This window comes from Kitasatospora sp. NPDC058492 (genome assembly GCF_042720685.1).
Lineage (GTDB): Bacteria > Actinomycetota > Actinomycetes > Streptomycetales > Streptomycetaceae > Kitasatospora.
In genome coordinates, this window is record NZ_JBHXMU010000030.1 from 1 (window position 1) to 56236 (window position 56236).

The 56236-nt window shown below is 71.9% G+C and carries 51 protein-coding genes and 1 riboswitch (1 of these 52 cut by a window edge); of the genes, 10 read left to right on the forward strand and 41 right to left on the reverse strand.

The window, feature by feature from the left end; all coding sequences use genetic code 11:
* Nucleotides 1-79 precede the first annotated feature (79 nt).
* The 19 genes from ACFWPI_RS20590 to ACFWPI_RS20680 all read right to left on the reverse strand — a co-directional run bounded on the left by ACFWPI_RS20590 (nt 80) and on the right by ACFWPI_RS20680 (nt 26748).
* On the reverse strand, nt 80-1957 hold the full coding sequence (locus tag ACFWPI_RS20590) for a substrate-binding domain-containing protein (RefSeq protein WP_380380656.1): 1878 nt from the start codon (nt 1955-1957) through the stop codon (nt 80-82).
* A gap of 38 nt (nt 1958-1995) precedes the next feature.
* On the reverse strand, nt 1996-3222 hold the full coding sequence (pstA, locus tag ACFWPI_RS20595) for a phosphate ABC transporter permease PstA (RefSeq protein WP_380380658.1): 1227 nt from the start codon (nt 3220-3222) through the stop codon (nt 1996-1998).
* Nucleotides 3223-3265: 43 nt separating this feature from the next.
* Nucleotides 3266-4297, reverse strand: coding sequence for a phosphate ABC transporter permease subunit PstC (pstC, locus tag ACFWPI_RS20600; RefSeq protein ID WP_063348389.1), 1032 nt, complete (start codon nt 4295-4297; stop codon nt 3266-3268).
* Nucleotides 4298-4638: 341 nt separating this feature from the next.
* A complete protein-coding gene (locus ACFWPI_RS20605) occupies nt 4639-7320 on the reverse strand; it encodes a hypothetical protein (RefSeq protein ID WP_380380661.1) in 2682 nt (893 codons plus the stop codon).
* Between the two features lie 244 nt (nt 7321-7564).
* Nucleotides 7565-8155 carry a hypothetical protein gene (locus ACFWPI_RS20610; protein ID WP_063348391.1) on the reverse strand — a complete coding sequence of 197 codons (591 nt, stop codon included), beginning with the start codon at nt 8153-8155 and terminating at the stop codon, nt 7565-7567.
* Nucleotides 8156-8200: 45 nt separating this feature from the next.
* Entirely contained in the window at nt 8201-9238 is a 1038-nt protein-coding gene (locus ACFWPI_RS20615; protein ID WP_380380663.1) for a substrate-binding domain-containing protein, read from the reverse strand.
* Nucleotides 9239-9321: 83 nt separating this feature from the next.
* A complete protein-coding gene (locus ACFWPI_RS20620; RefSeq protein WP_063348393.1) occupies nt 9322-10359 on the reverse strand; it encodes a PstS family phosphate ABC transporter substrate-binding protein in 1038 nt (345 codons plus the stop codon).
* Nucleotides 10360-10680: 321 nt separating this feature from the next.
* Nucleotides 10681-11085 carry a hypothetical protein gene (locus ACFWPI_RS20625; RefSeq protein WP_063348394.1) on the reverse strand — a complete coding sequence of 135 codons (405 nt, stop codon included), beginning with the start codon at nt 11083-11085 and terminating at the stop codon, nt 10681-10683.
* Nucleotides 11075-11509 carry a hypothetical protein gene (locus tag ACFWPI_RS20630; RefSeq protein ID WP_380424958.1) on the reverse strand — a complete coding sequence of 145 codons (435 nt, stop codon included), beginning with the start codon at nt 11507-11509 and terminating at the stop codon, nt 11075-11077. The genes ACFWPI_RS20625 and ACFWPI_RS20630 overlap by 11 nt, the downstream gene beginning before the upstream one ends.
* A gap of 272 nt (nt 11510-11781) precedes the next feature.
* Complete coding sequence (locus tag ACFWPI_RS20635) at nt 11782-13590, reverse strand: GAF domain-containing protein (protein ID WP_380371409.1); 1809 nt, start codon at nt 13588-13590, stop codon at nt 11782-11784.
* A gap of 93 nt (nt 13591-13683) precedes the next feature.
* Entirely contained in the window at nt 13684-17247 is a 3564-nt protein-coding gene (gene cydD / locus ACFWPI_RS20640; RefSeq protein ID WP_380371406.1) for a thiol reductant ABC exporter subunit CydD, read from the reverse strand.
* 4 nt (nt 17248-17251) lie between these two features.
* Nucleotides 17252-18277, reverse strand: a complete 1026-nt coding sequence (cydB, locus tag ACFWPI_RS20645; protein WP_063348398.1) for a cytochrome d ubiquinol oxidase subunit II — start codon at nt 18275-18277, stop codon at nt 17252-17254.
* Between the two features lie 19 nt (nt 18278-18296).
* On the reverse strand, nt 18297-19841 hold the full coding sequence (locus ACFWPI_RS20650; RefSeq protein WP_063348399.1) for a cytochrome ubiquinol oxidase subunit I: 1545 nt from the start codon (nt 19839-19841) through the stop codon (nt 18297-18299).
* A gap of 475 nt (nt 19842-20316) precedes the next feature.
* A complete protein-coding gene (locus ACFWPI_RS20655; RefSeq protein WP_380371403.1) occupies nt 20317-21693 on the reverse strand; it encodes an oxygenase MpaB family protein in 1377 nt (458 codons plus the stop codon).
* 4 nt (nt 21694-21697) lie between these two features.
* Nucleotides 21698-22276, reverse strand: coding sequence for a Uma2 family endonuclease (locus ACFWPI_RS20660; protein WP_380371400.1), 579 nt, complete (start codon nt 22274-22276; stop codon nt 21698-21700).
* Nucleotides 22277-22481: 205 nt separating this feature from the next.
* Complete coding sequence (locus ACFWPI_RS20665) at nt 22482-23441, reverse strand: LAETG motif-containing sortase-dependent surface protein (protein WP_380371397.1); 960 nt, start codon at nt 23439-23441, stop codon at nt 22482-22484.
* Nucleotides 23442-23615: 174 nt separating this feature from the next.
* The gene (locus ACFWPI_RS20670) at nt 23616-25223 is read right to left on the reverse strand and encodes a sensor histidine kinase (protein WP_380371395.1); all 1608 of its coding nucleotides are present in this window, start codon (nt 25221-25223) and stop codon (nt 23616-23618) included.
* A gap of 12 nt (nt 25224-25235) precedes the next feature.
* Complete coding sequence (locus tag ACFWPI_RS20675) at nt 25236-26024, reverse strand: response regulator transcription factor (RefSeq protein WP_244293403.1); 789 nt, start codon at nt 26022-26024, stop codon at nt 25236-25238.
* A 250-nt stretch (nt 26025-26274) separates the two neighbouring features.
* Nucleotides 26275-26748: a carboxymuconolactone decarboxylase family protein gene (locus tag ACFWPI_RS20680; protein WP_380371392.1), complete on the reverse strand. Its 474-nt coding sequence runs from the start codon at nt 26746-26748 to the stop codon at nt 26275-26277.
* 152 nt (nt 26749-26900) lie between these two features.
* Between ACFWPI_RS20680 and sigJ the strand changes: the two genes are divergently transcribed.
* Nucleotides 26901-27824: an RNA polymerase sigma factor SigJ gene (gene sigJ, locus ACFWPI_RS20685; RefSeq protein WP_380371390.1), complete on the forward strand. Its 924-nt coding sequence runs from the start codon at nt 26901-26903 to the stop codon at nt 27822-27824.
* A 919-nt stretch (nt 27825-28743) separates the two neighbouring features.
* The gene (locus ACFWPI_RS20690) at nt 28744-30945 is read left to right on the forward strand and encodes a transglycosylase domain-containing protein (RefSeq protein ID WP_380371388.1); all 2202 of its coding nucleotides are present in this window, start codon (nt 28744-28746) and stop codon (nt 30943-30945) included.
* Nucleotides 30946-31001: 56 nt separating this feature from the next.
* On the opposite strand, the gene ACFWPI_RS20695 is transcribed toward ACFWPI_RS20690, so the two are convergent.
* Together ACFWPI_RS20695 and ACFWPI_RS20700 are read right to left on the reverse strand one after the other, a co-directional pair.
* Nucleotides 31002-31202, reverse strand: coding sequence for a DUF397 domain-containing protein (locus tag ACFWPI_RS20695; protein ID WP_363368129.1), 201 nt, complete (start codon nt 31200-31202; stop codon nt 31002-31004).
* Nucleotide 31203: 1 nt separating this feature from the next.
* Complete coding sequence (locus ACFWPI_RS20700) at nt 31204-32064, reverse strand: Scr1 family TA system antitoxin-like transcriptional regulator (protein ID WP_380371386.1); 861 nt, start codon at nt 32062-32064, stop codon at nt 31204-31206.
* Nucleotides 32065-32304: 240 nt separating this feature from the next.
* Between ACFWPI_RS20700 and ACFWPI_RS20705 the strand changes: the two genes are divergently transcribed.
* Nucleotides 32305-32667: an ATP-binding protein gene (locus ACFWPI_RS20705; RefSeq protein ID WP_371517817.1), complete on the forward strand. Its 363-nt coding sequence runs from the start codon at nt 32305-32307 to the stop codon at nt 32665-32667.
* The gene (locus ACFWPI_RS20710; RefSeq protein WP_063348409.1) at nt 32664-32918 is read left to right on the forward strand and encodes a hypothetical protein; all 255 of its coding nucleotides are present in this window, start codon (nt 32664-32666) and stop codon (nt 32916-32918) included. Before ACFWPI_RS20705 ends, ACFWPI_RS20710 begins: the two co-directional genes overlap by 4 nt.
* Nucleotides 32919-33062: 144 nt before the next feature.
* Here ACFWPI_RS20710 and ACFWPI_RS20715 read toward each other — a convergent pair whose 3' ends face one another.
* From ACFWPI_RS20715 to hisC, 5 genes are all read right to left on the reverse strand, one after another.
* Nucleotides 33063-33758, reverse strand: coding sequence for a hypothetical protein (locus tag ACFWPI_RS20715; RefSeq protein WP_380371383.1), 696 nt, complete (start codon nt 33756-33758; stop codon nt 33063-33065).
* A 7-nt stretch (nt 33759-33765) separates the two neighbouring features.
* Complete coding sequence (locus ACFWPI_RS20720) at nt 33766-34977, reverse strand: ABC transporter permease (protein ID WP_380371381.1); 1212 nt, start codon at nt 34975-34977, stop codon at nt 33766-33768.
* On the reverse strand, nt 34974-35777 hold the full coding sequence (locus ACFWPI_RS20725) for an ABC transporter ATP-binding protein (RefSeq protein ID WP_380371378.1): 804 nt from the start codon (nt 35775-35777) through the stop codon (nt 34974-34976). The genes ACFWPI_RS20720 and ACFWPI_RS20725 overlap by 4 nt, the downstream gene beginning before the upstream one ends.
* A gap of 2 nt (nt 35778-35779) precedes the next feature.
* Nucleotides 35780-37180, reverse strand: a complete 1401-nt coding sequence (locus ACFWPI_RS20730; RefSeq protein WP_380371376.1) for an efflux RND transporter periplasmic adaptor subunit — start codon at nt 37178-37180, stop codon at nt 35780-35782.
* Nucleotides 37181-37472: 292 nt separating this feature from the next.
* Nucleotides 37473-38549: a histidinol-phosphate transaminase gene (gene hisC / locus ACFWPI_RS20735; RefSeq protein ID WP_063348414.1), complete on the reverse strand. Its 1077-nt coding sequence runs from the start codon at nt 38547-38549 to the stop codon at nt 37473-37475.
* A 383-nt stretch (nt 38550-38932) separates the two neighbouring features.
* Between hisC and ACFWPI_RS20740 the strand changes: the two genes are divergently transcribed.
* From ACFWPI_RS20740 to ACFWPI_RS20750, 3 genes are all read left to right on the forward strand, one after another.
* Complete coding sequence (locus ACFWPI_RS20740) at nt 38933-40090, forward strand: LacI family DNA-binding transcriptional regulator (protein WP_063348415.1); 1158 nt, start codon at nt 38933-38935, stop codon at nt 40088-40090.
* Between the two features lie 114 nt (nt 40091-40204).
* Complete coding sequence (locus ACFWPI_RS20745) at nt 40205-41416, forward strand: metallophosphoesterase (RefSeq protein WP_380371373.1); 1212 nt, start codon at nt 40205-40207, stop codon at nt 41414-41416.
* A 240-nt stretch (nt 41417-41656) separates the two neighbouring features.
* Nucleotides 41657-42490, forward strand: a complete 834-nt coding sequence (locus tag ACFWPI_RS20750; protein WP_380371370.1) for a hypothetical protein — start codon at nt 41657-41659, stop codon at nt 42488-42490.
* On the opposite strand, the gene ACFWPI_RS20755 is transcribed toward ACFWPI_RS20750, so the two are convergent.
* Both ACFWPI_RS20755 and ACFWPI_RS20760 read right to left on the reverse strand, forming a co-directional pair.
* Nucleotides 42448-42939: a hypothetical protein gene (locus ACFWPI_RS20755; RefSeq protein ID WP_063348417.1), complete on the reverse strand. Its 492-nt coding sequence runs from the start codon at nt 42937-42939 to the stop codon at nt 42448-42450. The two genes, ACFWPI_RS20750 and ACFWPI_RS20755, sit on opposite strands and share 43 nt — an antisense overlap.
* Before the next feature lie 212 nt (nt 42940-43151).
* On the reverse strand, nt 43152-43601 hold the full coding sequence (locus ACFWPI_RS20760) for a DUF5994 family protein (RefSeq protein ID WP_063348418.1): 450 nt from the start codon (nt 43599-43601) through the stop codon (nt 43152-43154).
* 256 nt (nt 43602-43857) lie between these two features.
* On the opposite strand from ACFWPI_RS20760, the gene ACFWPI_RS20765 reads away from it, so the two are divergent.
* A complete protein-coding gene (locus ACFWPI_RS20765) occupies nt 43858-44289 on the forward strand; it encodes a CBS domain-containing protein (RefSeq protein ID WP_380371366.1) in 432 nt (143 codons plus the stop codon).
* Between the two features lie 43 nt (nt 44290-44332).
* Here ACFWPI_RS20765 and ACFWPI_RS20770 read toward each other — a convergent pair whose 3' ends face one another.
* The 8 genes from ACFWPI_RS20770 to ACFWPI_RS20805 all read right to left on the reverse strand — a co-directional run bounded on the left by ACFWPI_RS20770 (nt 44333) and on the right by ACFWPI_RS20805 (nt 49538).
* Nucleotides 44333-44740, reverse strand: coding sequence for a type II toxin-antitoxin system VapC family toxin (locus tag ACFWPI_RS20770; protein WP_380371363.1), 408 nt, complete (start codon nt 44738-44740; stop codon nt 44333-44335).
* Nucleotides 44737-44967 (reverse strand): hypothetical protein, encoded by a 231-nt coding sequence (locus ACFWPI_RS20775; protein ID WP_043915407.1) that lies wholly within the window; start codon nt 44965-44967, stop codon nt 44737-44739. Before ACFWPI_RS20775 ends, ACFWPI_RS20770 begins: the two co-directional genes overlap by 4 nt.
* Before the next feature lie 132 nt (nt 44968-45099).
* Nucleotides 45100-45546, reverse strand: coding sequence for a type II toxin-antitoxin system VapC family toxin (locus ACFWPI_RS20780; RefSeq protein ID WP_380371361.1), 447 nt, complete (start codon nt 45544-45546; stop codon nt 45100-45102).
* Nucleotides 45536-45763, reverse strand: coding sequence for an AbrB/MazE/SpoVT family DNA-binding domain-containing protein (locus ACFWPI_RS20785; RefSeq protein ID WP_380371359.1), 228 nt, complete (start codon nt 45761-45763; stop codon nt 45536-45538). The genes ACFWPI_RS20780 and ACFWPI_RS20785 overlap by 11 nt, the downstream gene beginning before the upstream one ends.
* Nucleotides 45764-45921: 158 nt before the next feature.
* Nucleotides 45922-47775 carry a phosphomethylpyrimidine synthase ThiC gene (thiC, locus tag ACFWPI_RS20790; protein ID WP_380371356.1) on the reverse strand — a complete coding sequence of 618 codons (1854 nt, stop codon included), beginning with the start codon at nt 47773-47775 and terminating at the stop codon, nt 45922-45924.
* A riboswitch (TPP riboswitch) is annotated at nt 47771-47905 on the reverse strand. (Overlaps the previous gene by 5 nt.)
* Nucleotides 47906-48043: 138 nt before the next feature.
* Complete coding sequence (locus tag ACFWPI_RS20795) at nt 48044-48244, reverse strand: DUF5326 family protein (protein WP_063348421.1); 201 nt, start codon at nt 48242-48244, stop codon at nt 48044-48046.
* A gap of 216 nt (nt 48245-48460) precedes the next feature.
* Nucleotides 48461-49129: a thiaminase II gene (tenA, locus tag ACFWPI_RS20800; protein ID WP_063348422.1), complete on the reverse strand. Its 669-nt coding sequence runs from the start codon at nt 49127-49129 to the stop codon at nt 48461-48463.
* Between the two features lie 91 nt (nt 49130-49220).
* Nucleotides 49221-49538 (reverse strand): cupin domain-containing protein, encoded by a 318-nt coding sequence (locus ACFWPI_RS20805; protein WP_063348423.1) that lies wholly within the window; start codon nt 49536-49538, stop codon nt 49221-49223.
* 153 nt (nt 49539-49691) lie between these two features.
* Here ACFWPI_RS20805 and ACFWPI_RS20810 point away from each other — a divergent pair, with 153 nt between their 5' ends.
* Nucleotides 49692-50072: a phage holin family protein gene (locus ACFWPI_RS20810; protein WP_063351244.1), complete on the forward strand. Its 381-nt coding sequence runs from the start codon at nt 49692-49694 to the stop codon at nt 50070-50072.
* 136 nt (nt 50073-50208) lie between these two features.
* Here the strand turns inward: ACFWPI_RS20810 and ACFWPI_RS20815 are convergent, their stop codons facing one another.
* Complete coding sequence (locus ACFWPI_RS20815; protein ID WP_380371351.1) at nt 50209-50634, reverse strand: SsgA family sporulation/cell division regulator; 426 nt, start codon at nt 50632-50634, stop codon at nt 50209-50211.
* A gap of 248 nt (nt 50635-50882) precedes the next feature.
* A complete protein-coding gene (locus ACFWPI_RS20820; protein WP_380371348.1) occupies nt 50883-51758 on the reverse strand; it encodes an IclR family transcriptional regulator in 876 nt (291 codons plus the stop codon).
* A 327-nt stretch (nt 51759-52085) separates the two neighbouring features.
* Between ACFWPI_RS20820 and ACFWPI_RS20825 the strand changes: the two genes are divergently transcribed.
* The gene (locus ACFWPI_RS20825) at nt 52086-52628 is read left to right on the forward strand and encodes an NUDIX domain-containing protein (RefSeq protein ID WP_063348425.1); all 543 of its coding nucleotides are present in this window, start codon (nt 52086-52088) and stop codon (nt 52626-52628) included.
* Between the two features lie 40 nt (nt 52629-52668).
* On the opposite strand, the gene ACFWPI_RS20830 is transcribed toward ACFWPI_RS20825, so the two are convergent.
* The 3 genes from ACFWPI_RS20830 to ACFWPI_RS20840 form a co-directional block, all read right to left on the reverse strand.
* Entirely contained in the window at nt 52669-54360 is a 1692-nt protein-coding gene (locus tag ACFWPI_RS20830) for a globin domain-containing protein (protein WP_380371345.1), read from the reverse strand.
* Between the two features lie 223 nt (nt 54361-54583).
* Nucleotides 54584-55894 (reverse strand): dihydrolipoamide acetyltransferase family protein, encoded by a 1311-nt coding sequence (locus tag ACFWPI_RS20835; RefSeq protein ID WP_380371422.1) that lies wholly within the window; start codon nt 55892-55894, stop codon nt 54584-54586.
* Nucleotides 55894-56236 carry the final stretch of an alpha-ketoacid dehydrogenase subunit beta gene (locus ACFWPI_RS20840; RefSeq protein WP_063348427.1) on the reverse strand. Its footprint extends 662 nt past the window's final position, so the window shows 343 of its 1005 coding nt (coding positions 663-1005); its start codon lies off the right edge, out of view; its stop codon occupies nt 55894-55896. Before ACFWPI_RS20840 ends, ACFWPI_RS20835 begins: the two co-directional genes overlap by 1 nt.

Here is a 56236-nt window from a genome sequence, read left to right on the forward strand (position 1 = left end):
GCCGCGGGGGTCGCGGCGGGCGGGCCCGCGGGCGTGGCCGGCCGCGCGGGGGCGGCCGGCTTCTCCAGCACCGGGGCGGTCACGAGGCGCCGTCCGAGGACTTGCGCCGCCGCAGCAGCCGCCGGCCGAGCAGCGGCGGGACGAGCACCACGGCGAGCAGTTCGAGGGCGGTGAGCGTGCTCAGCGTCCAGTCCTCGGGCTTGCCGGCCACCTCGACCACGTTCGCCGCGACCTCGGTGCTGCCGCCGCGGCCGCGGGCGACGACCTGGCCGGTCTGCGGGTCGACGACGTCCTCGGTGCCCGGGTCGCCCGGCGCGGCACCGGCCGCGTTCGGGTCCGTGCCGGCCGCGCCGTCGGCCGCTGCGCCGCCGTCCCCGGTGCCGCCGGTGCCCGCGCCGCCACCGCCCGTACCGCCACCGGTACCGCCGGTGCCGCCGGACGTGCCTGCGGCCGTGCCGTTGCCGGTCCGGCCCGAACCGCCGGCGGCCGTGCCGCCCGTGCCGCCGGTACCGCCCGTGCCGCCCGTGCCGCCGGTCCCGCCGGCCGCGCCGCCGCCGGTGCCGCCCGAACTACCCGCGCCCGAACCGGTCTTGACCGGCTGGCCGCCCTGCACGGTGCAGTCCAGCGGAGCGCCCTGCTTGTCGCAGGGGCTGGGCTGCGGCGCGTTCTTGAGGACGGTCAGCTCACCGGCCGAGTTGAAGGTCGGGTTCGCGCAGTTGGAGAGGGTGTCCGGGTCGACGGGGCTGGCGTTGCCCGGGATGCTCTTGGTCTGCAGCAACCCGCCCTTGACCAGGTTGCGCGGGATCGGCGAGTAGCCGAGGCCGTCCGCCTCGCCCTGGCCCTCGCACAGGACGTAGGCGAGGAAGCGGCTGAGTGCGCCGCCCTTGTCGTTGTTGAAGCGGGGCGGCGGCTTGAGCTCCGCTCCGGCGCGCGGAACGATCACGTAGCTGTAGCTGGAGATCGGGTAGGCGCGGGGGTCGTCCATCGTGTAGACGCCGTCGAGGTTCTGCTGGAGGTAGTTCGGGTCGCTCGCCGGGGTGTTGTCGTCGACGCCGCGGATCTTCGCCGCGGTGAGCGCGACCGCCACGTTGGAGGCCGTCGGCAGGGAGTAGTAGCCGGCCTTGTTGAGCACCTTCACGACCGGCCAGTTGCTGCGCTTGGCGAAGGCGTACTCGTCGTAGCCGATGGTGCCCTGGCCGATCGAGGACTTGATGTAGCCCGCGACGATGTCGGAGCCGTTCTGCGCGGTCATCCGGCCGGACGGCGGGTAGAACTCGGTGTAGTCGCCGCAGGTGGTGCCGTTGACGGACTTGCAGTAGTCGTCCCACTGAGCCTGGTAGCTGTGCTCCATCCAACGGGTGAACTGCGCGGTGGCGCCGGAGCCGTCCGAACGGACCACCGGGGTGATCGGCATGCTCTGCAGCGGCTTGCCGTAGTCGGCGGTGATCTTCGGGTCGTTCCAGTTGGTGATCTTGTTGGTGAAGATGTCCACGATGGTCTGCGGGGAGAGTCGCAGGTCGCGGACCTGCTTGCCGCCGACCTGCAGGTTGTACATGAAGGTGGTGCCGCCCGCGGTGATCGGCACGTACGAGAAGCCGTAGACCGGGTTCTCCCGGCCGCCCTGGCCGCCGGTGCGGGCCGATTCGCTGAGGCCGGTGTCATCCCCGCTGCGGAACGGCACGTCCGAGGCGGTGAAGTCGGTCTGCCCGTTGCTCCAGGCCGTGCGGCCGGCGGCCGAGCCGACCGGATTGAAGTTGATCTGGATGCCCTGCGGCCCGACGTCCTGGCGCCACTGGTCGATCGCCGGACCGGACCAGCTGGAGCCCTGGGCGCTCAGCGCGACCGACGCCGCGAACGCCGCCCCCTGCCCGAGCAGCAGTGAGGCCGCGGCGAGCGACAGGGACAGCAGCACGGCCAGGGTGCGGGCCACGGGGCGGCTTGCGGCCTCCCACGACATGGGAACTCCTCTGGTACGGAGGGTGGTTGGGCTGGGCATCAGCGCTTCTCCGGCTGGATGGCGTACGGGCGGGCGACGGCGGCCGCGGCGGCCGCCTCGAGACGACGGGCGTCCCGGTTGATCCGGCGCTTCTGGCCCCGCGTCAACTGGCCGGGCCGACGGCCGCCGAGCACCCGGGCGGTCACGAACAGGACCAGCACCACGGCCATCAGGGTCAGCCCCGCGGCGAAGGCCCGCGCGACCATCTCGGGGTAGGGCTGCTTGACGTAGTTCCAGATGTAGAGCGGCAGCGACACCTGAGGCTCGGTGAACGGGTCGGCATTGAACTGCGCGGTGAAGCCCGAGGTCAGCAGCACCGGCGAGGTCTCGCCGACGCCGCGCGCCATGCCGAGCACCACCGCCGTCACCAGACCGGGCCGGGCGGTCGGCAGCACCACGTTCCACACCGTCCGCCACTGGCTGCCGCCGAGCGCGTACGAGGCCTCGCGCAGGGTGCCCGGCACCAGCCGGATGACCACCTCGGCGGCCCGGGTGACGATCGGCATCATCATCACGGTCAGCGCCAGCGAGGCCGCGAACCCGCTCTGCTCGAACCCGAGGGTGAGGATCACCACGCCGAGCACGAACAGGCCCGCGACGATCGACGGCAGCGCGGTCATCGCCTCGACCAGGGTCCGCACCGGACGGGCCATCCGGCCGCCGACCTCGGACATGAAGACCGCCGCGGCGATGCCCAGCGGCACCGCGAACAGCGTGGCCAGGCCCAGCTGTTCGAGCGAGCCGACGATCGCGTTGAGCGCACCGCCGGAGGTGATCGGGGAGAGCGCGGCCGTCCTCTCCATCGACTCGGTGAAGAAGTTCAGGTGCTGGGCCGCCTCGGAGCCTCGGACCACCAGATAGCCGATCTGGTCGACGATCAGCGCGAGCACCAGCAGTCCGGAGCTCCACGCGACCACCGACACCAGGCGCTCGCGCACCAGCAGCCTGCCCCACTGGAGCCGCCCGAGGGTGAAGTAGCCGGCCAGGAACAGCACGTACCAGCAGACCAGGAAGCCGAACGCGCCGCTGAACGGCAGGATCCGCTCGTAGCTCATCCAGTCCAGCGCCAGCGAGCCGACCAGCGAGCCGGCCACGGTGAGCACGTCCTCGCGGGTGACCCCGCCGAGCTTCACCCGCCGCTCCGGGCGCGGGGGTACGGGTGCGGGGGCGGGCGGCGCCTCGGCGGGCTCGGACGCGGCCACGGGTGGCAGGTCGAGCGTGGTCATCGGGTCGTCCCTTCAACGGGGTTGGTCATGTCGGCCGCCCTTCTCAGTCCGCGGTCGAGGCGCCGGAGCGCGACCGGTTGATCACGAAACCGGCCGCGACGTTGACCAGCAGGGTCAGTGCGAACAGCACCAGGCCGGCCGCCATCAGCGCGGAGAGCGACAGCGCGTCCGACTCGCCGAAGCGCAGCGCGATCAGCGCCGAGATCGAGTTGGCGCCGTTCTCGAGGATGTGTGTGATGGTCTTGAAGTTCGGCGAGATGATCAGCGCGACGGCGATCGTCTCCCCCATCGCCCGGCCGAAGCCCAGCATCACCGCGCCGATCACACCGCCCTTGCCGAACGGCAGCACCACCGCGCGCACCATCCCCCAGCGGGTCGAGCCGAGCGCGTACGCGCCCTCCCGCTCGCCCTGCGGGGCCTGGGAGAACACCTCCCGGCTGAGCGAGGTGACGATCGGGATGATCATCAGGGAGACCACGACGCCCGCGATGAAGGTGGACGAGGTGTAGGACGTCCCGATGTCGCCGGTGCGCACCTTCAGGAAGGGGATCGCGTCGCCGAGGTGGTTGGCCAGCCAGCGGACGAAGCCGATGATGCGCGGCTGGAGGAAGAACAGCCCCCACAGGCCGTAGATGATGCTGGGGATCGCCGCCATCAGGTCGATCAGCGAGACCAGCACCGAACGCAGCCGCACGGGCGCGTACTCGGCGATGAAGACCGCTGTGGTCAGCGCCACCGGGACGGCGATGGCCAGGGCGATCACGGCGATCAGCAGGCCGTTCGGCAGGACGGCGGCGATGCCGAAGTTGTGCGCGGCGGTCTGCCACTTCTGCTCGGTCAGGAACGACCAGCCCACCGCGCGCAGCGCGTCCGTGCCGCGCAGCAGCAGGAAGAACGCGATCAGCCCCATGATGGCGAAGACCGAGATCCCGGCGAGCCGCAGCACGCCGCGGAACACCCGGTCGCCGGGGGTGGCGGGGGCGGTGATGACGCGCGGGACGTCGGGGTCGGGCTGGCCGTCGGGGTGGCCTGGCGCCCCGGCGTACGGTGCCGCGGGCTCGGCGGCGGCTGTCATGGTCTGCTCTCCGTGCTCGGGTACGGGTGCCGGGGCGGTGCCCCGGCCTGGACGGCGGCCCGACGAAAGCGTCGAAGGCGGCTCGGTCGGCTGGTTCGTGGTCGTCGGTCGGTCGCCGGCGTTCCGGTCGGTCGCCGGTCGGTCGGTCGCCGGCGTTCCGGCCGCCGGTCGGTCCGGTCGCCGACGCGCGGGCGGCGCGGGTCGGGCTGCGGGCCTGGTCAGCGGGCCCGGGGCAGACGGCAACGGGACCGGGCGGACGAGTCGGCGGGGCCGGAACGGCGGCCCTGCCGACTCGTCCGAGGTGCGCCGGCGTCAACCGGCGCGGGCGTCAGCCCCGGGCGTCAGCGGCCCCAGCGGCGGCGACGCACCCGCGACCAGCCCTCGCGCAGCCCGGTCAGCGCCTTCTGCCCGGCCGGAGTGCCGCCCAGCAGCAGCGTCGCCGGTCCGCCGACCAGCAGCACCAGGCCGCCGATCAGCGCGATCGGGAGCAGCAGGCGGGCCATGCCGGAGCGGTCCGCCGCCGGCGTGCCGGCCGCGACGGGCGCCACGGTGATCGGCTTGCCGGACGCGGAGGGGGCAGCGGCGGCCTTCGCCCCGCCGGCCGTTGCGGCGGCCGGGACGGCGGCGGATCCGCCGGTGCCGGCCGTGCCGCCGGTCGTCCCGGTGGAACCGGTGGATCCGATGGAGCCGGTGCCGCCGGTGCCGCTGGTCCCGCCGGTCGTGCCGAAGGTGTTGCCGTCGGCCGAGGTGTCCCCGGTCCCGCCGGCCGCCGTGCCGCCGTCGCTCACGGGCGCGGGCGCGGTGCCGGGAGCGGCGCCGTCCGTGGAGCCCGATCCGCCCGCCGGGGTGCCCCCGGTGCCGCCGGTCGTCCCCGGGTCGGGGGTGACGGGGGGCGGGTTCGGCGGCGCGGCCTGGTTGCCGGGCAGCTTGCCGTCCTGCGTCTCCACGTGCGAGGCGGCGTCCGCCGCCTGCGCGCGCTGGGCGTTGTTCAGGGCGAGGAAGCCCTGCGCCAGCCGGCCGGGCTCGGTGCCGTACACCTGGCCGCTGGTCGTCACCGTCTTCAGGAACTTGGTGATCGCCGCCGCCTTGGCGTCGGGCACGCCCTTGGTCGGCACCATCGCGTACTGCACGCTGGTCAGCGGGTAGGCGAACTGGTCGTGGGCGTACGCCGTGTCGGCGACGCCGTACGGCAGTTGCTGGACACCCGTCGACGCGTCCACCGTCATGTCCGCCACCGCGGACTGGAAGCTGGACGTGCTGGGCGCAGCGAACCCGCCCGCCGGGTTGAGGAGTTGGGCCTCGGGGAGCGCGTAGGCCTTCGCCTGGCCGGCGTCCATGATCGAGAACAGCGTCCGGCTGCCCGGGTCCATCGGCGCGCACTGGTTGTGGCCGCCGTCGGGCTGGATGGTCGGATCGATGCAGGTCGGCTTGTTCTGCAGCAGCTTCCGCGCCACGTCACCGAGCCCCGTGGTGACCGGATTCCACTCGTACTCGCGCCAGTTGCTGCGCGGCTGCGTCGTCGCCCCGACCAGCCCGGAGGAGTCCTGCCGGGCGAAGGAGTCGGTCGGGTAGCCGGAGAAGGCCGGCCGCAGGTAGTACGTGTCCACCCGCATGCCCCACGGGTCCGGCTCGCCGTCCAGGAAGCGCGCGGCGTCCGGGTCGGAGGCGATCCACGAGGTCAGCTGGTACACCAGGTCCGTCGTGCCGCCGACCACGATGGGGCTGGACTGCGAGACCGCGCAGGACGTCGGCCACTTCAGCCCGCTCTCCGGCGGCAGCGGGTTCAGCTTCAGGAACTCCTGGTCCCGGAAGATGCAGGTCGGGTTGCCCTTCACGGAGGCGATCACGCCTCCGGCGGGCGAGTACGACTGGGTGAGGAGCTTGGCCAGCAGCCGGGCGTTGAGCTTCATGTCCCTGATCTGCCGACCGGTCGACGGGTCGTCGACCACGAAGGCCACCGACACGCCAGAGGCCGACAACGGCGCGTAGACGTAAGGGCGTTGCGGCGTCGACGTGTCCGGTCGGACCGTCAGGGCGACGTCCGTCGCTCCGCCGAGGAAGTCGGCCCGGGCCTGCGGCTCACCGCCGGCGGGAAGGTACTGGAAGGACAGCGGGTTGTCGCCCAGGCACAGGCCGGAACGCCACAGCTGCACGGCCCGGTTGGCCGCCTCCAGGCCCGCGGCACGGAACGCCGACGTCTGCGCCTCGCAGGCGGCCGGCGAGGGCGCGAAGGCCAGCGGCACCACGGCCCGGTTCTCCCAGGCGCACTGCTCGCCGCTCGACATGCCGTTGGCCGCGTCCTTGCCGAACACCTCGTCCGACGCGAGCTTGTATCCGGTGGTGAGATCGAGGGTGTGGTTCGTGCAGTCCACGGTCTGCTGCGGATTCGTCTGGCCGAGGCTGTCACCGCCGTAGTTGGCCTCCACCACCAGGGAACACGGGTGGGTGGCATCGCAGGCCAGGGTCGGGCTCTGCAGCCCCGTGTACAACTCGATGGTCGCGGCTCCCGAACCGTCCATACTGGTGGGGGAGATCACCATGTTGCTCGGGAAGTCCGGCGCAGGCACGTCGGTCTTCCGCTGCTGGAACCCGGCAGCCGGATCCAGCCCGTACATGGTGCTGCCGTAACAGTCGGTGACCTTTGGATCGGTGCCGCGGCACTCGTAGATCCGGACGGCGAAGAAGGAGTAGGCGTCGCCGGGCTTCACGATCGTCCTCGGCTGGCCGTTGCCGTCCGTGGTCGGGGTGAAGCCGCTCCAGGAGAGCTGGACCACCTGGTTGGTGAGGTCCTTCGACTGCGAGAGCGTGATGCTCCCCTGCTTGCCGTACGTCCCGGTGCTCGGATTCCAGAGCTTCGGCCCCTTCACCGTCACCGCGGACGACGCCGCCACCGCCTGTGGCACCGCCCCCAGGCCGATCGGCACCACCCCGAGGGCCACCACCACCGACCACACCATCGCGATCGCCGGCCATCGGCGACGCCACCACCCCGGATCCCTCCGGTCGGGTAGTCGGACTCTCATGGCGGGCACCTCCGTGCGAATCCGCGCCGCCCAGCACGCGGCGCAAGGGGGATCAGGCATGCGGACGACCGGACGGTTCCGGTACCTGACCATTGCGCCAGCCGGATATGGCCGGATCCGGTCGACAGGGTGTACGAGACCCCAACGCGGCACCCATGGAACGGAGTTGCGTCGTCCGAATGCGTACGGGCCCGCACCGGGGTGCGGGCCCGCAGATCACCCCGCGGTCATCGCGGGCCGGGGGTCAGCTGCCCGGGGTGAAGGACAGGGCGAGCGAGCCGACCGACTGGCCGCCGGTGAAGTACGTGGTGCCGAGGGCCTTGTCCAGGTACTGCGCGCCCTCCGCGTCCACCTGGAGGCTGGAAGCGGTGAGGCTCTGCGTGGTGCCGGTGCGGCCGACCTGGGTGTCGCCCAGCGGGTCCAGCAGCGCCACCGGGTTGGTGCCGCCGTCCGGGACGGCCGTGATCTTCCAGCTGCGGACGCCGAAGTCGAGCTGCTTGAAGACGACGCTCTTGCCGTTCGTGGCGTTGAAGAAGAGCAGGCTGCCGCCGAACTGCACGTCCCCGGAGAAGGACGGGATGTTGGCCGCACCGCCGGTCACCGGGAAGGTCGCGGTGATGGCGTTGTTGGCGGCGGCCGCGGTGGCCGGCGTCAGCGGGACGACGACGATGCCCTTGAGCACCGACTTGGCCAGGAACGCGCCGTCGACGGTGATCACGGCGCTGCCGGTGGGCGCGGTGGCGGTGGTGTCGGCCACGGCCACACCGCCGACACCGGTGACCGCCAGGACGACGGCGGCACCGGTGGTGGCGAGGCGGATGCCGGTTCTTGCCATGCTGAACTCCTTGGGAGAGGTGGGATGGTGCGGGTGGAGCAGTGGTCAGCTGTGCGTGATGCTCCCGCAGGCGTGGGGCGGCAGCGGAAGGAAGCCGAACCCGGTGATGTCCGCGAGGGCGGTCGGATTGGTGCAGATCCAACCGTCGGCGCCGAAGACGGAGCGCAGTGCGGCACCGTGGGCGGCGGCGGCGTTCCAGTCGGAGCGGCGGAGCACGTGGTAGAGGGAGAGGACGTAGCTACCGCCGACGAAGTTCTTGTTGATGGCCTTCTTCGCGGTGTCGACCGGCGCGTCGCCGTTGACGTTGCGGATGGTCAGCGGGCCCTGCACATCCGAACCGCTGCCCCGGTCGTAGTACATCTGCCCGACGTAGTGCCCCACGGAGTAGGGGACCAGCGCGTCGGGGTCGTTCAACTGGGCGTCGCTGCCCTCGTTCTCCTGCACACCCTCGGTCACACAGAGGCCGAAGGCCGAGACGCCGATCTTCCACAGGAAGTTCGTGCGGAGGGCTGAGCCGGGCTGCGGCAGGAACGGCTTGATGGTGGTGCTGGGCAGGCTGGGGTCGATCTGGTCCCAGGTGGTGACGTTGCAGGTGTAGATGTCCTTGAGGTTCTGCGTGGTCAGGTTGGCCGGCGCGTTACCACCGGATTTGGCCGCCCAGGACACCCCGTCCGATGCGAACGCCACGAATTCGAAGGTGTTCGGGTCGGTCAGTGCCGGACCACGTGAGGAGCGGGCGAAGTCCACCGCGGTACTGGTGTTGTTCTTCAAGGCCTGGATGCCGGCGTCGGCCCCGTTCGGGCGGGCGATCGACGTGGCGCCGGTCTTGGTGGTGATCGGCGAGGTGCCGGTCGCGTCCCAGCTGTACAGGCGCGGCGTGGTGGTGTCGGTGCTCGGGATGGTGGCGTTGTAGTCCGCGGAGAGCTGGTTCATCACCAGCTGCGTGACGCCGTCCCCCACCCCCACGATGTCCCGTGCGGCCGGCAGCGACGTCGGATCGGCGGCCCCCGTGCCGCCGGTCGCGGTGACGACCGCCGTCGCCAGAGCGGCGGCGGCGAGCAGCTTCTTCGTCGTTCCACGCATGGTCCCGGGCCCCTTCGACGGCTCCTCCGATGGCCGGCGGCCACGGGCGCTGCGCCCGTGGCCGCCGGATGGTGCGGGGTGGATCAGGAGTGGGTGACGCTGCCGCAGGCGCCGGCCGGCAGCGGCAGGAAGCCGAAGCTCTTCAGGTCGGCGGACGCGGTGGCGTTGGTGCAGACCCAGCCGCTGGTGCCGAAGATGGCGCGCAGCGCGGTGCCGTGGGTGTCGGTGGCGATCCAGTCGGAGTGACGGACCACGTTGTAGACGCTGCGGGCGTAGGAGGTGCCGGCGAAGGCGTTGGTGATCACCTTGTTGACGGTGTCGACCGGGGCGACGCCGTTCACGTTGCGGATGGTCAGCGGGCCCTGGACGTCGGCGCCGCTGCCCTTGCCGTAGTACACCTGGCCGACGTAGTGGGCGACGGAGTAGGGAACCAGCGCGTCGGGGTCGTTCAGCTGGGCGTCGCTGCCCTCGTTCTCCTGCACGCCCTCGGTGACGCAGAGGCCGAAGGCCGAGACGCCGATGGTGGAGAGGAAGAAGGAGCGGGTGCCGGAGCCGGACTGCGGCAGGAACGGCTTGATGGTGGTGCTGGGCAGGCTGGGGTCGATCTGGTCCCAGGTGGTGACGTTGCAGGTGTAGATGTCCTTGAGGTTCTGCGTGGTCAGGTTGGCCGGCGCGTTGCCGCCGTTCTGGGCCGCCCAGGACACCGCGTCCGTGGCGTACGCCACGAAGTCGAAGGTGTTCGGGTCGGTCGACGCCGGGCCGCGCGAGGAGCGGGCGAAGTCCACGGTGGCGCTGGTGTTGTTCTTCAGCGCGGTGATGCCGGCGCCGGAGCCGTTCGGGCGGGCGATGGAGGTGGCGCCGGTCTTGGTGGTGATCGGCGAGGTGCCGGTCGCGTCCCAGCTGTACAGGCGCGGGGTGGTGGTGTTGCTGCTCGGAATGGTGGCGTTGTAGTCCGCCGAGAACTGGTTCAGGACGGCCTGGGTGGTGTCGGAGCCGACGCCCACGATGTCCTTGGCGGCCGGGAGCGACGCCGGGTCGGCCAGGGCGGTGCCGCTGGCGACGGTGGCCAGGGAGGTCGCCAGGGCGGCAATGGTGAGCAGCTTGGCAGCGGTCTTACGCATGTTTCTCTTCCTCCGGTGGGAGAGACGTCCATCGCGTGGACCCGTGCTCTGGTTGGGAGCCCGGGGCCGGTGGCCGCGTCCGCTGCGGCCGCTCCGGCAGTGCAGATCCTGTCCGGCCCGGTGGTTCCGCCGGAAGGGAGGTCGAGGGCGGGTCGGGATTGTCGACTCATCGGTTCGACGAGGTTTAGCGACTGGTCAGCGCGGGCGCGGCGGAGGGGAAAGGGGGTGGTCAGAGGCCGATGACGTTCTTCTCCAGGTGGCGACTCGGGGTGTTGCCGGAAACCTGCGCTTCACCGGAACTGCACGTGGGCCCCGGCCGCCTCACAGCGGCCAGCGACCGTCCCGACCGCCCCGCCGCAACTCCTGCCCCACCCACTGGAGTCCGGACAGGAAGCCCTCGGCGCCGGCCTGGCACTGGTCGCGCCGCAGGTAGCCGCGGGCGCTGCGCGCCACCGGCGCGGGCTCGACCGCCGTCCGCCGGGTGCTGCGCACCGGCAGGTAGGCGGACCACACCCACTGCCGGCCCTCGGACTGGGCCACCGAACATCGCAGGGCCGCCCGCTCGATCAGCAACACCCGGACCGCCTCGGCGAGTTCCTCCTCGCTGCGGTAGGTGCGCACGCCCATGCCGAGCGGCCGCCCGTTGGCGGCGCGCAGCGCCCAGCCCAGGCAGCGTTCGGGTGCGGGGACGATCAGCAGACGGGGGCCGCGCCCCTCAGCGGCCATCGGGGCGTCTCAACGAGACGGTGTTCCGGGGAAGTTCACGGCCCGGCAGGTCACGAACCGGCCGCTCCCGAGCGGGCCGCTCACGAACGGACTGGTCGCGAACGGGCTGGTCGCGAACGGACTGGTCGCGAACGGGCCGGTCACGCGCGGGCAGCTCCCGGACGGGCAGGTCCCGCGCGGGCTGTTTGGCCAGCAGCACGACGAAGCGCCGGAAGGCGTTCTGGCAGGTCGCGTACCGCTCGTACGCGCGGCTGGAGCGCACCTCGGGCAGGCTGCGCGACCCGGGGACGACCCAGATCCAGCCGATGCCGTCCCGGACGTGGGTGATCCGCGCGGTGAGTTCGGCGGCCCCGACGCGTAATCCGTCGAAGCCGCGCTCGGCCTCGCCGGGCGTCTCGAACATGGCGGCGGTGATGGCCACCACCCGGCCGTTCGGCGCCTTCAGCTGCCAGCGGTACCGCCCGTCCGGGGCGCGCTCCGTCCTGAACCCGCCTCGACTTGCCCCTGCTGCGGTGTTCCCGCGGCCAGACGCGTCCACTGCTCCCCCGTCCGGTTACCCCTCCGAGACCGGTGCAAAGCTATGTGTGCACACGGACCCACGGAAAGCCCAGAACGTTCACAACTTGCGCTGTTGGTCGGGAAGTTCTCCCTCGTTTAACTTTCACCGGCCAACCGCCGAGGAGGATCGGGCCGGGTTCAGAGCCGGGCCGTCCAGCGGACCCTGGTGCCCTTCCCGTACGGCCCGGCCTCGTGCCAGGCGGCGCCGCCGAGCGCTTCGGCCCGCCGGGTCAGGTTGAGCAGGCCGCTGCGGCGCCCGCCCGCCGGGATGCCGACGCCGTCGTCGGTCACCGTCAGCAGCACGCCCGGGCGCCCGCCCCGGTCCAGCGACTCCGGGTCACCGCTCACCGGCCGGCCGGTGTCGTCCAGGTGGGCGGTCGCGTCGATCTCGACGCCGACCCGGGAGGCCCGCGCGTGCCGGGCCGTGTTGGAGAGCATCTCCCTGAGCGCGGCGAGCAGTTGGCGGCCGTTCTTCTCCTCGACCAGGCTCTCCACCGGCCCGACGAAGCTCACCGAGGGTTTGAAGCCGAGTGCGGCCGCGGCCTGGCTGGCCTCCCGCAGCACCCGGGTGCGCAGGGTGTCCGGCGCGTCGCCGTGGTTGTCGTGCTGGAGGGCGTAGATGGTGGTGCGGACCTCCTGGATGGTGGCGTCCAGCTCGTCCACCGCCTTGCCGATGCCGACCTTCACCTCGGGCACCACGGACCGCCGGGCCGCGCTCTCCAGCATCATCCCGGTGGCGAACAGCCGCTGGATCACCAGGTCGTGCAGGTCGCGGGCGATCCGGTCGCGGTCCTGGAAGACGGCCAGGCGCTGCTGGTCGCGCTGGCCCTCGGCGAGCCGCAGGGCCAGTGCGGCCTGCGAGGCGAAGGTCTCGGCGAGCTGCTTCTCGGTGTCGGTGAACGGCAGGGCGCCGCGCGGGCGCCAGACGCAGAGCCCGCCGAGCACCCGCCCGGCGGCGACCATCGGGACGGCCATGGACGGGCCGAAGGCGCGGGCGAGCCGGATCTCCACGGTCGGGTCGCTGGACATGTCGTCCAGGTAGACGCTCTCCCCGGCGAGCAGCCGGGCCGCGAAGCTCTTCCTGGGCAGCAGCTCGCCCCGGACGAACTCGGCGGCCTCGCCGGAGGCGTGGGCGACCCGCATCTGCCCGTCGCCGTCCTCCGCCGGTTCGGTCGGGAGCAGGATCATGCCGAGCGCGGCGTCCGCCAGCTCCCGGACCTGCTCGGCCGCGACGGTGAGCGCGGTCTCGGCCTGGTCGGTGGAGAGCAGCGCCGTGGTGACGGCGGAGGCGCCGGCGATCCAGCGTTCCCGGCGCCGCCCCTCCTCGTACAGCCGGGAGTTCTCGATGGCGACGCCGGCCGCCGCGGCGAGCGCGTGCACCACCTGTTCGTCCTCGGGGGTGAAGGCGCCGCCGCCCTTCTTCTCGGTGAGGTAGAGGTTGCCGAAGACCTCGTCGCGGACCCGGATCGGCTCGCCGAGGAAGGTCTTCATCTCCGGGTGGTGCGGCGGGAATCCGGAGGAGCGCGGGTCGGCACCGAGGTCGGCGAGCCGCAGCGGCTCGGGGCGGTCGATCAGCGCGCCGAGGATGCCGCGTCCGGCGGGCAGTTCGCCGATCTCGGCGGCGGTCTCGTCGTCGACGCCGACGTGGATGAAGTCGGCCAGGCCGGTGCCGCCGGGGGCGATCACGCCGAGGGCCGCGTACCGGGCGTCGACGAGTTCGGCGGCGCCGGTGGCGATCCGGTGCAGGGTGGCGTGCAGGTCGAGCCCGGCGCCGATCGAGACCACCGCCTCCAGCAGCCGCTGCATCCGGTCGGTGACCGCGGCGGCCGACTGCAGCCGCTCCGCGACCTCGGTGACCAGGGTGTCCAGCCCGAGCGAGGCGATCTCCGGCACCCGATGGGGTGTCGGCTCGGGCGCGGCGGCGGAGGGCTCTGGCGTGGGGTCCATGCAGAAAGCCTAGTTTGTACGCTTTTCATCCGAAGGACGGCGCTGCTCGGGAACCGCGCCCTGACCGGGCCTGGCAGGTGGCCCCGACCGGTCCTAACGGGTGGCCCCGACCGGCTCCACCAGCCCGTCCGCCTCCCGCTCCAGCAGCCCGTCCGCCTCCCGCTCCACCAGCCCGTCCGCCTCCTGCTCCCGCCGCCACATGGCGTGCAGCCGCCCGTCCCGGTCCGCGATCAGCTCCGACCAGCGGCCGCGCTCGGCGACCCGGCCGCCGTCCAGCACCAGCACCTCGTCGACGGTGGTGTCGTCCAGGCCGGCCAGCCGGTGCGTGATCAGCACGGTGGTGCGGCCCTCGGTGGCGGCCAGCAGGTCGGTGGTGAGCGCGTCGGCGGTGGGCAGGTCGAGGTGTTCGGCGGGCTCGTCCAGGACGAGCACCGGGAAGTCGGCGAGCAGGGCCCGGGCCAGTGCGAGGCGCTGCCGCTGGCCGCCGGAGAGCCGGGCGCCGTGCTCGCCGACCATGGTGTCCAGGCCGTCGGGCAGGGTCAGCGTCCAGTCCAGCAGCCGGGCGGCGGCGAGCGCGGCGCGCAGGTCGTCCTCGGTGGCGCCCGGCCGGGCCAGCCGCAGGTTCTCCCGCAGCGAGCTGTCGAAGACGTGGGCGTCCTGGGCACACAGTCCGATCACCCGGCGGACGTCCTCGCCCGCGAGCGCGCGGCTGTCCACTGCCTGTGGGCGGCCGTCGGCGAAGGTGACGGCGCCCGCGCTCGGCTCCAGGAACCGCAGCAGCGCCTGGGCCAGCGTGGTCTTGCCGGAGCCGGACGGGCCGACCACGGCGATCCGGCGGCCGGCCGCGAGGTCGAGGTCGACGCCGGTGAGCGCGTCCACGGCCTGCCCGGGGTGCCGGACGGTCAGTCCGCGCACGGCGACCGGCAGCGGCTGTTCGGGCAGCGTGGCGGGCGCGGCCGGCTCCGGGACGGCGGCCTCGGCCTCCAGCACCTCGTCCAGCCGGGCCCGCGCGGCCCGGCTGCGCTGGCGCGCCTGGACGGCCAGCGGCATCCCGGTGACGGCCTCGAACGCGGCCAGCGGGGTGAGCACGACCACGGCCAGGCAGACCGGCGCCAGCGCGCCGCCGTGCACCCCCTGGACGCCGACGGCCGCCGCGGCGGTCACGGTCAGCCCGGTGAGCAGCGCGATCAGCCCGGTGCCGAGCGCGGTGGTGGCCGCTGAGCGGGCGGCCAGCCGGGTGAGCGCGGCGTCGGCGCCGTGGACGGCGGCGAGCCGGCCGGGCAGCGCGCCGGCCACGGTGAGTTCGGCGGTGCCGGTGAAGGCGTCGACGACGGTGGTGGCGAGCCGCCCGCGCTCCGGGGCCTGCCGCCGTTCGGCACCGGCCGACCAGCGGGCGGCCAGGGCGGGCACCACCGCGCCCGCGAGCAGCAGCCCGATCCCGAGCACGACCCCGGCGGCGGGCAGGAAGGCGCCCATCGCCGCCGCCGCGGCCAGCGAGACCACGCCCGCCACGGCGGCCGGCAGCCGCCAGCGCAGGTGGTGGTCCTGGATCGCGTCGACGTCGGCGACCAGCCGGGAGAGCAGGTCGCCGCGCCGGAAGGCGGGCAGTCCGGCCGGGGCGAGCGCGGTGAGCCGCCGGTAGACGGCGGCCCGCAGGGTGCCGAGGGTGCGCAGCACGGCGTCGTGCGAGACCAGCCGTTCGGCGTAGCGGAAGACGCTGCGGCCGATGCCGAAGGCCCGTACGGAGGTGACGGCCATCATCAGGTAGAGCACCGGCGGCATCTCGGAGGCCCGGGAGATCAGGTAGCCGGAGGTGGCCATCAGCGCGACGGCGCAGCCGAGGGCGAGCGCGCCGAGCAGGACGGACAGCGCCAGCCTCGGGGTGGCGGCGTCGGCTTCGGGCTCGTCCTGCGCCGTGGCGGGGGCGGGCGTCGGCCGCCCGCTGTGCGCGGGCCGCCCGACCGCAGCGGAGGCCACCGCCGCAGCCGGGCCGGCGGCCGGGGCGGGCGCCCCCGCCAGCCGGACCCGCCGGTCGGCGACGGCCAGCAGCGCCGGCCGGTGGGCGACGATCAGCACGGTGCGCGCCGGGTCCTCGGCGAGCGTCCGGACGGCGTCCACGACGGCGGCCTCGGAGGCGCCGTCCAGGTTGGCGGTCGGCTCGTCGAGGAGGACCAGCGGCCGGTCGTCGGCGAGCAGGACGCGGGCGAGCGCGAGCCGCTGGCGCTGCCCGGCGGAGAGCCCGGCGCCGTCCTCGCCGAGCGGGGCGTCCAGCCTGGTCACGAAGTCGAGCGCGTGCGCGGCCCGCAGCGCCGTCCACAGCTGCTCGTCGGTGGCCTCCGGGCGGTAGAGCCGCAGGTTGTCGGCGACCGTCCCGGCGAACAGGTGCGGGTGCTGCGGCACCCAGGCGATCTGCCGCCGCCAGCTCGCCGGTTCCAGTGCGGCCAGGTCGTGGGTCCGCCCGTCGGCGGCGGTGATCCGGACGGTGCCGGCGTCCGGGGCGACGAGGCCGAGCAGGACGGCGAGCAGGGTGGACTTGCCGGCCCCGCTCGGGCCGGTGAGGGCGGTGGTGGTGCCCGGGCGCAGGGTCAGCGCGGCGCCGTCCAGGGCGGGCTCGGTCCGGCCGGGGTGGCGTACGACCAGGTCGGAGACGGCGACGACGGCCCCGGTGAGGGCGGGTGCGGGCACCGTGCCGGCGGCGGGCAGCGGGGTCTCCAGCACCTGGAAGATCTCGTCGGCGGCGGTCAGGCCCTCCACGCTGGAGTGGTAGAGCGCGCCGACCTGGCGGATCGGGAAGTACACCTCGGGGGCGAGGATCAGGATCAGCAGCCCGGTCTCCAGGTCGAGCGTGCCGTCCACCAGCCGGAAGCCGACGGTGACCGCGACCAGTGCGACCGACAGGGTGGAGAGCAGTTCCAGCGCGAAGGAGGAGATGAAGGCGATCCGCAGGGTGCGCAGGGTGGCGCGGCGGTAGTCGGCGGTGATCCGGGCGATGGTGGCGGCCTGGGCGCGGGCCCGGTTGAACACCTTGAGGGTGGGCAGTCCGGCCACCACGTCGAGGAAGTGGTGCGAGAGCCGGGCCAGGGTGCCCCACTGCCGGTCCATCCGGCTCTGGGTGGCCATCCCGATCAGCACCATGAACAGCGGGATCAGCGGGAGCGTCCCGGCGATGATCGCGGCCGAGGTGAAGTCGGCGCCGACGATCCGCAGCAGCACGATCACCGGGACGACGACGGCGAGCGCCAACTGCGGCAGGTAGCGGGCGAAGTAGTCGTCCAGCGCGTCGACGCCGCGGGTGGCGAGGGTGGTGAGTTCGCCGGTGCGCCGGCCCGCCAGGTAGGCCGGGCCGAGCGCGGTGGCGTGGTCGAGCAGCCGGCGCCGCAGGGTGGACTTCACCCGGGCGACGGACCGGTGCGCGGTGAGTTCGGTGAGCCAGCCGACCAGCCCGCGCCCGACGGCCGTCAGGGCGAGCAGCAGCAGCGGCGTGGTCAGTTCGCCGAGGGTCGCCTGGCGCTGGAAGGCGCGGACGACGATCTCGGCGATCAGACTCGCCTGGGCGACCACCAGGGCCGCGCCCGCCCCGCCGAGGAGCACGGATCCGGCGAGGAAGGCACGGGTGGTGCGGGCGTACCCGAGGAGTCGGGGGTCGACCGGCTTCACGGCGTCAGGCCTGGTCGAGCGCGGCGGCCGGGTTGTGCCCGGGGATGTGCTGGACGCCGATGCGCTTGCGGAACACCCAGTACGTCCAGCCCTGGTAGAGCAGCACGAGCGGGGTGAACACCGCGGCCACGATGGTCATCAGCTTCAGCGTGTACGGCGAGGAGGCCGCGTTGCTGACGGTCAGGCTCCAGCCGTCGTTGAGGGTGGAGGGCATGACGTTCGGGAAGAGCGCCAGGAAGAGCATCGCGACGGCGGCCACGATGGTCGCCCCGGAGAGGATGAACGCCCATCCCTCGCGGCCGAGTTGGTTGGCCGCCAGGGCTCCGACCAGGGCCAGCACGGCGATGATCAGGGCGGCCAGGCTGCGGCCGTTGCCGTTGTCGGCCTGCGTCCAGAGCAGGAAGGCCAGCGCCAGCACCGCCGCCACCACGCCCACCCGCAGGGCGGTGGCCCGCGCCCGGTCGCGGATGTCGCCGACCGTCTTGAGCGCCGCGAACACCGCGCCGTGGAAGGTGAACAGGCTGAGCGTCACCAGGCCGCCGAGGATGGCGTACGGGTTGAGCAGGTCCCAGAAGGTGCCGACGTAGTTCTTCTGCGCGTCGATGTCGACGCCGCGCACGATGTTGGCGAAGGCCACGCCCCACAGGAAGGCCGGGAGCAGCGAGGTCCAGAAGATGGCCTCCTCCCAGTTGCGCTGCCAGCGCGCGTCGTCGCGCTTGGCCCGGTACTCGAAGGCCACGCCGCGCACGATGAGGCAGACCAGGATGATCAGCAGCGGGATGTAGAAGCCGCTGAACAGGGTCGCGTACCAGTCCGGGAAGGCCGCGAAGGTGGCGCCGCCGGCGGTCAGCAGCCAGACCTCGTTGCCGTCCCAGACCGGGCCGATGGTGTTGATCAGGACCCGCCGTTCGGCGGTGTTGCGGGCGAGCGGCTTGGTGAGGATGCCGATCCCGAAGTCGAAGCCCTCCAGGAAGAAGTAGCCGATCCACAGGACCGCGATCAGTACGAACCAGACGTCGTGGAGTTGCATGTCAGATCCCCTGTGGTCCTCAGTAGGCGAAGGCGAGAGGCTTGTCGGCGTCGTCGTCCGAGGACGGTCCGCGCAGCGTCGGGTCCTTGGCGGGGGGCTGCTCGGTCACCACCGGGCCGGCCTTGGCGTACTTCACCAGCAGCCGGACCTCGACGACGGCGAGGATCGCGTACAGCAGGGTGAAGGTGGTGAGGGCGCCGATCTGGGTGCCGACGCTCACGTTGGGGGAGACCGCGCTCGCCGTGGTCATCAGGCCGAAGACGGCCCAGGGCTGGCGGCCCATCTCGGTGAAGATCCAGCCGAAGCTGTTGGCGATCAGCGGGAATCCCATGGTCAGGATGCCGATCCGCCAGCTCCACTTGGTGAGGAACGGACCCATCTCCCGCCCGGGGGTGAGCATCAGCCGGGGCACCTCGGTCTCGCCGGTGCGGAACTCGGGGCGCAGGAACTTCTTGCGCCGGGTGGTCCAGAGCCCGATCAGGCCGGCCACGAAGGAGGTCATCCCGAAACCGATCATGAGGCGGAAGCCCCAGTAGGTGACGAAGATGCTCGGGATGTAGTCCTTGGGGTCGCCGCCGTACTTGGCGGCCTCGGCGGCCGCGGTGTCGTTGATGCCGGGGACGGAGGAGTTGAAGTCGCTGTGGGCGAGGAAGGAGAGTATCCCGGGGATCTCCAGCTCGACCGAGTTGTGGCCCTTGCTGACGTCGCCGACCGCGAAGATCGAGAACGGCGCGGGCGACTGGGTGTCCCACAGGGCCTCGGCGGCGGCCATCTTCATCGGCTGCTGCTCGAACATGACCTTGGCGAGCGAGTCGCCGCTGAGCGCGGTGCCGGCGCCGAAGACCACGGCGAGGACGAGGCCGAGCCGCAGCGAAGTGCGCATCACGGCGGTCTTCTTGGGGTCGGCGTTCTCCGGCTTGCGCTTGGCCTTCCAGAGGTGGAAGGAGGCGATGCCGACCATGAAGGCCGCGCCGGTGAGGAAGGCGGCGGTCAGGGTGTGCGCCACCACGGTGAGGGTGGTGTTCTGGAACAGCACCTTGGCGATGTCGGTGAGCTGGGCCTTGCCGGTGGCCGGGTCGATCGAGTAGCCGACCGGGTGCTGCATCCAGGAGTTGGCCGCCAGGATGAAGTAGGCGGAGAGCACGGTGCCCAGGGCGACCATCCACATGCAGGCGCAGTGGATCTTCTTCGGCAGCTTGTCCCAGCCGAAGATCCACAGGCCGATGAAGGTGGACTCGAAGAAGAAGGCGATCAACGCCTCCATCGCGAGCGGGGCGCCGAAGACGTCGCCGACGAAACGGGAGTAGTCGGACCAGTTCATGCCGAACTGGAATTCCTGGACGATGCCGGTGACCACGCCCATCGCGATGTTGATCAGGAAGAGCTTCCCCCAGAACTTCGTGGCGTGGAAGTACTTCTCCTTGTTCGTCCTCACCCAGGCGGTCTCCAGCCCGGCCACGATGGCGGCGAGGCTGATGGTGAGCGGGACGAAGAGGAAGTGGTAAACGGTGGTGATGCCGAATTGCCATCGCGCGATGGTCTCGTGAGCGATTGCCAGCTCCACGTCGCCCTCTCTCCAACCGACCGGCCCTGTTGAAGGGCATGTTTCGGACAAACTTCATCTATAGCTGTAGACCGCTGCCCGACTACGCAAGCTTGTCCGCTTGTGAACGTGAACACGTTCACAAGGAGCAGTATCCATCATCCTTACGAAGGAATCGCAGGCGGGGTGGGGTTGACACCTTCGGAACGGTGCGTAGCCGTACGTAGCGGGGCGTGGCCTTGTGTGGCCGCATGTGACCGCGCGTGACCGTGCGGCGGCGGTGCAGTGGTGAACGCAGTGGCGGTGGGGACAGTCTGCGGAGCCGCCCACGGCCCTGACAACGAACGGCCGGGCAGCCGGCGGAGCGGTCTTGGCCGATCCGGCGCTTGACACGGCGGCGCCCACGCCGTCGCGGACGGCGTGGGCGCCTGGCGGGACCAGCGACCCCTGGTCCCGTCCTCGTTTCTCCGCTAAGCCCTTTAGCTACGTCCTCCCGCTACGCCCGGCCGAGGAGCTGGGTACCGGGGGTGGAGTCGGCGCGGGCGGTGAAGAACTCGGTGAACCCGTGCAGGAACTCCTCCACGGTGATCCGGCCGTCCCCGTCCACGTCCAACTGGCGGAACCCGTGCGACAGTTCGGCCGGATGGACGCGCGGTCCGCCGAACACCGCCCGGTACTCGTCCGCCTCCAGGAAGCCGCTGCCGTCGGTGTCGGCGGCGGTGAACACGGCCCGCAGCGCGGGCAGCAGCCCCTGCTCCAGATAGGCCGGATCCCGGTCGCAGCCCGCGACGGTGGCCGCCACGAACTCCTCCCGGCTCACCTTGCCGTCGCCGTTCGCGTCCATCGCCGCGCGCAGCTGCTCCCACCAGCCGTCGAAGGCCTGGTACACCCGCGCCTCGGCGGCCTCGTCCAATTCCAGCTGCCAGCAAACGTTGTGCGCCATCGCCCGCAGGTCGTGGACGGTGAGGAAGCCGTCGCCGGTCTGGTCCAGCACCTCACGGAAGAACCGGTCCACCCGGGACCCGCGCGCGTCCCGGCGCCGGCCCTGACGCGGCGGACGCCACCGGGCCGGAGCACCGCCCTGCTCCGGAGAGCGGTAGCGCACCCGGTCCGGCAGCAGCGGGACGACCGCGCCGGCGCCCCGGTGCAGCAGCCAGGACAACAGCGCGGCCCGCCGCGTCCGCACCAGCCCGAACCGCTCCCGCACCGCCGGCGGCAGATCCGCCACCGTCAGCGCCGTGATCGCCCGCGCCACCACCACCCGCAGCACCCGCCACCCGGCGTCACCGAGGAACCACAGCCGGCGCGGCCGCGGGGCCCCGCGCAGCATGTCCTCCAGCAGGTAGCGGGTCGCCTCGGTGAGCTCAAGCCGCTCGCGCGCCGCCCGGGCGAAGTACGCGGGCAACTCGGCGGCACTGGCAGGGAGTTCGCCCTCAGGCAGCCCGAAGGCCGCCACCGATCCGGTGAACTCCCGGTACGCCGACTCCAGTTGGCCGGCGTCGTACGGATCGCCGCCCAGCCGCCGCATCGCGACCACGCACTCGAACAGCGTCAGCAGCACCCACGCCCGGGTCGCCGCGTCCTCGGCGTCGTACGCCCGCCCGTCCGGCGCCGTCCCGCGGATCCGCTTGTGCGCCCGGTCCAGCCGCGCGACCTCCCGCCGCAGCGCCTCCCCGTCCTGGTAGAACAGCCGCCGCCCGCTCCCCAGCGTGTGCTCCACCCGCCGCCACGGATGCGCCTGGTACGTCGAGTGCTCGGCCATCCCGGCCCCCACCACCGGATCCGCCGCCTGCAACACCAGCAACCGCCACGCGACCAGCGCGACCCGCCACTCGGACAGATCCCGCCGGAACGACACCCCAGGACCAGCCACGGGATCAGCCACGGCGCTCACCGGTGATCTCCGGCCCGATCACGAACCCCTTCACGGGGCCCTCGGGGATCACGGCCTCCTCGCCGTACGGGATCCGGGTCGAGGCGGCGTAGGCACGGCGCTCGGGGTCGGGACGGGAAAGTACGGTCACGGTACCGCCGTGATCGTAGTCATCGATGATCACGTACACCGGAATGCCTGCGGAAGCGTAGGCGCGCGGCTTGAACTCCTGGTCACGGCGTTCGTAGCAGTCGGGCCACACGACCTCGGCGACAAGGGGAATCCCGGACGCCAACAGCCCCACACCCTCAGGGTGTTCGGCCGCCTTCGTGTCGTCCGGTGCCACGGCGAGGTCAGGTTTCATCACCTTCAAACCGGCGGTCACATACCGACCTTGCGTCGCCGTGTACCCCGTCCCGCGCAGGTGCTTCGTCAGGACCTTCCTGAGGCCACCTCCCACCGCTGCATGACGGAGGTCACCGATGACCGAGATGGTGATGCTGTCTTCGTCGATCTCCGCGCGCGTGTGCTTCGGGAGGGCCATGGTCTTCCAGGCCTTCCACAACCTCTGATCAGGGTCCATAGCGATCTCCCGGTGCGTGAGTGAGCACCTGGACCGTCGCACACGACCGAGGGGCCGGTTGGGTGAACGGTGGGGGTTCACCCGATCGGGGCGTTTCGGGCCCGGAAACGCGAAACCGCAGGGCGGGCCGGGAGGGGGCCTGCCCTGCGGTTCGGGGTGCTGTGGGGTCCGCGCCCTCCTCCCGAGCGGGCGCGAACCGGGTGGATCAGGAGGAGGAGCGGGCCGGCTTGCGGCGGGAGACGTAGAGGGCCGCCGCACCCAGGCTGAGGGCCAGGCCGGAACCCAGCGCCAGGTACGGGGTGGCCGGGTTGGAACCGGTCTCGGCGAGCTCGGTGGTCGAACCGGTGGTCGCCTTGGCCGTGGCGGCGGTCGTCGACTTGGTCTGGCTGCTCGCGGTGGTCGCCTTGGTGCCGGCGCCGGTGCCGTTGGTGGTGGTCGCGGTGGTGTCCGAGACCGGGGTGACGGCGGCGGGCTGCTGGGCCGGCTGCTCCGCCGGGGCCGGGGCGGGCTGCTCGACCGGCTTGTCGCTCGGCTTGTCCGCGGGCTTGTCGGCGGGCTTGTCGACCGGCTTCTCGGCGGCGGCCTTGGCGTCGGCGAGGGCCTTGTCCGCGGTGGCCTGGGCGGCGGCCGCGGTCTTGGTGGCCTCCTGCAGCCCGTGGAGCTTGCGCATCGCCGCGACCTTGGCGTCGTCCAGCGCCGTGCCGGCGGCAGTCACGGCGGCCTTGGCGTTGGTGTCCGCGTCGGTGGCGGCGTTGGCCGCGTCGAACGCCGCCAGCATCCGCACCCTGGCCGCTTCCAGTTCCTCCGGCTTCGCGGAGCGGTACGCGGCCGAGGCCTCCACGGCTTCGTTGTAGGTCTTCTCGTGGGCCGCGGCGGCCGTCTTGGCGGCGGCCTGGGCCTCCTGGAGCTTGCCGAGGTAGGGCTGCGGGTTGTTCATGAAGGCCGTGGTCTCGGCCTGCCCGGCGGCCTCGGCGGCGACGGCGGCCTGGTGGGCCTTGGCCGCGCCGGCGGCGGCCTTCTCCAGCTCCGCGATCGAGCCGGTGTCGTTCCGGGTCTGCGCCGTCGAAGCCGACTCCGCGAAGGCGGGTGCCGCGGAGAGCATGGCTGCGGGCGAGATCACGGCAGCGACGAGGGCGGCCGAGACCAGCGTACGGCGGAGTTTCACAATGACCCCTTTCGGGTCGGAAAGAAAGCAAAAGCCGTGTGCCGGGCCGTTATTGACGCCCCGACAGCGTTGATCATAGGCACACGGATTCTTTACGCTCCATGCCGTATTCCGGCAACGAAAACGGCCTTCCATTGCCTGGTCAGCAAGGGAATTGACGTGTCGACAATGCCGTCAGGAAGTCCGGTCACCGTTGGTGGGCAGTTCGACCCGGAACGTGGCGCCGGCGCCGGGAGCGGTGTCCAGGGTGAGGGTGCCGCCGTGCGCGTGGGTGAGCGCGGTGGCGATGGCGAGGCCGAGTCCGGCGCCGCCGCCGCCGTGCCGGCTGCGGGAGGCGTCGACCCGGTAGAAGCGGTCGAAGACCCGCTGGGCCTGGCCGTCGGTGAGCCCCGGCCCGGCGTCGGCGACCTCCAGCAGGCAGACGCCGCCCGCGCCGCCGACCCCGATCCGCACCGGGGTGCCGGGCGGGGTGTGCTTGACCGCGTTGCCGACCAGGTTGGTGACCACCTGGCGCAGCCGGGCCTCGTCGCCGAGGACGGGGGCCGCGCCGGGGGCGCCGGTGCCGGACGGGCCGGTGAGGGAGACGGGCCGGGTCGGGTCGAGGGCGGTGAGGTCGTGCAGCGCGTCCGCGGCGAGGGTGCGCAGGTCCATCGGGGCGAGGTCGAGCGGGCGTTCCTCGTCGAGCCGGGCGAGCACCAGCAGGTCCTCGACCAGGGCGCCCATCCGGACGGCCTCGCTCTCGATCCGGGTCATGGTCCGCTTGACGTCCCCGTCGGTGGGCAGCGCGCCCATCCGGTAGAGCTCGGTGAAGCCGCGGATCCCGGCGAGCGGGGTACGCAGTTCGTGCGAGGCGTCGGCGACGAACCGCCGCATCCGGGCCTCGGATTCGGCGCGGGCGGCGAAGGCGGCCTCGATCTGGGTGAGCATGCCGTTGAGCGCGATGGAGAGCCGCCCGACCTCGGTGCCGGGGGAGAGTTCCGGCATCCGGTGGGAGAGTTCGCCGTCGGCGATCCGGGCGGCGCCGGCCTCGATCCGGCGCAGTGGCCGCAGCCCGGCCCGGACGGCGAAGAAGCCGAGTGCGGCGATCAGCACCAGGACGGCGCCGCCGATCGCGAGGAAGGAGCTGCGCAGCTTGCCGACGGTGGCGTCGATGTCCGCGCGGGAGACGGCCACCATGACGTAGGTCGCGGTGACGGCGGGCGAGGCGTAGTCGCTGGGGCTGGCGGCGGCCGGGGCCCGGGGGGTCTGGATCGGCAGCACGAGCACCCGCCAGTTGTAGTGGCCGCGCTGGTCGGGCAGGTCGAAGGGGACGTCGGGTTCGGTGCGGGTCGGGTCGAGGCCGGCCAGTTGGGGCGCCGGGTCGCTGTCGGAGACGGGCTGGCGCATGACGGCCTGCACCTTGCCGTCCGAGGAGAGGTACTGGACCAGGTACTGGCTGGGCAGGGTGCTGCGCTTGCCGGTGACGGCGGGGCGCCCGGCCTCCGGGGTGCCGACCCGGACCGGGCCCTTGTGGGACAGCGGCAGCCCGTACCGCTGGAGCTGCTCGTCGAGTTGGTCGACCAGCTGCACCCGGACGGTGCCGAGGACGACGGCGTCGCTGACCGCCAGGCCGGTGGTGACCAGCACCAGCGCGAGCACCAGCAGCCGGGCGCGCAGGGACAGCCTTGACAACCGGGACAGCCCGGACAGCCTCGACAGCCGGGAGAGCGGCCGCCGGGGCAGGGGCAGCCGGGAGAGCGGCCGCCGGAACACCGACAGCCGGGTGGAGAGCCGGGCGGACACGGAGCGGACCGGTCAGCCCTGCGGGGGGCGGCGCAGCGCGTAGCCGATGCCGCGCACGGTGTGGATCAGCTTGGGGCCGTGGGCCGGGCCGGAGTCGAGCTTGCGGCGCAGGTAGGAGATGTACGACTCGACGATGGAGAGGTCGCCGCCGAAGTCGTAGGCCCAGACGTGGTCGAGGATCTGCGCCTTGGAGACCACCCGGCCGACGTTGGCCATCAGGTAGTGCAGCAGCTTGAACTCGGTCGGGGAGAGCGCGACGGGGGTGCCGGCCCGGGTGACCTCGTGGGCGACCGGGTCGAGGCTGAGGTCGGCGACGATGAGCCGGCCGTCCTCGGCGGGCCCGCCGGAGCGGCGCAGGATGGCGCGGATCCGGGCGATCAGCTCCTCCAGGCTGAACGGCTTGGTGACGTAGTCGTCGGCGCCCGCGGCGAGGCCCTGGACCTTGTCGCCGACGCCGTCCTTGGCGGTGAGGAAGAGCACCGGGAGGTGGTCGCCGGGGTGGCCGTGCACGGGCCCGGCGATCTGGCCGCGGTTGGTCCGCTCGCGCAGCTTCTCGACGACGGTGAAGCCGTCGAGGTCCGGGAGCATCACGTCGAGGACGACGAGGTCGGGGCGTTCGACGGCTATCAGGTCGAGGGCCTCGGTGCCGCTGGCGGCGGAGGCGACCCGGAAACCGGAGAAGCGCAGCGAGGCGGCGAGCAGTTCGCGGATGTTGGGTTCGTCGTCGACGACGAGGAGGAAGGCCTCGCCAGGGCCGCCGGCCACCGCGGACCCGCCTGGTGTGGTGACTGTGCCTTGCACGGGGCTTTCGCCTCCTGGTCGGACGATGGCGTTCAGCATGAGGCTAGCCCCCGGAGGCTATGCGGCATCGATGAATGTTGGATTAACACCTTATCGGTCGGTTTTTTAAGCACAAGGCCCCCAGCACAGGCTGGGTGGTATGCGCACGGACGGTAACGCCCCGCAAGCACCGACGGCCGAGAACCCGACGGCCGAGAGCCCGACGCCTGCGGCCGGGGAGACCACTCCCCGGCCGCGGAAGGGGCTCCGGTCAGGCGTGCTGACCGGGCCGGTACCCGCCGGCGGGCATCCGGGTGATCACGTTGCCGCGGTTGAAGGCGTTGATGATCGCGATGAGGGCCACCAGGGCCGCGAGCTGCTCCTCGTCGTAGTACTTCGCGGCGTTCGCCCAGGCCTCGTCCGTGACCCCGCCCGCCGCGTCGGCCAGGCGGGTGCCCTGCTCCGCCAGCTCCAGGGCGGCACGCTCGGCGTCCGTGAACACCGTCGCCTCCCGCCAGGCCGCGACCAGGTTGAGGCGGGTCGCCTCCTCCCCGCCGTGCACGGCGTCCTTGAAGTGCATGTCGACGCAGTAGCCGCAGCCGTTGATCTGGCTGGCACGCAGCTTCACCATCTCCTGCGTCGCGAACGGCAGAGCCGAGTCCACGATCACCTTGTTGGCCGCGATGAGGTGCTTGAGGACCTTGGACATGGTCTGGCTGGCGAAGGGGTTCAGTCGGGCTTCCATCGTGTGCTCCCTTGTCGTCGTCCGCTGGTGCCCTCTGAGACAGGACACCCCGGCGAGTCGTGACAGGCGTGGATGTGACCTGCATCACCATCTTCGCCGCGCCGTTGGATACCCTGCGGATACCCTGCTCGGCCAACCGGGGGAGGAGCTCCATGGCGGAATCGGCAGTTGCGACGGATGCGGCCGGCTACCGACCGCTGCTGTTCTCCGTCGCCTACGGGATGACGGGCTCCGTCGGCGACGCCGAGGACATCGTCCAGGACGCCCTCCTCGGCCTGACCCGGGCCGACCGGGCCGGGACCACGATCACCAACCTCAAGGCGTACCTGACCACGTCGGTGACCAGACTGGGCATCAACCACCTGACGTCGGCGAGGGTCCGCCGGGAGACGTACATGGGCGAGTGGCTGCCCGAACCCGTCGTGGTGACCGCCGACCACCCGGGGCCCGCCGAACACACCGAGCTGGCCGACGCGTTGTCGATGGCGTTCCTCGTCCTACTCGAAGCCCTCTCCCCCACCGAGCGGGCGGTGTTCATGCTCCGCGAGGCCTTCGGGTACGGCTACCCGGAAATCGCCGACGCCGTCGGCAAGTCCGAGGCCAACTGCCGCCAGATCCTCACCCGCGCCCGCAAGCGCCTCACCCCCTCCCCCCAGCCCGTCGACACCCGGGCGCGCAAGGCCGAGGCCGACGAACTCGCCCGCAGGTTCTTCGACGCCACCGAAGGCGGCGACCTGGACGCCCTGCTCCAAATCCTCTCCCCCGACATCGCCTTCCACGGCGACGGCGGCGGCAAGGCCCGCGCCCTCGGCAAGACCCTCACCGGCCTACGCCGCGTCGCCCAACTCCTCATAGGCGGCCTCCGCCGCAACCGCAAACTCGGCGTCACACTGACACCCGCCACCGTCAACGGCCGCCCCGGCGCCGCCTTTTATGACACCGAGGGCCGCATCGCCGGCGTGCTGGAACTCGACATCGCCGACGGCGCCATCCGGGCCGTCCACTCGGTGTCCAACCCCGACAAACTCACCCACCTCGGCCCGGTCTCCGACATCGCCCTGGTGAAGCCGAAGTGACCCTCCTCAGAGCTTCCACTGGATCGAAGATCCGTCCGGGCCCGTGTAGCCCACGGACTGCCCTCAGGCCCCGTCTCGACGGTGAACCACTCCCGACGGGGCCGGTTGCGGTCGAGCCAGGTTCGGTGCGCGGTCTCGATGGCCTGCCACAGGTCCCGGGGGCCGCTGACGGCGACGGTCGACGAGCCGTCGGGGTGGTCCTGCACCTGGGCCACGCCACCAACTCCGGCATTTGTCAGATGAATCCGAGGCATGACTCGTACGCTGGGCCGCCGCCTGACCCGTGGCGGGCGAGCACCAACATATATAGGGCAGCGAGGCGCGCTAGAAGACGATTTCCTGTTCCCTCAAGAACTCGTCCCTGATGCTTTCGATCAGGCTGCGCATCTCGTCACCGAACAAGGCCGCGCCCACGAACCCGTCGAACTTTCGGACATAGACCTCAACGTCGCGAGGGTCAGTCACGACCAACTCGGCACGAGGGGGCGGCGGCTTCGGCGCAGGAAGTCGGTTTGGCCGACTTCCTGTGCTGAGGGGACTCGGGCAGTGCCGTGACGTACCGTCAGCGACTGGGCGCGGGGCGCGTCGGGGCACTGTCGGTGGGGCCGGGCGGGGGCAGGTCGCGCAAGTCGGCGTCGAGACTCCCGGGCGTAGGCAACCTTTTGGGCCGCTCGCGGCATCTAAGTGGTGTCGGGGCTGCGAGAGGGGGAGGGCGCGGTAGGCGGGCAGGTGTGGTCCGTGGTCGTGCCACCGAGGGGGGGCTGAATTGGTTGCGGGTGGCCTAAATTTCTTATTGCGCTTATTTGGTGCGTATGCGACTTGATGTTTTGAAGTCGAATTCCGGTATCTGTTGCACAGCCGTGACAGCCACATGCGAAAAATCGTTCGACCAGCGAGGTGTGCGGGCTAGCATTCCTGGATGGAATCGAATCTCCCTCCGATATGGAATTCCTCCGACAGCGCGGCTCTCCCCCCGCCCCGCAAGGCGCCGCTTCGGCTGGCCCGCTTCGGTGGGATCTTCCTGGCGGCGAGCGTGGTGTCCGGTGTGCTGCTGGCGGGCCTCGCCCTGCCCGCCGCCGGCGGTTTCGGGCTGACTGCCAAGGGCACGGCGGAGGGCTTCGAAGACATCCCCAGCGACTTCAAGACCCCGCCGCTCACCCAGGCGACGCAGATCTTCGACGCCAAGGGCGGCCTGATCGCCAAGGTGTACGAGCGCGACCGTACCGTCCTCGCCCCTGACCAGATGTCGCCGTTCATGCGGCACGCCCAGGTCGACATCGAGGACGCCCGCTTCTACGAGCACGGCGCCGTCGACCTCAAGGGCGTGCTCCGGGCGATCGGCAAGAACGCCGAGAGCGGCACCGCCTCGCAGGGTGCCTCGACGCTGACCCAGCAGTACGTGAAGAACGTCAACGTCGAGAAGGCGGGCGAGGATCAGGCCGCGGTGCTGGAGGCGCAGCGCAAGACCCTGGGTCGCAAGATCCAGGAGCTCAAGGTCGCGATCAAGCTGGAGGAGGACCTGTCGAAGGACCAGATCCTCACCAACTACCTCAACATCACGTACTACGGGAACGGCGCCTACGGCGTGGAGGCCGCCTCCCAGCGCTACTTCAGCAAGAGCAACAAGGACCTGACCATCGCCGAGGCCGCCATGCTGGCCGGGCTGGTGCAGAACCCGTCCCAGTACGACCCGAAGCTGCACCCGGTGGCCGCGCAGAAGCGCCGGGACACGGTCATCGACAAGATGCTGGAGAACAAGCACATCACCGCGGACCAGGCCAAGGAGGCCAAGGCCGCCCCGCTGGGTCTCAACTTCAAGGATCCGCAGAACGGTTGCATCACCGCCACCGCCCAGGGCGGCATGGGCTTCTTCTGCGACTACGTCCGGCACGTGGTCAAGCAGGACCCGGCGTTCGGCCAGAGCGCCGCCGACCGCAAGAAGTTCTGGGACACCGGCGGCCTCAACATCTACACCACGCTGGACCCGGACAAGCAGGCCGCCGCCCAGAACGCGGTGACCGCCAACGTGAAGGTCACGGACAGCGTCTCGGCCGCCGCCACCATGGTCGAACCCGGCACCGGCAAGATCCTCGCCATGGCCCAGACTCGCCCGTACGGCCTGGACGCCAACAAGAACCAGACCGTCGTCAACCTCAACGTCGACGCGGCGATGGGCGGCGGCAACGGCTTCCAGCCCGGTTCCACGTTCAAGCCGGTCGTCGCGGCCGCGGCCCTGGAGGCGGGCCTGCCGGCGACCCAGGAGTACTCGGCCCCGAACAAGCTCGAGTACCCGACGATGAAGACCTGCGAGGGCACCTGGAAGAACCAGGGCCGGCCCAAGACCGTGGTGCCCAACGAGTCCGAGAACGAGAAGGGCCCCTACCAGCTGAAGCAGGCGATGGCCCTCTCGGTCAACACCTACTTCGTGCAGATGGAGCAGGAGATCGGCCTCTGCGCGGTCAAGCAGATGGCCAACAAGCTGGGCGTCACCAGCAAGGCCAGCGGCAAGCCGCTGGAGGAGGTCCCCGCGATGGCCCTGGGAGTGGAGGAGATGAGCCCGCTGACCATGGCCAACATCTACGCGACCTTCGCCGCCCAGGGCAAGCACTGCGCCCCGATCGCCATCAACAAGATCACCACCGTGGACGGCAAGGACGTCCCCGTCCCGGCCGGCCAGTGCGAGAAGGCGTTCTCCGATGACACGGCACGGGCGATGAACACCGTCCTGAACGGCGTGACCGAGAACAAGGGCACCGGCGCGGCGCTCAACCTCGACGACAACCGCCAGATCGCCGGCAAGACCGGCACCTCGGACCGCAAGCGGGCCGCCTGGTTCAACGGCTACACCCCGCAGCTCGCCACCGCCGTCTGGCTCGGCGGCCCCAACGGCGGCGTCGAGATGCGCAACCTCACCATCAACGGGAAGTACCGCACCGAGGTGTTCGGCGCGGACGGCCCCGGCCCGATCTGGCGCGACGCCATGAACCAGGCCCTGCACGGCACGCCCAAGCAGTCCCTGCCGATGGCCGACATCCCCGACCCGGCCCCCAAGACCGACCCGAACAACACCGGCACCGGCACCGGCGCCCCGGCCACCAACCAGCCCGACCCGCAGCACTGACAGCAGTCACACCGGCGGCCCCTTGCGAGCAGCAAGGGGCCGCCGGATCGTTTCGCTCAGACGTCGGCGGTCAAGTGGTCGAACTCCCCGGCCTTCGCGCCCTGGAGGAACGCGGCGAACTTGAGGGCGGTGGTGCGGACAATGACCTCGCCCTCGTCGGACTCCCGGAGTTCGACCAGCCCGGCGACCGCACGGACCTCGACACAGTTTTCGCTGGAGCTACTGAAGGACGACTTCTGCCATTGGTCTTGAGACATCTCAGCCTTTCAGGTTCTTGCCCGTGCGATGGATTAGATCTCGCGAATCCTCGCCGCTGAGGGCAGCCCTCTCGATGCGGTTGAAGACTTCACGATAGGACTCAAGCTCACTCGGGGCATCGAAGAAAATCGGGCCCTGCGATGACTCCACCTCGGCCGTATCAAGCTCGGGCACCTCCCCGGAGGTGTAGATGAGGCTCTCGACCGGTCCGGGATAGGTGTGGGCGGTGAAGGGAATGACGCGGATGCTTATGTCATCCCTGAGGGAGTCATCGATCAGGCTGTGAAGCTGCCCTCGCAGCACGTCGGTGCCACCGAAGCGCGTGAGCAAACTGGACTCATGTAGATAGGCTTCGAGCTTCTTCCGAGGGCTCTGAAGGACCCTCGTTCTGCGCTCCGATCGGAACGCGGCATGCAGATCGAGTTCGTCGGCAGGAAGTCGAGGGATCCGTCGACTGAAGATTCCTCGTGTGTAGTCGTCTGTCTGCAGAAGCCCCGGAAGGAACGTCGACGCGCAAACCCTGATCTTCGTTGCCGCGAAGTCCTCGTGCTCGGCGGATTCGAGGAAGACGTCGGGGATGTGGTTGCGGTACTGCTCCCACCAACCCTTGTCTCGCACTGTGATGATGCCGTTGAGGGCGTCGATGAGCGGCTGGTTGTAGCACTCACAGGCATCGGCGACTGTCCGGAGCCGGTCCACGCTGACGCTGGTCTTCCCGCTCTCCATCTGCGTCACCTGGGCAGGGCTCACTCCGAGCACGCGAGCAAGTTGGCTGCCTCCGAGGCCTGCTTGCTCTCTCATCTTTCGCAGTTCAGCGCCCAGGCGACGCTGACGAAGGGTTGGGTTGTGGCGACCTGGCATGGCGTCCTCTCAACATCCTGTGGGATCAGTGTGCCGCGTCGGCTGCGGCAAGGACCATCCGTCCCCCGGGAGAGGGATCTTCCTCGCAACTACCTAAATTTAAGTTCCGGTGCGCTATCGTCAACCTCAGATCGATCCGATGGATCGTCAGCAATGCCTGCTCGTCGGGCAGTAGGCGCCTGCTGCCCGCGCGCTGAAGGCATCCCCCCTCCCCACACCAGCAGCCTCGCGGAGGTTCCCGTGTGCACCCTCAACACCCCCTCGCTCGCGCTCGCCCGGCAGTCCCTGCGGGACGCCCTGACCCGCTCCGGGTGGGACGCCGAGACCATCTTCTTCGCCGAACTCGCCCTGGCCGAACTGGTCGTCAACGCCTGGCGGCACGGCAAGACCGCCTCCCCCGTCGTCCTCCTCTCGCTCCTCGACGGCACCCTCCGGGTCTCCGTCTCGGACGAGAGCGACGTCTTCCCCGAACGACGCCAGCTCCCCGCCCTGGCCACGACCGGCCGGGGGCTCCAGCTCATCGAGGGGCTCACGCACCGCTGGGGCGTGGACTCCCAGGAGCGCGGCAAAACGGTCTGGTACGAGCTGGACTTCGCCGCGTGAGCGCCGCCCGCGAACCCGTCGCGCCGGACGATCCCCGGATGCGCGACTACACCCAGCCCCAGATCGTCGCCCTGCTCGGCGAGGTACACCAGCGCGGGCGCTCCTACGGTCTCCTCTGGGGCTCCGCCTTCCCCCACGAGACCACCCTCGACGGCCGCATCCTCGTCGACTTCGGCAACGCCCCCGTGAGCACTCTGCTCAACCTCCTCCACCTCCTCCGCGACGTGGAACGGGACGAGGCGTGGGGGTGATGGGTTTCACCGCGGCTCTCAGCGTCATCGCGACCCTCAGGACGCCGCACCCCGACGACGACCGCAACGACTGGCGCTGAGCACACGCGAAGGCCCTCGCCCCAGGGATGGGCGAGGGCCTCGCGGCGTCCGGGAGCTACGGGGTCAGCCCCCGGACGGGTTCTTGGGAGCACCTCCACCGCCGAAGCCACCGCCGAAGCCACCGCCGAAACCGCCCGCGCCGCCCGCGCCGCCCGCCGCGCCCTCGACGAGCTGGCTGGCCGCGTAGCCGCCGTTGGCGTCGGGGGCGCCGACGACGGTCACGCTCTGGCCGGGCTGGAGGTCGGTGACCTTGCCCTCCTTGTTGAGCTGGACCTTCGTCGCGTCGCCGGTGGTGACCTTGACGGTGTTGCCGTTGGCGTCGGTCAGGTAGACGGTGGTGCCGTCGACGGCCTTGACCGTGCCCCGGGTGAACCCGCCCTGGCCGCCCTGCCCAGCGCCCTGACCAGCGCCCTGGCCGGAACCCTGGGCACCACCCTGCCCACCCCGGCGGGACCCGCTCTGCCCGTACCCGCCTCCGCCACCACCACCCGCCCCGGCCGCCCGCTGCTGCCCGGCGGCGGAAGCCGTCGCGTGCGAGGCGCCGCCGTTCGTCCCGTGGTTCTGCTGGTACCAGACCCCGCCCGCGAACGCCCCACTGGCGATGACGCCCCCCGCCAGCACCAGGCTGAGCCAGGGCAGCTTGCGCCGCGGCGGGGCGGCGAGCTCGGCGGTGACGTCGCGGGCGTCCGGCGGGGTGGCGAGCAGGGCGACCTGCTCGGCCGGCGTGCTGCTGCTGACCGTGGCGATCTCGTTGCTCATGGGAGTCCTACTCGTGCCGGAGGGCGTCGATCGGCCGCAGCGAGGCGGCCCGGTTGGCGGGGTAGCTGCCGAAGAACAGCCCGATGGCGACGGCGATGCCGAACGCGCCGATCACGGATTCGGGGATCACCACCGGTTTGATGCCGACGATGCTGAAGTGCGAGCCGGCGATTCCGGCGGCCACCCCGAGCCCGGCGCCGAGCACCGAGAGCAGGGTCGATTCGGTCAGGAACTGCCCGAGGATCACCGCGCGCGGGGCGCCGAGCGCCTTGCGGATGCCGATCTCCCTGGTCCGCTCGGTGACCGTCACCAGCATGATGTTGGTGATCCCGATCCCGCCGACGAGCAGCGAGATCGCCGCCACCGCGCCGAGCAGCACGGTGAAGGTCTTCGTGGTGCTCTCCCTCGCCGTGAGCAGCGAGGACTGGCTGGTGATCCGGAAGTCGGCCTTGGTCGGGTCGGCGATCGCGTGGGTGCCGAGCAGCACCCGGGTGATCTCGGCCTGGGCCGCGGTCGTGCTGTCGGCCGAACCGGCCTGCACCAGGATCTGGTTGACCGATCCGAAGCCGGTGAAGGCGTTCTGCACGGTCGGCAGCGGGGCGATCACCACGTCGTCCGGGTCGGTGAAGCCGCTGCCGCCCTTGGCCTGGAGCACGCCGACCACGGTGAACGGGGTGCCGCCGAGGACGATCTTCTTGCCGACCGGGTCCACGGTGTCGAACAGCTGCTTGGCCGTCGTGGCGCCGAGCACCGCGACCTTGCGCGAGCCGAGCACGTCGTCGTCGGTGAAGTACTCGCCGTGCGCGACCTTCTGGTTGGCGGTCTCGAAGTACGCCGGGTAGGTGCCGACGATCGAGCCGGGGCTGTACGAGATGTCCCCGTACAGCGCCGTCCCGCTGGTGGTGACCACCGGGGCGACCGACTTGATCGCGGTCGAGTCGGTGTCGGCGGCCAGTGCCTTGGCGTCGGCGACCGTCAGCTTCTTCACCGAGGAGGTGGCGCGGGCGCCGCCGCTGGCCGAACCGGAGCTGACCGTGAGCGAGTTGGTGCCGAGCGAGGTGATCGACTCCTTCACCGCGACCGACGATCCGTTGCCGACGGCCAGCAGCAGGATCACCGAGGCGACGCCGATCAGCACCCCGAGCATGGTGAGCGCCGAACGCACCTTGTTGGCGGCCAGGCCGCCGACCGCGAAGCGGAGCATCTGCCAGAGGATCACGCCGACACCCCCAGCTCGCACAGCAGCGGCGGCGGCCCGTCCACCGGGGCCTGCCGGACGTCGCTGACGATCCGGCCGTCGACCAGCCGGAGCACCCGCTTGGCGTGCCGCGCGACTTCGTCCTCGTGGGTGATCAGGACGACGGTGCGGCCGGTGGCGTTGAGCGCGTCGACGAGGTCGAGGACCTCCTCGGTGGAGCGGCTGTCCAGGTTGCCGGTGGGCTCGTCGGCGAGCAGCATCGCCGGTGCGGTGACCAGTGCCCGGGCGACCGCGACGCGCTGCTGCTGGCCGCCGGAGAGCTGGTTGGGCCGGTGCCCGGCGCGCTCGGCGAGGCCGACCAGGGAGAGCGCGGCCAGGGCCCGGCGGCGCCGCTCCGAGGCCCGGACGCCCGCGTAGGCGAGCGGCAGCTCGACCTGGGCGAGCGCGGTGGTGCGCGGGATCAGGTTGAAGGACTGGAAGACGAAGCCGATCTTGCGGTTGCGGACCAGCGCGAGCTGCCCCTCGTCGAGGTGGCCGACGTCGATGCCGTCCAGCAGGTAGCGGCCGGCGGTCGGGACGTCCAGGCAGCCGAGGATGTTCATCATGGTGGACTTGCCGGAGCCGGAGCTGCCCATCACCGCGACGAAGTCGCCCTGGTGGATGTTCAGGCTGACGCCGAGCGGGCCGCCGGTGTCCGGGTCCTCCGGGCCGTGCAGCGCGTGCACGACGGCGTCGCCGTGCCCGTACGCCTTGGTGATCCGGCGCAGCTGGATGACGGGCGGGGGCGCCGCCGGGACGCGCTTGTCGATGACGTGACGCATGCTCAGCCCTTACCGCCCCGGCCGGCCCCGCCGCCGCCGTTGCCGCCACCGCCGACGCCCGCCAGTCCGGCAGCGCCGCCCTGACCGCCGCGGCCCTGGCCGCCGCCGACCCCCGGGAAGGAGGCGTTCGGGAAGCCGTTGCCGCCGCTGGTGGTGGGGAGTTCGACCTTGTCGCCCTCCTTCAGCCCGGAGACCACCTGCACCGTGCTGTCGCCCTCGACGCCGACCCCGACGCTGACCCGCTCGCTGGAGCCGTCCGGGTGCACCACGGTCGCGGTGCGGCTGGCGCCGGTGCCGGAGAGCGCGGAGGTGGGCAGCGACAGCGCGCTGTCCGCCTCGCCGGTGATCACCTGGACGGTGGCGCTGAGGCCGGTGCGCAGCGTGCTGGTGTCGCCGCTGAGCTGGAGCGTGGCGGCGTACTGGACGGCCGTCGAGCCGGCGCTGCCGCCGCCGCTGCTGGGCAGCGAACTGACGGACAGGACACTGGCGTTGAGCTTGGTGTCGGACTGCGCGTTCAGGGTGACGGTGGCCGCCTCGCCCTTCTTGAGCTTGAGCGAGTCCAGCTCGGAGAAGTTGGCGGTGACCTGCATCCCGGTCGGGTTGGTCAGCACGATGAAGCCGCTCGGCGCGCCGCCCGAAGCGGTGCTGCCGGTGGACGACTTGCCGGTCGACCCGGACGACCCGGAGGAGCCGGACGAGCCGGACGAGCCGCCGGAGCTCGCGCCCACGGTGTCGCCGACCTTCGCCGAGACGGACGCGACCGTCCCGTCCACCGAGGCGGTCAGGGTGGTGCCGGTCAGCGCCGCCTGGGCGTTGGCGAGGGTGGTCTGCGCGGTGGCGACCTGCTGCTGGGCCTGGGCGACGGCCGCGTCGTCGACCTTGGTGGTGGTGATGGTGGTGGTCTGCGGAGCGGGCGTGCTGTTCGCGCCCGCTCCGCGTTCCCCACCACCGCCGCCGTTGCCGCCGGCGCCGGAGGTCGCACCCGGCAGCGGCTGGGTGGTCGTGGTGGTGACACCGGCCTGCGCCTTGGTGAGGTTGGCGTCGGCCGTGGTGAGGGACGCCTGGGCGGCGTCCACCTGCTGCTGGGCGGCCGTGGTGTCGACGGTGGCGAGCAGCTGGCCCTTCTTGACGGCGTCCCCGACCGCGACCTTGACCGAGGTGAGCCGGCCGCCGGTGGCGAAGTCCTGGGCCGCGTCGGTCGGTGAGACCAGGGTGCCGGTTCCGGACACGGTGGCCAGGACCGTTCCCTTGGCCACGGTCGCCGTACGGATCTGGGTCTTGCCGGCGGCGGCACTGGTGCCGCTGTTCACTGTGGCGTACACCAGGGCGGCACCGCCCAGGAGCGCCACGCCGAGCGCGGAGTTGACGAGGACGACGCCTCGCCGTCGCGGGAGCACCTTCATGCCGGACAGCTTTCCTGGGCGCTCTTGCGGAGCCCTGGGCGCGGGCTGGGAGAAGACTGACCGGGCGGATCCGGGCATTCCGGTCACACCGCCCGGTTCGCGCGGGCGCCTTGGCCGTGCCGTGGGCCTTCGTTGGCCGAACTCCCAGCGGGCTCCCAGTGAGTTCCGGTGAGTTCCGGTGATCTCCAGCCATCCGGCAGCGCCCCGGGTCCCACCGCCGACCGGCCCCAGGCCCCCGGGAACGCCGTAGGGGCGCACCGCGAACGGCGCGCCCCTACGGAGAAGAGAGGGATCAGAGCGTCTTGCGGAACGCCTCGGCCACCGAGAGGAAGATCGAGTTGCCCTCGGTCTCGCCGATCGAGATCCGGACGCCCTCCGGGAACGGCCGGACGATCACCCCGGCCTCGGCGCACGCGACGGCGAACTCCTGCGAGCGCTCGCCGAGGCCCAGCCAGACGAAGTTGGCCTGCGAGTCCGGGATCTCCCAGCCCTGGGCGCGCAGCGCGGCCACCACCCGGGTGCGCTCCTCGACCAGCGCGTCCACCCGCTCCAGCAGCGCCTGCTCGGCGCGCACCGAGGCGACGGCGGCGTTCTGGGCGAGCTGGCTGACGCCGAACGGGACGGCGGTCTTGCGCAGCGCGTTGGCCACCGGCTCGTGCGCGATCGCGAAGCCGACCCGCATGCCCGCGAGGCCGTACGCCTTGGAGAAGGTGCGCAGCACGCAGACGTTGGGGCGGTCCCGGTAGAGGTCGATGCCGTTGGGCACCTCGGGGTCGCGGATGAACTCGATGTACGCCTCGTCGACGACCACCAGGACGTCGGACGGGACGGCGTCCAGGAAGCGCTCCAGCTCGGCGCGGTGGATCACGTTGCCGGTGGGGTTGTTGGGGTTGCAGACGAACACCAGCCGGGTCTTCGGGGTGATCGCGGCGAGCATCGCGTCCAGGTCGTGGTCGCCGGCCTCGGTGATCGGCACCGGGACGGGGGTCGCGCCGGCGACCTGGGTGATGATCGGGTACGCCTCGAAGGAGCGCCAGGCGAAGACCACCTCGTCGCCGGGGCCCGCCGTGGCGAGGATCAGCGACTGGGCGACGCCGACCGAGCCGGTGCCGGTGGCGATGTGCTCGACGGGCACGCCGAAGCGCTCAGCCAGCACCTCGCTGAGCTCGCCGACGGCCATGTCGGGGTAGCGGTTGAGCGAGCCGGCCGCCGCGACCGCCGCCTCCAGCACGCCGGGCAGCGGGTCGTACGGGTTCTCGTTGGAGGACAGCTTGTACGCGTCGGCGCCGGCCGGCTTGCCGGGCTTGTAGGTGGGGATGCCGTCCAGGGTCGGCCGCAGCCGCGGGCCCTGCGCTGACGTACTCGTCACGGTCCTACTCCTTCTCGATGCTGTCCGCGCGCGTTCGGCACGCGTTCGGCGCGTGTTCGGCGCGTGTTCTCCGGTGCGGTCGCCCCCGCCACCTGTGGGATCGCCACCGTGCCCGGGATCTCGGAACGCGTCCGGGGCACCCCGGTCGGGTGCCTTGAACGATACCGACCGCGCTCACCCGTAGGGGTGAGATGCCCGGTCGGGTGACAGGCGCAGATCAGCCATTCTGCCGGGTTCCTTTGGCACATGTCAGAGGTAAGACGGCTGGTTTCGTGCGGGTATCGAAGGAGCGCACCCCGGCTCACTCTTGGAGAAACGTATCTCCGAGGGCTCCCGATGCGCCGGTCACAGACCCTTGTCAGGAGCCATACGATCGGTCCGCCATGACAGCAGCAGCCAACCAGAGCGGTCGGCGTCCCACCACCTCACGGCGTCTGGAGCGGGCCGGCATCCGGGATGTGGCAGCAGCCGCCGGAGTGTCGATCACCACCGTCTCCGACGCGCTGAACGGAAAGGGCCGCCTGCCCGACGAGACCCGCAGCCGGGTGCGCGAGGTCGCCGAACGCCTCGGCTACCGGCCCTCCGCGGCCGCCCGCACCCTGCGCACCGGACGGTCCGGCCTGATCGGGCTGACCGTCACGACCTACGGCGAAGAACCGTTCACCTTCACGGAGTTCGCGTACTTCGCCGAGATGGCCCGGGCCGCCACCAGCGCCGCCCTCGGCCGCGGCTACGCGCTGGTGGTGCTGCCCGCCTCCTCCCGCCACGACGTCTGGGGCAACATCGCCCTGGACGGCACCGTGGTGATCGACCCGCCCGACCAGGACCCCCTGGTCAGCGAGCTGTACCGGTCCGGCGTCCCGGTCGTCAGCGACGGCAAGCCCGGCAACTGCCCGGTCACCGCCTGGGTCGACAACGACCACGAGGCCGCCGTGCTCGGCATCCTCGACCACCTCTCCGAGGCCGGCGCCCGCCGCATCGGCCTGCTCACCGGCACCAGCACCGACACCTACACCCGGCTCTCCACCGAGGCCTACCTCGGCTGGTGCGCCAAGGTCGGCCAGGAGCCGGTCTACGAGGCCTACCCCGCGCACGACCCGGCCGCCGGCGCCGTCGCCGCCGACCGGCTGCTCGCCCGCCCCGACCGGCCCGACGCCGTCTACGGCCTGTTCGACCCCAACGGCACCGACCTGCTCGCCGCCGCCCGCCGCTACGGCCTGCGGGTCCCCGACGACCTGCTGCTGGTCTGCTGCAGCGAGAGCGACGTCTACGCCACCACCGAACCGCCGATCACCACGCTCTCCCTCAAGCCCCGCCGGATCGGCACCACCGTGGTCAACCTGCTCATCGACGCCATCGAGGGCGTCGACTCCGGGACGGGCGTCGACATCGCCCGGCTCTTCCCGCCGCGCTTCCGCACCGCCGGCACCGGCCCGCCACCGGGCACCCTGATGCCGACCGAGCTGATCGTCCGCGCGTCCTCCCTGCGCCGGAGCCCGCGCACCACCGTCAGCCCTCCCCGGCCCCCGGGCGAGGTCTAGACCATACCGAGCCGGGACAAAACGGACCTTGCGGGACGGCCCGGCTGACGCTCCGGAGGATTGGATACCCACCAGGTGACGACGCCGGGAGAGTGGTCTTCCTATGATGGGCGAATGACACCCGAGGACCGCTTCCCCGGGCCTGAACACCCCGACTCAGGCCCCCGCCACCAGCCGGACCTCGACGTGCTGCCGTACGGCACCTACTACGAACCGGAGCCCGCCACCGGCTACCCCGGCACGCCGTACGAAGCGGAGACCTACAGCGGCTACGGCGGAGCCCGCTACCTGGAGCAGCACTGGCCCGCCGACGGGCAGGACCACACCGTGCACGCCCCGGAGAACGCCCCGGTCTTCCACCAGGACCACCCCGGCTACGAGCCGGCCCTGCACGACCAGCAGCCCCCCGGCCACCAGGCCCCCGGCCGCGACGACCCGCCGACCATCGAACTCGGCCCGCCGCTGCCCGACCCCTCCGCGCCCAGCTACCCGTACCCCGCCCCCGGCCCCGGCGAGCCCCCCGGCCCGCTCTACGTCGTCGGCGACGTGCACGGCTACCTGGAGGAACTGCGCGCCGAGCTGCGCCACCAGGGCCTGATCGACGCCGAAGGCCACTGGTCCGCCGGCCGCTCCCGGATCTGGTTCCTCGGCGACTTCACCGACCGCGGCCCCGACGGCATCGGCGTCATCGACCTCGTGATGCAGCTCGCCGCCGAAGCCGCCGCCGCCGGCGGCTACTGCCGTGCCCTGATGGGCAATCACGAACTGCTCTTCCTCGGCGCCGCCCGGTACGGCGACGAACCCGTCCAGTCCACCGCCGGCACCGCCTCCTTCCTCGCCGCCTGGCGGCTCAACGGCGGCCAGCAGCACGACCTGGACCGCCTGGAGGGCCACCACATCAGCTGGCTCTCCCGGCTGCCCGCCATCGCGCTGGAGGACGGCCACCTGCTGCTGCACTCCGACACCACCGCGTACCTGGAGTACGGCGAGTCCATCCCCGACGTCAACGACGCCGTCCACAGCCTGCTCGCCGACGAGGGCGTCGACGAGTGGTGGGACTGCTTCCGCCGCTTCACCAAGCGCTTCGCCTTCCGCGGCGACGCCGGCCCGACGGCCGTCCACGAACTCCTCGACACCTACGGCGGCACCCGCATCGTGCACGGGCACAGCCCCATCCCGTACCTCACCGGCGCGGTGCACGCCGACGACGGCCAGCCGCCGCACATCCCCGGCCCCTACGTCTACGCCGACGACCTCGCGGTGGCCATGGACGGCGGTGTCACCATGGAAGGGCGCCTGCTCGTCGCCCGACTCCCCGTCAACTGAGGCCCGCGAACCGGGGCCGGTCGAACGGGCGTTCCCGGCGCCCGGGCCACCGCACGCGCGCGGGCCGGGGCGCGAAATTCCGGAAACCGACTGTCAGCACGGCCGCGCCCGCCCCTACCATGAGGCACACCACACCCGGCCGCCCGTCCGGCGGCCCGCCTCCGCGCCCGTTTCGGCGCCCCTGAGGGCCCCGCGGCCCCTGGGGCGGAGCGAACCGGGGTCCGCATGAACGGGGTCCCCATGACCAACCCCCCGCCGCTGCTCGCCGAGGACCGCCCGGAATACGAGCGCCTCCTCGCCGAAGCCCTGCGCGACCGCACCGTCCTCACCGCCCTACGCGCACCCGGCGCGCTCACCACCGACCAGCTGCGCATCCGCGCCCTGCGCGACGCCGACGCCATCGCCGCCGCGGCCGCCACCGAGTACGCGCACTACACCCGGCTGCGCGAGACCCTGCGCACCACACCCCCGCCGCCCCCGGGCGCCGAACCCATCGCCCCCGGACTGCTCACCCAACTGCGCTCCGCCAACGGCGGCGCCGGGCTCTTCCCCGTCCTCACCGTGCTCACCCCGGTCCTCGCCTGGACCGCCGCCCTCGTCCTGCTGCTCATCGGCTACCTGCTGCGCGCCGCCAACCCCGACCTCACCCTCGCCCGCAGCCTCGTCACCGCCGGCTGGGTCGCCCTCGCCGCCGGAGTCGCCGCGATGGCCATCGGCATCATCGGACTCGTCCTCACCGCCATACGCGACGGCGGCGCCGCCGCCCCGGCCGGCACCGACCCCGAACTCGCCGCCGAACTCGCCGACGCCCGCCGCGAATGGCGCACCGCGCTGCGCGACCACGGCCTGCTCCCCTACCTGCACACCCACCTGCCCGCCGTCCCCGCCGGCGCCCCCGACTTCACCAGCCCGGGGTACACCTCACCCGACTTCTCCAGCCCGGGCCCCGTCCCCACCGCCGACTACACCTCACCCGACTTCACCAGCCCCGGCACCGTCCCCACCCCGGCCCCCGACTTCACCGCCCCCGGCTACACCAGCCCCGCCTTCACCAGCCCCGACGACGTCACCTGAACACCGGACACCGGCGGCCGCCCGCCCAGCAGCCGCTCGCCCAGCGCCCGCTGGCCGCGCGCGAGCCACCCCACCGGCCAGCGCAGCAGCACGTACAGGCAGAGCCCCCAGCCGGCCGCGTGCACCGCCCACACCCCGGCCATGGTCGGGCCGCCCCAGGCCTGGTGGTAGTCCGTGTCCAGGTACCAGACCGGGTACCCGAAGTTCCGCACCGAGTTGAAGAGCGAGTACCCCACCAGCAGGAACGCCGCCGCGTCCAACGGCAACCCGAGCGCCGCCCGCCCCAGCACCCGGCCACCGGTCCAGCCCCGGCCCCCGGACACCCACGCCTGCCACCGCGCGGCCCGACCGGGCCGGCCGGCGAGCACCAGCGCCGCCCCCACCACCCCGGCCGGCAACGCCAGGAAGGCCCGGGCGGCGGTGCTGGTCTGACGGCGGATCGCGGACATCTTCGGGCTCCTCACCCTCGTTCGGCTGTTGGCCTCACCCTCCCGTGACACCGACCGGGCGGTCGTCACACCACGGGGCCGGATCAACCGTCATACCCCGGTACGACGTCCGGTGGTGTGCCGCTGCTCCCCCGCACGGGGGAGCCGGTTCCCCCCGGGTGCAGACCGTCGTCTTCCGGCTCGGTTCACCGGGTGCCGGTGGGCAACAGCCGTCAGGAGGTCAGCAGTTCGGCCGCCGGGGTGTGGTTCCCGGTCGCGGACGCCCCCGCCATCGCCGTGGAGGCCTTCTCCGGGTCGGTGCGGGGCGGCACGACCAGGAGGAGGAAGTGGTCCTGGAAGCCGCGGGTGACGCTGATGGTCGCGTGGCTGCTGGTGAGCCAGTTGACCCTGATCAGGAGGCCGTTCACCACGACGGACCGGGGCACGCCGTCCCAGGCCGAGGTGTCGAGGCCCACCCGGATGATGCGCCCCAGGTGGGCGCCGAGCGCGGTGACCAAGTCCGGCAGTTCGGCCAGCACCCGGTTCGAACGCGGCCACCAGGCGCCGTCGAAGACCCCGCCCCGCGACATCGTCGGCTCCAGCACCAGACGTGGCAGCAGCGGGACGCCGGGCACGGACCACGGCCCGGGGGTGGCGGGAACAGGGAGGGGGATCGGCAGCATCAGAAGCCGCCCGTCCGGTCCGCAGGGACCTGTCATGACCTAGGGCGACACCAGCGCCGGTACCGGTATACGGAATGTCCTCGGTTGTCTCCCAACGGTACTCCGCGGCACCCTCCGACGGGCCTCCCGTCACGGGAGTACGCTCGAAGACATCCAGGGCATTCCGCATCCCGGTACCCGTTCCGGCTTCGTTCTGGGTGAAGGGTCGTCCGAGCCGTTCCGGCCGGGCACCCGGGGACGGGAAGCGGTGACCACCGTGACCACTCACGCCCCGCAGGCGACACGCACCGGTCACGGCCTCACGGTCGCCGACGCGATGGAGCCCTGCGAGTACCAGATAGCCGACGACAGCACCGTCGACCAGGCCAACGACATCCTGCGCGGCGCCCACGTCGAGTACCTGCTCGTCCGCGACCACGACGGCCGGTGCGAGGGGCTGGTCACCCGCACCGGGCTCCACACCTTCCTGGAGCACCCCCGGACCACCGAGCGGACCTCGATCGGCGCCACCGCGCACCAGCGCGGCCCGTTCGCCTGGCCGGCCCTGGGCCTGGCCCTGGCCGCGATCACGATGCGGATCAAACGCATGGCGGTCTGGCCCGTCGTCGACGACGACGGCTACATCCTCGGCATCCTCACCGCCGACCGCGCCACCGGCCTCCTCGAACCCGCCCCCGCCCTCGCCTGACCCGCACCGCCCCGCCGGGCACCGCTGAGGCGCGCTGCTCCGGCTAGGGGCCGGTCGAGGCGAAGACCTCGATGTCGCACTTCGCCGCGCCGCTGCGCCTGATCCTCGCGTCACTGGTGATCAGCGGTACGCCGAGGGCTTCCGCCAGGGCGACGTACTGGGCGTCGTAGGCGCTGAGGTTGGCATGCAGCTTCTTCACCCTGTCCCAGAACGCCAGCGTCTCCCGCTTGGCAATGGGAAGCATCCGGTAGGCGGCGACCGCTCGTTCCACTTCCCGCTCGGTCAGCTTGCCGCCCCGCTGCATGCCGAGAAGGGCCGACTGGATCTCGTAGTCCAGGAGGGTGGGGGCGTAGACGTCCCCCGCCACGGCCACCCGGCCCCGGACGAGTTCTCCGTCCGGGCCGTGCGCCGTGAGGACCAGGACCAGGGCGGAACAGTCGATGACGATCAACGCCCGGCTCGCCCCTCGTCGATGGCCGCGACGACGTCGGCGGCACTGACGCGGGCGGTGGTCTCGCGGTCCAGCCGCGCCATCATCTCCGCCATCGTGGGCCTGGACGCCTCCCTGGCGATCAGGTCCTGCATGAACGCCTGCAGCGACTTGCCGGCCTGGGCGGCGCGGACCTTCAGGGTCTGGATCTGGTCGTCCGGGACGTCCCGGATGGTGAGCGCTGTCATATCTGCATTCTAGCGCCGATGCCTGCACAATGCAGACAGTCAAGCCCGCGCGGTTCGCGCGGCGAGCCCTCCCCCGCACCCGGGGGAGGGCTCGCCGTGCACGGCAGCCTCAGTCGGCCAGTGGCAGCCCGACTAGGGGCAGATCAACTCGATGGTCGGGAAGTACGTGCGGTAGCGCGTGGCATCACGGGTCAACAACCGGTAGCCGCGCACCGCCGCATGCGCACCGATGTAGAAGTCCGGCAACGGTGCGGTCTTCTGCCCGCCGCGCTTGCGGTACAGCAGAAATGCCTTGCCGGCCAGGAACCCCGCCTCGCAAGGGAGCGGCTCCCGCGCGAAGTCCTCGGGCGGAAGGACGGCGTCAAGGTCCTCGATCGCGGCGTACGCCACCGAGACCTCCGCGTAGACGATCGGGTTGATCACCACTTCGCCCTCGTCCTGGGCCTTGGACAGCGCGGCCTCCGACCAATCGGCCCAGGTCTCGTCGTCCGTCATCAGATCCAGCAGCACGCAGGAGTCCACCAGCGTCACCGGCCGCGCCCGGCCCGGACCGACCAGCCTCAGTCGGCTACTCGCCACGCAGCAGCTCCATGATCTCGTCAGTGGACATGCCGCCCTCGGCACTTCCCCTCATCCGGCGGGCCGCCCGCTGCCCTCTGGTGGTGTGGCCTGCCCGACGCACTATCCGCAGGACGCCGTCCTCCTCGATGACGTCCACCTCGTCCCCGGGACGCAGGCCGCACTTCTCGCGAAGATCCGCAGGGATCGTGACCTGCCCCTTGCTGTTGAGCCGCATCTCCCGCCTCCGAAGTAGCACGTATTACCACTACCACGTAATACTAGCTCGGCGACCGGCTCCCCCGGTGGCCCGCGTGCAGCCCCGTGGCCCAGGCATGCCGAAGCGCTGCCACAGGAACAGCGAGACACCCGGAGCAGCGCTTCGACAGAACGACGTCAGTCGGCGAGGGGGAGGTAGACGCGGTTGCCCTGGGCGGCGAACTCGGCGGACTTCTCCGCCATGCCCGCCAGGGCCTCGGCGTCGAACTCGGTCTCCACGGCGCTGGAACCGTCGCCGTGCTCGGCGCGGATCTTCTGACTGATCTTCATCGAGCAGAACTTCGGGCCGCACATGGAGCAGAAGTGGGCCGTCTTGGCGGGTTCGGCGGGGAGGGTCTCGTCGTGGAAGGCGCGGGCGGTCTCCGGGTCGAGGGCCAGGTTGAACTGGTCCTCCCAGCGGAACTCGAAGCGGGCGTCGGAGAGGGCGTCGTCCCAGTCCTGGGCGCCGGGGTGGCCCTTGGCGAGGTCGGCGGCGTGGGCGGCGATCTTGTAGGTGATCACGCCGGTCTTGACGTCGTCGCGGTTGGGCAGGCCCAGGTGCTCCTTGGGCGTGACGTAGCAGAGCATCGCGGTGCCCCACCAGGCGATCATCGCGGCGCCGATGCCCGAGGTGATGTGGTCGTAGCCGGGGGCGACGTCGGTGGTGAGCGGGCCGAGGGTGTAGAACGGCGCCTCGTCGCAGATCTCCTGCTGGAGATCCATGTTCTCCTTGATCTTGTGCATCGGGACGTGGCCCGGGCCCTCGATCATCACCTGGACGTCGCGCTCGCGGGCGATCCGGCCGAGCTCGCCGAGGGTGCGCAGTTCGGCGAACTGCGCCTCGTCGTTGGCGTCCGCGATGGAGCCGGGGCGCAGGCCGTCGCCGAGCGAGAAGGTGACGTCGTAGCGCGCGAGGATGTCGCAGAGCTCCTCGAAGTTGGTGTAGAGGAAGTTCTCCTGGTGGTGCGCCAGGCACCAGGCGGCCATGATCGAGCCGCCGCGCGAGACGATGCCGGTCTTGCGGCGGGCGGTCAGCGGGACGTACCGGAGCAGGACGCCGGCGTGGACGGTCATGTAGTCGACGCCCTGCTCGCACTGCTCGATGACGGTGTCCCGGTACACCTCCCAGCTCAGGTCCTCGGCCTTGCCGTCGACCTTCTCCAGGGCCTGGTAGAGCGGCACGGTGCCGATCGGCACAGGGGAGTTGCGCAGGATCCACTCGCGGGTGGTGTGGATGTTGCGGCCGGTGGAGAGGTCCATGACGGTGTCGGCGCCCCAACGGGTGGCCCAGGTCATCTTCTCCACCTCCTCCTCGATCGAGGAGGTGACGGCGGAGTTGCCGATGTTGGCGTTGATCTTCACCAGGAAGTTGGTGCCGATGATCGCCGGCTCCACCTCGGGGTGGTTCACGTTGACCGGGATGACCGCCCGGCCGCGGGCCACCTCGGCCCGCACGTACTCGGGGGCGAGGCCCTCGCGCAGCGCCACGAACTCCATCTCGGGGGTGACCACGCCCCGCTTGGCGTAGGCGAGTTGGGTGACGGCGGCACCACCGCGGCCGCGCAGCGGGCGGCGCGGGCGGCCCGGGAAGACGGCGTCCAGGTTGCGCAGGTTTCCGCCGCGCGGCGAGGTGTGCTTGATCCCGTCGTCCTCGGGGCGCGCCTCACGGCCGTCGTACTCCTCGACGTCGCCGCGCAGGCGGATCCAGGCGTCGCGCAGGGCGGGCAGGCCGCGCCGCACGTCGGGTTCGTAGGCCTGGTCGGTGTACGGGCCGGAGGTGTCGTACAGCGGGACGGTCCTGCCGTTGGTGAGCTGCACCTCGCGGTACGGGACCCGCAGGTCGGGCCGGGACCCTTCGCGGTAGGCCTTGCGCCAGGCCGGGGTGGGGTAGCCGGTGCCGGCGCTGGTGACGGCGCTGGTGACGGTGGCGGCCTCGGTGCCGCTGTTCCCGGTGCTGCGGGCAGGCTGCGGCTGTGCTTCGAACGTGGTCATCTGACCTCAAACTCCCTACGCCGGCATTACCCGGTCAGGTTCCTGCGGTCGACGCAGCCGTCGGTCCGTCCGTCGACGTCCCGGTCAGCGCCCTCTCAGCCCGGTGCTCCGAGCTCCCGCGTCGGCAGGCGGTGTTGCCTGCACATGACGCCCAACACCGTAGCGAGCCGATCGCCGCAGGTCCAGCACGCCTCCGGCCGGCCGGACGCCGCGCCGGGAACGCCGAAGGCCCGGCCCCCGTCCAGGGGGCCGGGCCTCGGGCGGTTGCTCAGCCCTTGGCGGCCTTCTTCACCAGGACCACCACGGCGGCGGCGATACCGGCGACGACCAGCACCTTGATCATGATGCTCAGCAGGGCGCCGACGACACCGAAGACGAATCCCACGATGTTCCAGAGCAGCACCAGGACCAGCACCGGGATGACGATGTTCCGCACCCAGGAGGGCAGCGACTTCCAGAGCTCAGCCATGACCGTTCCTTCTCTCCCCGTGGGGTCGGCTGCCGTCCGGTGCCGCATCCCGCTTGCTTTCGGTACTTCGATCGTACGGGGACACGAGTGCCGGAACGAGGCCCGATGGCCCGGAGAGAACCCCTAGATCACCCCGACCCGGGGCCCCGGGGAGACCCGGGTACGGGCATCGGGGACGACCCCCGGAAAGGGCCCCGCACCCCATGCGACCAGCGGTCAGACCGGCCAGCGCTCGCCGCGCCAGGCGGCGTCCCAGAACATCCACTCGTAGCGCGAGGTGGTCGTGAAGTGCTCGACGACCCGGCGCCGTTCGGCCGGGGAGATCTCCTCGCCGAGGCGGTCGGTGAGCGCCAGCACCCGGCGGACGACGGACTGGAACGCCTCGTCGCCGTAGGTGGCGATCCACTTGGCGTACAGCGGGTCGGGGGAGCCCTGGGCGAGCAGCGCCTCGCCGACCCGGGCGTAGATCCAGTAGCAGGGCAGCACCGCGCCGACGGCCTCGGCGAAGGAGCCGCCGTAGACGGTGGCCAGCAGGTAGCTGGTGTAGGCCCGGGTGGTGGGCAGCACCGGTTCGGCGGCGGCCTGCTCGGCGCTGCCGCCGAAGGCGGTCAGGAACTCGGCGTGCATGCCCTGTTCGGCGGCCAGCGCGCCGACCGCGTCGTCGGCGAAGGCCCGCACGTCCTCCTCGCCGGGCGCCTTAGCCGCGCAGACGGCGAGCGCGCGGGCGTAGTCGCGCAGGTAGTGCGAGTCCTGGACGACGAAGTGGCGGAAGGCCGCACGCGGCAGGGTGCCGTCGGTGAGGCCGCCGATGAAGGGGTGGGCGAGGATCTCGGCGTACACCGGCTCGATGGCCGCCCAGAGTTCTTCCGTCAGGCTCTTGCTCATGCCCAGGACCCTAGACGGTCGGCCCCGGCCGGCCCGCGGACGGTCAGTCCCCGGCAGGTCCCCGGCCGGTTCCCGGTCGGTCCGCAGACGGTCAGCCCTCGGGCGGGGAGAACACCACCAGGACCCGCAGTTCCTCGGTGACGTGGTGGAAGCGGTGCTCGGTGCCGGCCGGGACGTAGACGACGGTGCCGCGCCCGACCGTGGCGGTCTCGGCGCCGACGGTCAGTTCGGCGCGGCCGCTGATCACCTGGTAGATCTCGTCCTGGTCGTGCGCGGTCTGCGGGTCGGTGTCGCCGGGGGAGAGCGCGTAGAGCCCGGCCGACATCCGCGGTTCGCGCAGGAAGCGCAGGTACGCACCGTCGTTCGCCGCGCGTTCGACGTCCAGTTCGTCCAACCGGAACAGCTTCACCGCTGCTCCCCTCCTTCGTCCATCCACCGTGCGGGCCACGGGCATTCAACACCACGGGCGCCGGACCGGGGGCGCCAAGATGTCCGGCGGGAGCGCCAACATGTCCGAGGAGAGCTTCCCCCGGGGCGGCGGGGCCTGCCAGGCTTGGGCGTCATGAAGGGTTTCCTCATCAAGACAGTGATCAACGCGGTGGCCATCTGGGTCGCCGCCTGGATCGTCAACGGTATCCAACTCGCGAGCGGCAAGGCCGACCTGGGACACAAGGCCCTGACGGTGGTCGCCGTCGCCGTGGTCTTCGGCCTGGTCAACTTCCTGATCAAGCCGCTGGTCAAGCTGTTCTCGTTCCCGCTGTTCATCCTCACCCTGGGGCTGATCACCTTCGTGATCAACGCCCTGATGCTGTGGCTGACCTCCTGGGCCGCGGGGAAGCTGCACCTGGACTTCAACGTCACGGGCTTCGTGCCGGCGCTGCTCGGCTCGCTGATCATCAGCCTGGTCTCGTGGGGGCTGCACCTGGCCCTGGACGACGACTGACCTCGGCCGTGGCCGGGCACCGACTGGCCGAACCCGACCTGGCCGGTCACCGACCGGCCGAACACGAGAGGGGCCCGCGCCCGGGTGGTTCACCCGGCGCGGGCCCCTTCGTCGGTGGCGGCGGCGCGGCCACCGCTCACCCCGCGTTCTCACATCCCCGGAGGATGTCCGCGAGCTGGGCGTCGAGTTCCTGCCCGGTGATCTCCTGGCCCATCGGCACCAGCCGGTCGGTGCGCGCCAGGAAGGCGACCAGCGGCGGCGCCGAGGCCCGCAGCAGGGCGTCCCCCTCGGGGGAGTGCAGCACGATGCAGACCTCGGTGAGCTCCTCGCCGACCGGGTGGATGTGCACGTCGCCCTCGCCGGAGGGCCGGCTGATGCCGTCGAGCAGCAGCTCGCGCGCGAACACCCAGGTGACGGGTTCGTCGCCGGGCAGGTGGAAGGTGAACCGGACGGCGTACGGGTCGCCGGGCTCGTACTCCAGGTCCACCACGATGCGGAAGGAGAGCTCGTGCGAGACCACGAGGTTCATCACCAGGTGTCCCTGGACTGTGCTGTGCTGCATGGCGCCAGTACCTCTCGTGGGGCGTGGGGGGCGGCCGGGTGGGCCGTGCGGTGGGGGCGGGGGGCTTCGGATGCGGGGGGCTTCGGGCGTGGGGCCGGGATCGTCAATTGCTGGATGGGTGGCGGTTTCTGACGGTTTTGTGCAACCAATCCCTGTTAGATCACCATCGTCCACGTTTGGGGACGTAGTGGACAAGGTGTGCTTTTTCAAATGGTGAACGGACGGGATCCGTACCGGCGCGAGGAGCGTCAGAGGACGAACGACGGGCCCATCGCGCCCACGCTGCGCCGCAGTTGGCCGGCGACGACGGTCAGCCGGTCGGCCTGTTCGACCGGCAGCGACAGGGCCATGGTGGCAACCATCGGCCCGACGGTGATGGGGACGGCCGCGCAGACGGTGCCGAGCGCGTACTCCTGACGTTCCAGGACGGGCATGGTCGGCCGCAGCGAGGCGAGCCGGCGCAGGACGGCGGCCTCGCCGGTGACGGTGGAGGGGGTGAGCCCGACCGGCGGGTGGCGGGCGAGGTGGTCACGGCGCTCCTCCTCGGACAGTTGGCCGAGCAGGCACTGGCCGATGGCGTGCGCGTGGCCGGTGGCACGGAGGTCGGCCCAGGGCTGGACGGCGGGGCGGCCGGGGTCGTCGGCGACGTCCACCACGTGGATCTCGCCGTCCCGGTAGAGCGCGAAGTAGACCGGGGCCCCGAGTTCGTCCCGTAACCGCTGCATCCGCGTGCGCAGGTCGTGCCGGTCGGACTGCCGGTCGTCGGCCCGGCCTATGCCGTTGACCGACTCCCCGTAGAAGAACCGGCCGTCGGAGCGCCGGAGGTAGCCCTCGTGGGTGAGGGTGCGCAGCAGGTGGTAGGCGGTGCCGAGCGGCAGTCCGGCGGCGCGGGCCAGTTGCTTGGCGGTGGCGCCCTGCCGGAATCCCCCGACGGCCTCCAGCAGCCGCAGCGCCCGCTGGACGGAGCCGATCAGGGTGGGGCCGCGGCCTTTGCCCGGCGAGGTGGACGGCGAGGTGGACGGCGAGGTGGGCGTCGGCGGGCTGCCGGGCGGCGAGGTGGGCGTCGGCGACCTGGCGACGCGCCCGGTGCGGACCGTCCTGGACGGCTCTGCGATCTGATCCATGGCCACGTCCATCCCCCAGCCCGAGTCAATGCACAGAAAGGGCATCCGGAGCGAAGCCCTCCGATCTGCCCGATAGTGGCTCATTGCAGCACAGGGATGACCTCCCTGCAATCACTCTTACAGCGATCACTCGGCAAAATCCTTCGATTCGAAGGTAAATATCAGAATCGATCGACATTTGGAAGATCAGTTCAAGATTCACCTTCGCTATCCAAGATCTATCCGCAGTTACTCCCCGCCCCCGAACGGACGCACCGGTTCGGGCGGGTTTCGGCCGGACCGTCCCGCGGGAGACTCCCGCACAACGCTCCAGCCCCGGAGGTCGCCATGGGCCCCGACAACCGAACCCCGCCGCCCCGCCCGGTGGTGAAGCGCACCGCGCGGGCGATCCTGCTGGAGCTCGACCCGGACGACCCGTACGGCCCGGCCTCGATCGTGCTGATCCGGCGGGTCCGGCCCGGCTCGCCCCAGCCGTACTGGATCACTCCCGGCGGCGGGGTCGAACGCGGCGACCGCACCGTGGTCGAGGCGCTGCACCGCGAGGTGGACGAGGAACTCGGCGGCAAGATCGTCGACGTGGTGCCCGCCTTCGTCGACACCATCAGCCACACGCACCATGACGACGGCACCCTGCTCCACCCGCACGGGGTCAAGGTGCAGCACTTCTTCGCCTGCCGGCTCGCCTCGATGGACCTCAGCCGGCGGCACGGCCCCGAGGTGGACGAGCCCAACGGCGAGTACCAGGTGGTCCGGTTGCCGTTCACCCGCGAGGGGGTGACCTCCGTCAACGTCGTCCCGCCCCGGCTGCGGGCGTACCTGGCGGCCAACATCGAGGGCGTCCGCGCGCTGCTCGCCCCGGACCTCGGCTGACCGACCGATCACCCCGCCGCCCACTCACCCCGCCGCCCACTCACCCCGCCGCGAGGTCGCCCACCAGGTCGTGCCGGATCCGCTCGGCCGGCACGCCCGAGCGCAGCAGCACCCCGACGCCCCGGCGGACCATCGCGGGCGGCCCGCTGAGGAACGCCTCCCGCCCGGCCCACGGCCCGAACCGCCCTACCACCTCAGGGAGTTCGCCGGTCAGCGCACCCTCGGCCGGCCCGGTGCCGGAGAGCACCGGCCGCACCGTGAGCCACGGCAGCCGCCGGGCCAACTCGTCCAGCCCGTCAAGCTCGTACAGATCGGCGGCGCGGCGGGCCCCGTAGAACACGTCGACGGCGCCGACCGGCGTGCCGCGCTCGGCCACCTCCTCGACCAGCGCGCGGATCGGCGCGATGCCGGTGCCGCCGCCGAGGCAGAGCAGGTCCGCGCCGGCGACGTGGTCGGCGGTCATCGTGCCGGCCGCCGGGCCCAGCCGCAGGACGTCCCCGGGCGCGGCCCGGTGGACGAGCGCGTTGCTCACCCAGCCCGCCTGGACGGCCTTCACGTGGAAGGTCAGCAGCCCGTCCGGCCGGGGGGCCGAGGCGAACGAGAAGTGCCGCCAGACCCGCGGCCACCAGGGCGTCTCCAGACTGGTGTACTGCCCGGCCCGGTACGGGTACGCCTGGTCCGGCCGGACGGTGATCACCGCGACGTCCCGGGTGCGGCGCTCGTGCCGGACCACCTCGCCCTGCCACCAGGGCGGCGAGGTGCGGGCGGCGTCCTCGGCGGCCTCGATCATGATCGAGGAGACCAGCCGGTAGACCCGGCGCCAGGCCAGCTCGGTCTCGGCGTCCCACCGGCTGCCCGCGTACCTGGCCAGCGCCTGCACCAGGCACTCGCCCACCGGGCCGTAGTGGCCGGTCAGCGTGCCGTACCGGCGGTGGCCGCGGCCGAGCGCGCCGAGGTGGACGCGCAGGCCGGCCGGGTCGTCGGCGCTGCGGGCGGCGGCCAGCAGCGCGCGGAACAGGCGGTCCCGCTGGACGTCCATGGCGGCGGGGAAGAGCGCCCGGACCTCGGGGTGGTGCAGGAAGATCAGCGCGTAGAAGTGCGCGGTGGCGCGGTCGGCGACCGGCTCGACGACCGCCAGGCTGGCCCGGATCAGCTCCACGTCCCGTACGGTGAGCGGCTGTTCGACGGCGGAGGCGCCGCGGTCGGGGGCGCTGCGGTCGGGGGCGGGCAGCGGGGCGGGCAGCGGGGCCGACAGTTGGGTCGGCCGGCCCTCGGCGGGCTCCTGCGCGGCCCAGGCCCTGGTCCAACTGTCGCCGGGTCCAGCCCAGTTGAGGCCGGGAGCATCGGTGAACAGCGGCCGGAACGCGGGGGCGGCAGGCGGCTCGGCAGGCGGCTCCGGGTAGCCGGGCGCGGGGACGGCCGGCGGCTGCACCGGCGGGACGGGCACCCACGGGAGGGCGGGCACCGCCGGGAGGACGGCCGTCGGCGCCTCGGCCGGGATCTGCGGCGGGAGGTCCGGCGGGTCCAGCGGCATCGGCGGCCGTTCGGGCCCCGCCCCGGCCGCCCTCGCGGCTGCCATCCCGGCCGCCATCCCGGCCGCCGTCACCTCGGCCGTCACGTGTGCCGTCGGGTCCGCCGCCGCGTCCGCCGGGAGCTCCGGCAGGCCCGGGACGGAGGCGGCGCCCGCCGATCCGTACCCGGTGCGGACCAGAAGTGTTCTGCGGGACTTCACCGCAACGTTTCGAGTACCCAAGAGAATCGTTTCGCCTCCGGCCGCCCTGCGCCACCACCTGGCTTGTCTCTGCTGGCGCCTAGGCAGCGTGGCACGCCCGAACTGCTCATCCGACAAATCACGCGAAGCCCGGACACCCGGGCCCGGGACGCGCTACTCTCCCTCGATTCGCGCCCCGTCGCCCTGGGTGCGGAGCACGCCACCCAGGGCGACCGAGCCGTGCTCAGAGCTGCCGCAGCAGCGTCCCCGGCCGCTCCACGCAGTCCGCGACGAACCGCAGGAAACCGCCCGCCGTCCCGCCGTCGCAGACCCGGTGGTCGAAGGTGAACGACAGCTGCACGACCTCGCGCACCGCCAACTCCCCCTCGTGCACCCAGGGTTTGGCGACGATCCGGCCGACCCCGAGCATCGCCGCCTCGGGGTGGTTCAGGATCGGGGTGGAGCCGTCCACGCCGAACACCCCGTAGTTGTTCAACGTGAAGGTGCCGCCGGTCAGTTCGGCCGGGGTGAGCGAGCCGTCGCGCGCCGCCTCGGTCAACCGGCCCAGCTCCTCGCCGAGTTGCTCGGTGGTGCGGGCGTGGGCGTCCCGCACCACCGGGACGACCAGACCCCGCTCGCCCTGCGCGGCGAAGCCCAGGTGCACCGCCGAGTGCCGGATGATGCCCGAACCATCCTCCGTCATACTGGAGTTGAGCTCCGGGAAGCGGGCCAGCGCGACCGTACAGATCCGGGCGAGCAGCGCCAGCACGCTCACCTTCGGGCCCGGGGCGGCATTCAACTGCCGCCGCAGCAGCATCAGTTCGGTGGCATCGGTGTCCACCCAGCAGGTCACGGCGGGGATCTCCCGGTGGCTGCGGCTGAGCTTCTCGGCCACCGCCTTGCGCAGCCCGCGCAGCGGGACGACGCCCTCCCGCGCCACCGGCGCCGGAGCCGTCGGCGCCGTCGGGGCCGCCGCCTTCACCGCGACCGCCCGTTCGATGTCCGCACGCATGATCAGCCCGTCCGGGCCGCTGCCGGAGAGCGCGGCCAGGTCGACCCCCTGCTCCCGGGCCAGCCGCCGCACCAGCGGTGAGATCACCGGCACCACGCCCGGAACGGTCCGCACCACCAGCGCGGGAGCAGCAACAACAACCGGAACAGCAACAGGAACAGCACCCCCCACCCGGCGCCGCCGCCCGCCCTTCCCCGGCTCGGCGACCCCGTACCCGACCAGCGGCCGCTCCACCTCCGCCGCCGCCCCGGCCAGCATCCCGGCCGCCGCCTCGGCCAGCAGCGAGGCCCCGTCCGCCGGAGCCACCGCGACCGTCACCAGCGGCGCGCCCACGGCGATCTCCTCGCCCTCCTCGCCGTACCGGGCGGTGACCACCCCGCCGTACGGGCAGGGCACCTCCACCACGGCCTTGGCGGTCTCCACCTCCACCACCGGCTGGTCGACCGCGATCACCTCGCCGACCTCGACCAGCCACCGCACCACCTCGGCCCCGGTGAGTCCCTCACCGAGGTCGGGCAGCCGGAACTCGCGCACGACGGGCATCATCCTCGGTCCTCCCACTGCAGCCGGGCGACCGCGTCCAGGATCCGGTCCACCCCGGGCAGGTGGTGGTGCTCCAGCATCGGCGGCGGGTACGGGATGTCGAAGCCGGTCACCCGCAGCACGGGCGCGGCCAGGTGGTGGAAGCAGCGCTCGGTGACCCGGGCGGCGATCTCCGCACCGGTGCCACCGAAGCCGCTCGCCTCGTGCACCACCACGGCCCGGCCGAGCGAGCGCACCACCCGGCAGACCGTCTCGTCGTCGAACGGCACCAGGGTGCGCAGGTCCAGCACCGCGAGGTCCCAGCCCTCGGCCTTCGCCGTCTCGGCCGCCTCCAGGCAGACC

What these genes read in the sequence shown, in the direction of transcription:
- ACFWPI_RS20590 (WP_380380656.1), bottom strand. Translation starts at nt 1,957, where the DNA reads ATGTCGTGGGAGGCCGCAAGCCGCCCCGTGGCCCGCACCCTGGCCGTG.
- pstA (WP_380380658.1), bottom strand. Translation starts at nt 3,222, where the DNA reads ATGACCACGCTCGACCTGCCACCCGTGGCCGCGTCCGAGCCCGCCGAG.
- pstC (WP_063348389.1), bottom strand. Translation starts at nt 4,297, where the DNA reads ATGACAGCCGCCGCCGAGCCCGCGGCACCGTACGCCGGGGCGCCAGGC.
- ACFWPI_RS20605 (WP_380380661.1), bottom strand. Translation starts at nt 7,320, where the DNA reads ATGAGAGTCCGACTACCCGACCGGAGGGATCCGGGGTGGTGGCGTCGC.
- ACFWPI_RS20610 (WP_063348391.1), bottom strand. Translation starts at nt 8,155, where the DNA reads ATGGCAAGAACCGGCATCCGCCTCGCCACCACCGGTGCCGCCGTCGTC.
- ACFWPI_RS20615 (WP_380380663.1), bottom strand. Translation starts at nt 9,238, where the DNA reads ATGCGTGGAACGACGAAGAAGCTGCTCGCCGCCGCCGCTCTGGCGACG.
- ACFWPI_RS20620 (WP_063348393.1), bottom strand. Translation starts at nt 10,359, where the DNA reads ATGCGTAAGACCGCTGCCAAGCTGCTCACCATTGCCGCCCTGGCGACC.
- ACFWPI_RS20625 (WP_063348394.1), bottom strand. Translation starts at nt 11,085, where the DNA reads ATGGCCGCTGAGGGGCGCGGCCCCCGTCTGCTGATCGTCCCCGCACCC.
- ACFWPI_RS20635 (WP_380371409.1), bottom strand. Translation starts at nt 13,590, where the DNA reads ATGGACCCCACGCCAGAGCCCTCCGCCGCCGCGCCCGAGCCGACACCC.
- cydB (WP_063348398.1), bottom strand. Translation starts at nt 18,277, where the DNA reads ATGCAACTCCACGACGTCTGGTTCGTACTGATCGCGGTCCTGTGGATC.
- ACFWPI_RS20660 (WP_380371400.1), bottom strand. Translation starts at nt 22,276, where the DNA reads ATGGACCCTGATCAGAGGTTGTGGAAGGCCTGGAAGACCATGGCCCTC.
- ACFWPI_RS20680 (WP_380371392.1), bottom strand. Translation starts at nt 26,748, where the DNA reads ATGGAAGCCCGACTGAACCCCTTCGCCAGCCAGACCATGTCCAAGGTC.
- sigJ (WP_380371390.1), top strand. Translation starts at nt 26,901, where the DNA reads ATGGCGGAATCGGCAGTTGCGACGGATGCGGCCGGCTACCGACCGCTG.
- ACFWPI_RS20690 (WP_380371388.1), top strand. Translation starts at nt 28,744, where the DNA reads ATGGAATCGAATCTCCCTCCGATATGGAATTCCTCCGACAGCGCGGCT.
- ACFWPI_RS20695 (WP_363368129.1), bottom strand. Translation starts at nt 31,202, where the DNA reads ATGTCTCAAGACCAATGGCAGAAGTCGTCCTTCAGTAGCTCCAGCGAA.
- ACFWPI_RS20700 (WP_380371386.1), bottom strand. Translation starts at nt 32,064, where the DNA reads ATGCCAGGTCGCCACAACCCAACCCTTCGTCAGCGTCGCCTGGGCGCT.
- ACFWPI_RS20715 (WP_380371383.1), bottom strand. Translation starts at nt 33,758, where the DNA reads ATGAGCAACGAGATCGCCACGGTCAGCAGCAGCACGCCGGCCGAGCAG.
- ACFWPI_RS20725 (WP_380371378.1), bottom strand. Translation starts at nt 35,777, where the DNA reads ATGCGTCACGTCATCGACAAGCGCGTCCCGGCGGCGCCCCCGCCCGTC.
- ACFWPI_RS20730 (WP_380371376.1), bottom strand. Translation starts at nt 37,180, where the DNA reads ATGAAGGTGCTCCCGCGACGGCGAGGCGTCGTCCTCGTCAACTCCGCG.
- ACFWPI_RS20740 (WP_063348415.1), top strand. Translation starts at nt 38,933, where the DNA reads ATGACAGCAGCAGCCAACCAGAGCGGTCGGCGTCCCACCACCTCACGG.
- ACFWPI_RS20745 (WP_380371373.1), top strand. Translation starts at nt 40,205, where the DNA reads ATGACACCCGAGGACCGCTTCCCCGGGCCTGAACACCCCGACTCAGGC.
- ACFWPI_RS20750 (WP_380371370.1), top strand. Translation starts at nt 41,657, where the DNA reads ATGACCAACCCCCCGCCGCTGCTCGCCGAGGACCGCCCGGAATACGAG.
- ACFWPI_RS20755 (WP_063348417.1), bottom strand. Translation starts at nt 42,939, where the DNA reads ATGTCCGCGATCCGCCGTCAGACCAGCACCGCCGCCCGGGCCTTCCTG.
- ACFWPI_RS20760 (WP_063348418.1), bottom strand. Translation starts at nt 43,601, where the DNA reads ATGCTGCCGATCCCCCTCCCTGTTCCCGCCACCCCCGGGCCGTGGTCC.
- ACFWPI_RS20775 (WP_043915407.1), bottom strand. Translation starts at nt 44,967, where the DNA reads ATGACAGCGCTCACCATCCGGGACGTCCCGGACGACCAGATCCAGACC.
- ACFWPI_RS20785 (WP_380371359.1), bottom strand. Translation starts at nt 45,763, where the DNA reads ATGCGGCTCAACAGCAAGGGGCAGGTCACGATCCCTGCGGATCTTCGC.
- thiC (WP_380371356.1), bottom strand. Translation starts at nt 47,775, where the DNA reads ATGACCACGTTCGAAGCACAGCCGCAGCCTGCCCGCAGCACCGGGAAC.
- ACFWPI_RS20795 (WP_063348421.1), bottom strand. Translation starts at nt 48,244, where the DNA reads ATGGCTGAGCTCTGGAAGTCGCTGCCCTCCTGGGTGCGGAACATCGTC.
- tenA (WP_063348422.1), bottom strand. Translation starts at nt 49,129, where the DNA reads ATGAGCAAGAGCCTGACGGAAGAACTCTGGGCGGCCATCGAGCCGGTG.
- ACFWPI_RS20810 (WP_063351244.1), top strand. Translation starts at nt 49,692, where the DNA reads ATGAAGGGTTTCCTCATCAAGACAGTGATCAACGCGGTGGCCATCTGG.
- ACFWPI_RS20815 (WP_380371351.1), bottom strand. Translation starts at nt 50,634, where the DNA reads ATGCAGCACAGCACAGTCCAGGGACACCTGGTGATGAACCTCGTGGTC.
- ACFWPI_RS20820 (WP_380371348.1), bottom strand. Translation starts at nt 51,758, where the DNA reads ATGGATCAGATCGCAGAGCCGTCCAGGACGGTCCGCACCGGGCGCGTC.
- ACFWPI_RS20825 (WP_063348425.1), top strand. Translation starts at nt 52,086, where the DNA reads ATGGGCCCCGACAACCGAACCCCGCCGCCCCGCCCGGTGGTGAAGCGC.
- ACFWPI_RS20835 (WP_380371422.1), bottom strand. Translation starts at nt 55,894, where the DNA reads ATGCCCGTCGTGCGCGAGTTCCGGCTGCCCGACCTCGGTGAGGGACTC.